A 57,671-nucleotide genomic window follows, 5' to 3' on the forward strand; every position below is an offset into this window, starting at 1 on the left:
GTAACCCAACTCGTCCATCAGTGGGAACTAGACAAGGCGCTATAGGCTTATATACGGCCCATTCTACAGCCATGGGTAATTTACTTAAAAGCTTTAAATAAATGATACCCTGATTTTGGGGTTACGTTCTTGGGCTGTAGAACGTTACCTCAAAATCGGGGCCAGCAAGCGACAGCGCGGTAGCCCGAATAAAGTGTACAAAATGATAGTGCCTGAAATATTGGTATGAAAGCAGCGCCGAGAAAAACTTGACACATACGATGTTTTGTAAAGCTTGACAATAGGGTATCAAACATGCTAACATCAATACGTTATTTATCGTAGCACCAAATGCTACAACCGCACAGAAAAGGTCATAAACTCGTGTATAACGAATACGCTCGGTTAATGGCGTATGAAACGTGAATCGAGTACCTTAAAATGGCGAGTCTGAGTCTATTAAGGAGGTGCAGGAAATGTACGCAATTATTGAAACTGGTGGAAAGCAAATCAAGGTTACAGAAGGTCAAGAAATTTATGTTGAAAAAGTTTCAGCAGAAGCAAATGAATCGGTAACTTTTGATAAAGTACTTTTCGTTGGTGGTGACGATGTAAAAGTTGGCGCTCCATATGTCGATGGTGCTAGTGTAACTGCAAAGGTGGAAAAGCAAGGTCGACAAAAGAAAATTACCGTTTTCAAATACAAGCCAAAGAAAAATTATCATCGTAAACAAGGCCATCGTCAACCTTATACTAAACTTGTTGTCGAAAAAATTAACGCATAAGGATATAACATATGATTCATGTAACGATATTTCGATCGATGAACCAAATTACGGCATTTGAAATTTCCGGACATGCTGACAGCGGGCCATATGGCTATGATCTTGTTTGCGCAGGAGTTTCTGCCGTTTCCTTTGGTGCAGTGAATGCCGTGTTAGCGTTATGCGAGATAGAGCTTGACATCACACAAGGAGATGAGGGTGGCTACCTTCATGTTGCCTTTCCAGAAGACCTGGAACTTCAGGTATTGGAAAAAGCACAGCTCCTGTTTGAAGGGATGATCGTTTCTTTGAAAACGATCGCCGATGAGTATAGTCAATTCGTTACAATTAATGATAAATAGGAGGTGTAATGATATGCTACGTCTAAATTTACAATTCTTCTCACAGAAAAAAGGTGTTGGTAGTACAAAGAACGGTCGTGATTCCGAGTCAAAACGCCTTGGTGCAAAACGTGCTGATGGTCAATTTGTAACCGGGGGATCGATTCTTTTCCGTCAACGCGGAACAAAGATTTACCCAGGTGAAAACGTAGGCCGCGGTGGTGATGACACACTTTTTGCAAAGGCGGATGGTGTTGTGAAATTCGAACGCTTTGGTCGCGATCGTAAAAAAGTTAGTGTCTACCCAGTTGCAAAAGAAGCTTAAATAGCGCTCAAGAATACCCAAAAGGGAACCAGTGATGTCACCGGTTCCCTTTCGTTTTCATTCCTAATAAGTAACGCTAAACTCCAGCCTTATTGTTTGGTTGGAGTTTTTCTTTCATTCCGTATTGTTACATATGAAGTTTTTTCGTATTTCTGCTATAATTTTGTTAACAATAGGGGGGCGTTAGGTTGAAAGAGAAAGAAACAATGGAAGCTTTGCGATTATACAGACATGATCTGATGAATGATTTGCAAATTGTCCAAGGATATGCATCGATGGGAAATATGGAGAAAGTACAAGAGAAGCTTGCGAAATGGATGGATCATTTTAACGAAGAACGAAAATTAATGAACCTTGATGCTCCAACGTTTGCGTTATGGCTGATTCAGTTTAATTCAAACCACCAAAACGTTCGCTTGTCTTATTATATCGATGTGGAACCAATGAATCTTCACGTGATAGATCATACATTAGTTCAGGAGTGCCAATCCGTAATCAACATGCTGGAACAATTGGGAGATCCATTGGAATTATATGAGGGAGAACTTCAGCTATCGGATACTGATTCTGCTATCCAGGTAACGTTATCACTACGTGGAAGCTTCGCGGAAGATGATCCTTCGAAATATCCAACGAAATGGAAGATTCGTAAAAGGAATGACGGGGTAAGCTGTAGCATTTATATTCCGTATCAGAAATGAGGTAGTAATACATGTTTGTAGACCAGGTGAATGTATACATAAAAGCTGGAGACGGGGGCAATGGCCTTGTTGCCTACCGCCGCGAAAAATATGTGCCTAAAGGTGGCCCTGCCGGCGGGGATGGCGGTAATGGCGGAGATGTGGTATTTCAAGTGGATGAAGGATTAAACACACTCATGGATTTTCGTTATAACCGCCATTTTAAAGCAAAACGCGGTGAAAATGGCATGAGTAAAAATCAGCATGGGAAAAATGCTAATTCGCTAATTGTACCCGTACCACCAGGAACCACGGTAATGGATAGTGACACGAAGGAAATTATCGCGGATTTAACCAATCATGAGCAACAAGCCATTATTGCCCACGGTGGACGAGGTGGCCGGGGTAACTCCCGCTTTGCAACCCCGCGAAATCCAGCGCCGGATTTTGCTGAAAATGGGGAACCCGGACAAGAACGCAATATAAAAGTGGAATTAAAACTGATCGCGGATGTTGGACTCGTTGGATTTCCGAGCGTAGGTAAATCAACCTTCATATCGGTTGTAAGTGCAGCTAAACCGAAAATAGCTGATTACCATTTTACAACACTGTCGCCAAATCTGGGTGTGGTGGATACTGCTGACCATCGCAGTTTTGTGATGGCTGATTTGCCAGGTTTAATTGAAGGGGCGCACGCAGGAGTTGGGTTAGGCCATCAATTTTTGCGTCATATTGAGCGCACCCGTGTGATTGTCCATGTGATTGATATGGCTGGTACCGAGGGACGGGATCCGTATCATGATTTTGAAAAAATTAATGCCGAACTGAAAGAATATGATGGTACATTAATGGACCGGCCGCAAATTATTGCTGCGAATAAAATGGACATGCCAGGTGCAACGGAAAATTTACAACTGTTTAAGGAGAAGTTAACGGAGGATTTTCCGATTTATCCAATTTCTGCACTGACGAAAGATGGTTTGCGTGATATTCTTTTTGCTATTGCAGATACATTGGATACGATACCAAAAACAAAGCCTGAAATAGCAGAAACCAAAGAAGAAGTCGTTTATCGCTATCAGCGTCCACAAGCTGCATTTACTATTTCCCGGGACGATGATGGGGCGTATGTTCTTACCGGGGATCAAATTGAAAAACTGTTTAAAATGACTGATTTTAACCGGGATGAGGCAATCCAGCGTTTTGCACGCCAGTTAAGGGGAATGGGCGTGGATGATGCTCTGAGAAAAAAAGGAGCAAAAGATGGAGATACCATTCGGCTAATGGATTACGAATTTGAATTTGTCGAGTAGTGTCTACCGTAATGATTTGAAGACAAGGGGTAGGTTTGATTGAAAATAGGATATTTGGGTCCAAGAGGAACATTTACGAAATTAGCTGTCGATCTTGTATTTAATGGGGAAGATAAACAGGGTTTTGAAACGATTCCGGAGTGTATTGATGCGGTGGGAAGCGGGGAAATTGATGTGGGTGTTGTCCCGCTCGAGAACACCATCGAAGGGACGGTATCACTAACGGTAGATTATCTGGTACATCAGGTACGACTGCCAATTGTTGCTGAAATCGTCGTTCCGATTCAACAGCATCTTCTCGTTCGCCCGGAATTTACCAGCGATGTATCTGAATTAACCGAGATTCACTCGCATAGTCACGCAATAGCGCAGTGTCACCAGTATATTCATCAACATATACCACAAGCAGCCCTTCATTTTACATCGTCCACGGGAAGAGCGGCCGAGCTTGTAAGTACGAGTGACCAACCAATAGCAGCCATAGGAAACCAATTGGCAGCGGAAGAATTTGGCTTATCAATTTATCAGAAAGATATTCATGATTATCCAAATAATCACACACGATTTGCTGTGTTAACGAAGGATGATCAGCCAATTTCTTTTCATCAACAAATGGATACCGAAAAGACTAGTCTTTTGATTACACTGCCAAGTGATTATGCTGGAGCACTTCATCAGGTGCTATCTGCATTTGCCTGGCGAAAAATGAATTTGTCCAAAATTGAATCCCGCCCAATGAAAACAGGGCTGGGTAATTATTTTTTCATTGTGGATGTCAATCAAAAGTATGATCATGTCTTGTTCCCTAGTGTGAAGGCAGAGTTGGAAGCATTAGGGTGCAATGTAACCATGCTAGGTACATACCCAGTATATGAGATGAAAATATAATCAGCAGCCAGTGGGAGCCTTCTCACTGGCTGTTTTTTCTTTAAATAAATTTAGCTTGTTATTTAGTTTTCAACTTTTCCAACCTTCGTGCATATGTTGTAAGTGAGTGATTAGCCCAATTGTAATTAGAAACGAAGGGAGTTTGGTTAAACTTGAAAATTCACGTTGTTCAAAAGGGCGATACATTGTGGGAACTAGCAAAAAAGTATGGGGTTGATTTTGAAGAGGTCAAACAACTTAACCCGCAATTATCAAGTCCTGATATGATTATGCCAGGGATGAAAATTAAAATTCCGGGATCAAACAAAGCTGTTCAAAAAGAAGGGATGAAAGAAACGCAAAAACCTGCGGCGATGCATCCATATAAAGAAATGCCACAGCCAAAGCCAGTGCCAGTCATTAAGGAAGATGTAAAAGAGAAACAAAAACCTGTGCAGCCACATATGCCGATGCAGCCGCAGATGCCAAAGCCGCAGCCGCCTGTAGCACCGCAAATGCCGGCACCACAACAATCTGTACAGCAAATGCAGCCAATTATCCAAATGCCGATCATGGAACAAGAATTGAAAAATTATACCTCCGTTACTATTCCGGAAATGCCGCATTACGAAAAACCAAAGGAACAGCCGAAAAAACATGAAATGCCAAAGCATCAACCAATGCATCAGCCGATGCCGCAACCAATGCCACAGCCCGTAGCAATGATGCCAATGTGCTGTCATTTTGTTCACCCGTGTGGGCATCCAATGCCGCCGCAAGAGGGCTGTTTTCCAGTAATGGGTGCGTTTGATGGAGGTCAGATGCCACATCATCCGATGCATCAGCCGCACCATCATTATGAGCAGAAAATGGAATCATCAAGCTGGGAGATGCCAATAAAGGCCTATCCAACGCTAAATGATAAAGATTGTGGATGTAATGGTAAGTCAAAACAGCCGAGTGGCTATCCAATGTATCATAAACCAATGCATGAGCCGTCACATGGTCAAATGCAGCCATTTCCAGGACATATGGGAGCCCAGCCGTATGGAGGATATCCAACCCATCCAGCACATGCCCAAACCTACCCATCTCACTGGTCCATGCCGCCAAACCATCAACCATTCCCAACACCTCCAGGATATCCCAATTTTTCGGATTATCGCACGGATGAGGATGAATCATTAGGTGAATAAGTTTAATCAAAGAGACGACATGCGAATTGATCGTCTCTCTTCTTTTTTGTATCAAAAAGGCGGATTGGATTGTAAAGCAATCATACCGATTAAGGGGCATGTCTTTCACCTGTCAACCCCGGATAATACGGATTATATTTTAAAAAAATACCCTAATTCAAAATGGGTGCAACAGCAATGGCGCTTCTTTGATACCCTGCAATCATCAGTTGTCGTCAAGTTTGCCCGATTTCCGAATGGGAGGAAATATATCAAACATAATGATTTTTATTGGACGATCGCGCCATTTGTTCCAGGCGAAAAGCTTCATTATTCGATTGAACGTGATCGGCAAACAAGTGTCCATACATTACGTCAATTTCATCGGGATGCCAAGACGATCCGCATTCATAATCCAATCAAACGGCAGCTTTTTTATGTGCGGTGGTCCAACAGATTGGCGGCATTTAAAGAAACGAAAAGCCACTTTGTACGTCATGGGTTTCCCACTTTATTCCACGATATTGTGAAAACGACGGAATCGCAATTAGCTTTTGTCAGTCAGCTTCCATGGCAGAAATTGGAGCATAAGGCAGAGAAAAAGGGAGAATGGGTTCACGGTGATGTAGCTGGGCATAATTTTATTCAAGATGCGAAGGTGCACATGATTGACTTTGATTTGCTTGCATGTGCCCCGATATTATATGATTATATTCAATTGGGTCAGCGCTTCTTACCTTATTTAGAATGGGATCTGGATAAATTGCTTGCATATCAGATGGTAAAGGAGAAAGAATTAAAACTATGGATCAACGCCATGCTTGTACCAACCGATGTATTACGTGAATGGCTGCATTTTCTCCGCAGCAACTCAACGGAAGCTATTTCTCGATATTTGGTCAGAATGGAAAATGAATGGTTAAGACGGCAATACTTTTTGAATACAGCAAAATTAATGCTAAAATCAATGTAATAGTTCTATAAGAGGGAGCGGTTATGATGAAAGAGATAGCACAAAACATGGTTAAATGGCTACAGCAACAGGTGAAGGATGCAGGGGTGAATGGACTGCTTGTTGGCGTTAGCGGTGGGCTTGATTCCGCAGTGGTTGCCCATTTAATAAAGCGTGCTGTACCGGATAATTCATTGGGTGTTATTATGCCTTGTAAGAGTAATCCTGTCGATATCGAGCATGCGAACGATGTGATCGCTGGTTGTGATATCAATGCTCTAACGGTGGACCTAACTGAAACACATCATGCATTGTTTGACGCTATTCAACACCAAGTAACGCAAAAAAACGAATGGCAGGAAAAGAATGAGCGGCTGGCAGATGCCAATTTACGTGCAAGGCTAAGGATGAGTACGTTATATACACTGGCAACGAATTACAATTATTTAGTGGTTGGAACCGATAATGCAGCGGAGTGGTATACAGGCTATTTTACAAAATATGGTGATGGCGGCGTTGATATATTGCCAATGGTTGAACTGACCAAGCAAGAGGTTAGGGAGTTAGCAAGCTTCTTAGGGGTCCCCGAGCATATTGTCCATAAAAAACCGAGTGCCGATTTGTGGGAAGGTCAGTCAGATGAAGCAGAAATGGGTACCACGTATAACATCATTGATGCATATTTAAAAGGTGAGGAAATTCCGCAAGCGGATAAAAAGATCATTGAAAAGTTGCACAAACAAACAGAACATAAGCGAAATGGAGCTAAACATTTTCATGTAAAGGGATAAATTAACTGGTGTTAAAAGCACCTCTTTCATCCAAGCTAATGGGTAAAGGAGGTGCTTTTATGAAGTTGAAAATGGTTGGCGTTGCAGGTGTAAGCCTGCTGATGCTGTTTGGTTGTTCGAATAACAATGCGAATAAGGATCAACATAATGATTCGGATACGCAACCAATCCACTATGAGACCGATCATGAACATGCAAAACGTTTAGGTACGACTGACCGATCGATTGGCGATCGAGGTGGTTACCCACAAAGTGACCAGAGCGGTACCAATGCTTCAAATGGGCAACAAGGCACTTACTCCGACAATTTTGTGAATCAGGAATCGGAGCAAATTTATCAACGTCTGATTAATTATAAGCAAATTAAGCAGGCACAAATAGCGATCACCGAAGATAAAGTTATTGTTGGCTTGATGCTAAATGATTATAAGGAAGAACATGTTCGTGACCTGGTTGTCAAGGAAGTAAAAAAGGTCGAACCAGATAAAGAAGTTGTCATTTATACCGACAATATTCATTGGAACCGTATGAAAAATATGAACGCACGCGGGACAACAAATGGACACGCGAATGATCCTGCTGAAAATAGTGATTAACCTTTGCTTTTTGGCAGAGGTTTTTTTGTTGCTATGTTTACTCCGCACTAAACGGGAAGTAAGGAAAAACCGTCACGCCCTGTACGTCGAAACCACCCACTGAATGAAGTTAACCCTTTATTACTCATCATTTTTTTGGTATAGTTAAAAAGGAATTTTCAAGAGAGGAGAATGTCCTATGGCTGGTCATTCTAAATGGAAAAATATACAACGCCGGAAAAATGCACAAGATGCAAAAAAGGGAAAAATTTTCATGCGGCATGCAAAGGATATTTATATGGCCGCAAAAGCAGGTGGCGGGGACCCGTCAACGAATGCAACATTACGCTTAACGATAGATAAAGCAAAAGCAGACAACATGCCAAATGATAATATTGATCGTGCCATTAAAAAAGCAACAGGTACGCTTGACGGAGCACATTATGAAGAACTTACTTACGAGGGTTATGGCCCTGGTGGTGTGGCGGTAATTGTCAACGTGTTGACCGATAACAAAAATCGTACAGCAGCTGAGGTTCGTCATGCATTTAAAAAGAATGGTGGCAACTTAGGGGAAAATGGCAGTGTGTCGTTTATGTTTGATCGCAAAGGCTATATTGTGATTGAAAACGAAGATGGCGTAATTGATGAAGATTCACTGACACTTGAAGCGATTGAAGCAGGTGCCGACGATATTGTCGCGCAAGAAGGTGCTTATGAAATATTTACTGCACCGGAGAGCTTTTCCGCTGTGACAGAGCATTTACGTGAGCACGGATATGAACTTGCAGATGCCGAAGTTACCATGTTTCCTCAGAACTACAGCAAGCTGTCGGACGAAGATGAAGAAAAAATGCTGCAAATCATTGATGTGTTGGAAAATGACGAGGACGTACAGGATATCCACCATAATATGGAAGAATCGTAAGTTATATCAGGATACCCCTTCATAACACGTGTAAACGGGCACCAATTTTTATTGAATTGGTGCTTTTCATGATGCAATAGGATTCATTACGAAAAGTTCGTATAGATGTGGTATGATTGGGGAAGGAATGCAAAGGAGTAGGTTGAATGATCGCGTACATAAAAGGTATTGTTACATTCATTCATGATGATTCTGTTATAATTGATGTTCAAGGGGTTGGTTATGAAATTATCTGTGCCAATCCATTTGTGTTTCAATCACAGCTTAATAAAGAGGCATTTGTTTATACATATCATTATGTTCGGGAGGATATCCAGGTCTTATATGGGTTTAAACAAAAGGACGAAAAAATGTTATTTACGAAACTGCTGCAAGTATCAGGTATCGGGCCTAAGGGGGCGCTTGCTATCCTGGCATCCGTGAATACAGCTGATTTTGTCGCGGCTGTTGAACAAGAGGATGAGAAATTTTTAACCAGTTTTCCAGGTATCGGCAAGAAAACAGCACGACAGGTTATCTTAGATTTAAAAGGGAAATTAACGATGATGCTGTCATTAGATGCACAGTCAATCACCAAGACTGGTACACCTGAAACGGATAATAAACAACTGGTTGAAGCGCAAGAGGCGTTAAAGACACTTGGCTATTCCGATCGTGAAATCAAAGCGATTACGCCTAAATTGCAGCAGGAGAACGCAGGAAGCACCGATGAACTGGTTCGAAAAGCACTGGGATTACTAATTAAAAGCTAGGGGGGTTATGAATGGAGGAGCGCATGGTTACAGGTGAATTACAAGCAGAGGATTCGACTGATGAGCTTAGTCTTCGCCCCACAACACTAAATCAATATATTGGACAACAAATGGTAAAGGATAACTTACGCATTTTTATTCAAGCAGCCAAAATGCGTGAAGAACCGCTTGACCATGTTTTATTATATGGGCCGCCTGGATTAGGAAAAACAACGCTTGCTGCGATTATTGCCAATGAAATGGGCGTTCAATTTCGTTCCACATCTGGTCCTGCTGTGGAACGGGCAGGAGACTTGGCTGCCATTCTTTCCTCACTTGAACCGGGGGATGTGCTGTTTATTGATGAAGTTCATCGCCTCCCGCGTTCAGTAGAGGAAGTCTTATACTCGGCAATGGAGGATTTTTTTCTCGATATTGTGATTGGTACTGGCCCAAGTGCCCGATCGGTACGGATTGACTTGCCGCCATTTACATTAGTTGGGGCTACTACACGGGCAGGACTCTTGTCGGCGCCATTACGCGACCGTTTTGGTGTATTAAGCAGATTGGAATATTACGAGACGAAAGATTTATGCTCTATCGTAGAACGAACGGCAGATATCTTCCAAACAACGATTACTGCTGAAGCTGCCCAGGAAGTGGCTAGACGGTCGCGAGGAACACCGAGGATTGCAAACCGCTTATTAAAGCGAATTCGGGATATTTCGCAGGTGAAAGGTGAACAGCAAATAAGTTTGGAAACAACGGATCTGGCTTTAGGAATGCTGCAGGTGGATGGTGCCGGGCTCGATCATATTGATCATAAACTGTTGAAAGGGATTATCGAGGGGTTCAACGGTGGTCCGGTTGGATTAGATACGATTGCTGCGACGATCGGTGAAGAGCCTCAGACGATCGAGGATGTGTATGAGCCATACTTATTGCAAATTGGCTTTATCCAGCGAACCCCAAGGGGAAGAGTTATTACCCAAAAGGCCTTTCAGCATTTCGGGTTAAAAGGAAATGACGGCGAATGAGTATCGGGAAACTATTTATCCTTATAGGAATTATCTTCTTGCTGATTGGTATCATTTGGACGTTTATTGGAAAACTTCCAGGTGATATCAGCTTCAAGAAGGGGAATTTCTCGTTTCATTTTCCGATCATGACGTCAATTGTTGTTAGTATTATTTTATCATTACTCGTATACCTGTTTGGTAGATTGCGGTAAGACATAGTAAGGAGATTTTGAACAGCATGGATATTGAAGATTTTGATTTTGATTTACCAGCGAAGCTTATTGCACAAACACCATTGAAGGATCGGACAGCATCGAGATTACTGGTGTTAAACCGAGAAAAAAAAACGATGGAACACAAACACTTTACGGATATAAAGGATTACTTGCGTCCAGGCGATTGTCTTGTATTAAATGATACCAGAGTCCTGCCTGCCAGACTCTATGGAATCAAAGAGGATACCGGAGCAAAAGTGGAGGTTCTCCTGTTGCACCAGCAGGAAGAAGATAATTGGGAAGTGCTTGCTAAACCAGCCAAAAAGATCAAACAAGGGACAAAACTCATTTTTGGCGATGGAAAATTAACGGCAACCTGCCTGGATGTATTGGAACATGGCGGCAGAATCATGCAATTTGCTTATGATGGCATTTTTTATGAAGTATTAGATGAACTTGGCGAAATGCCGCTACCACCATATATAAAAGAACAATTGCCAGAAAAGGAGCGTTATCAAACGGTCTATGCCAAAGAAGAAGGATCGGCAGCAGCACCAACAGCTGGCTTGCATTTTACCCATAAATTACTGGACGAAATTCGGGACATGGGTGTGGCGATTGCTTTTATCACGTTGCATGTTGGTTTAGGCACATTTCGTCCGGTTAGTGTTGATAACATTGACGAGCACCAAATGCATGCTGAATTTTATCATATGTCCCAAGAAACAGCTAAAACCTTACAAACAATTAAAAAAAATAATGGACGAATCATTTCGGTGGGTACCACATCAACCAGGACATTAGAAACCATTGTCCGTGACCACGGCGAACTTGTAGAAGCTAGTGGGTGGACGGATATTTTTATTTATCCACCATACCAGTTTCGAGCAATTGACGGCCTGATTACCAATTTTCATTTACCAAAATCAACACTGATTATGATGGTAAGTGCCTTAGCAGATCGGGAAACCATTTTGCGGGCTTACCAAGAGGCAGTGGATAAACGATACCGCTTCTTCAGTTTTGGAGATGCGATGTTAATAATTTAGCGAAGGACGAATATCATGACAGCAATAACATATGAATTAGTAAAGACATGTAAACAATCGGGTGCCAGACTCGGAAAGGTGCATACGCCACACGGTTCCTTTGACACACCAATGTTTATGCCCGTGGGAACACTTGCAACCGTTAAAACGATGAGTCCTGAAGAATTGACCGACATCAATGCCAAGATCATTCTTTCTAATACGTACCACTTATGGCTTCGGCCTGGTGCGGACATCATCGAAGAAGCTGGTGGCCTGCATACATTTATGAATTGGGATAAGCCAATTCTTACCGATTCAGGCGGGTTTCAGGTTTTTAGTTTAAGTGATATGCGTGATATTAAAGAAGAGGGGGTGCATTTTCGTAATCATTTAAACGGAGAGAAACTATTCCTATCCCCGGAAAAATCAATGGAGATTCAGCATAAGCTTGGTTCCGATATTATGATGGCATTTGATGAATGTCCGCCATATCCGGCAACATTTGACTATATGAAGGCATCTGTTGAACGGACGTCACGGTGGGCGGAACGTTGTCTGCACGCTCATCAGGATGTGAACGATCAAGGACTGTTTGGAATTGTCCAGGGTGGGGAATATGAGGAGCTGCGTAAACAAAGTGCCGAGGACCTGAGCTCATTGGACTTTCCAGGGTACGCGATTGGCGGTTTGTCTGTTGGTGAACCGAAAGAAGTGATGAATCGGATGCTTGAATTTACGGCTCCGCTTCTGCCAACAAATAAACCTAGATATTTAATGGGAGTGGGTTCACCGGATTCATTAATTGATGGTGCTATTCGTGGTGTGGATATGTTTGATTGTGTCTTGCCAACGAGAATAGCCCGAAATGGGACATGCATGACTTCTAATGGCCGACTCGTGGTTAGAAATGCAGCGTATGCCCGCGATTTCGGACCATTAGACGAAAATTGTGATTGCCATGTATGTAAAAATTATTCGCGAAGTTATATTCGGCATTTAATAAAATGTAATGAAACGTTTGGATTTAGACTTACTACTTACCATAATTTATATTTTCTGTTAGAATTAATGAAGAAAGTGCGAAAAGCGATATATGATGATCGACTTTTAGACTTTAAAGAAGCATTCTTTGAACAATATGGTTTCAACCAGCCGAATGCCAGAAACTTCTAAAGAAAGGAGGAACATATAATGGACATGCTGATTCAATTGTCACCGATCATTTTAATGTTTGTTATCTTCTATTTTCTACTTATTCGTCCGCAGCAAAAGCGGCAGAAGAACGTAAGACAAATGCAATCTGAACTGAAAAAGGGAGATAGCGTCGTAACCATTGGTGGCTTTCATGGTTCGATTCATCAAATTGATGAGAACGAGATTGTGATCCAAGCGGGTGATGGTACCAAATTGACCTTTGACCGCGCGGCAATTCGCGAAGTGAAAAGTGCTGACTAATACCAGCATTGGACAAGCAATAGACTTGATGGATAATTTAAGGTGAATTATTTTGTTGGTCTGTTGCTTCAGTCTCTCAAATGATACATAGAAAAAAGGAACAGGGATGCCTGTTCCTTTTTTTAAGCGTTCGTTTCTTCTCCTGCCATATTTACCCCAATAACCCCACCAATTAGTGCTGCGGCTACATATCCTGCATGGTTCAGTGATTGTTGCCATGAAAATGTTTGTTCGTAGCCCAAATATTGAACAAGAAACACAAACAGGGTAAAACCCAAGCCGGTAACAGAGCCAATAATCCATCCCTTTCGCTTCCCTTTTACACCGGCGACAATGCCTCCGATAAATAAAGCAATCAGGCCGATGACTAACGTAGCCCAGGAAAGTGTTGTCTCATTCATGCTGGTAAACCGGAGTAAGAGTCCTAAGGCAAAACTTGTTAACAGGATAAGGCCGAGAATAACGATCCATCCATACAATAATGCGATAAATTGTTGTCCTTTCATACATTTTCTCCTCCCTTGATTGTCCACCTAGTTCCATTTTATTCGCGTGATTGGAAAATAGACTGAAAAAATCACTGTCACTAACAAATAACGTTGCTTTTAAACCCATTTTTGGATAAACGGGATTTGCTTCAGTTCTTCTTTTGTAATAAATCGAAGCGCGAATAATAGGATGACATAAATTCCCCCCAAGCCGATAAGAACGAGTAAAAGCGTAATAAGGTTTGGGTTTAGGGATATATAAACCGTTTTTAGCAATTCTCCGATCAGCCATGTACTTACGAGCAAAAGGATCATCTTCACGACATCTTTGAATGGTATGGCATAATCAATGGCCTTCCTTAGTGATACCAAATGCAATAGTGTCACTAACACGACGCTTACAGACATGGCGATTGCTACACCCATGATTCCAAAATTAGGGTTTGATGCCAACAGGATAAGCACAACAAACTTACAGGCAGCACCGATTAAGCTGTTCCACATGGCAGGCCGCGCCAGATCCAGTGCCTGCAGGGCAGATTGTAATGGTGCTGCAATGTAAAGCAGTAAATAAAAAGGTGCCATCAAGACCAAAAATTTGCTTGCATTTCCCGTTCCGTACATATATGTTAAAATAGGTACGGAAAAAAGTGTCAGCACGATGGTGGCAATAGCTCCGGAAGCAAATGAAATACGGATGGATTGATGAATCCGGTAATGGATTAGGCGATCATGCTTTTTGGCATCTGCCTCCGATATCGATGGTACGAGCGCAATGGACAATGAATTCGTAATAAATGTTGGTAAAAACAGTAATGGCAGGGCGAATCCGGTTAACTCTCCATATTGTTTTGTCGCCATATTACTTGATATCCCGGCTATGGCCAGACTTTGTGCTACCAATATAGGTTCCATAAAATTGGAGATGGAACCAATTAACCGACTGCCTGTACTAGGTAAGGCAATCGAAAATAATTCTTTCAATGTGTGTTTACTTGCTTTCAAATATGCAAAAAAACGATAACGAATCTTGATGGTCTTTTTTCGTTTAAAGATTTGAATCATAACAAGTAACGAGACGAATTCACCAAGGATAACACTAAACATGGCACCGGCCGCAGCGTATTCAACCCCATAAGGCAGCAGCAGATTGATGAAAAAGGCAACACTGGTAATCCGCACAATTTGCTCAATCACCAGTGTGTAGCTTTGTGGTTTCATGTTCTGCTTTCCTTGAAAATACCCTTTTAAAACTGCGGACACGGCAGTTATCGGGATAATTGGACTGATGGCGATTAAGGGATAAAGGGTACGTTTGTCGGTTAAAGTAGCAATAAAGGGTGAAGATGCAATCATTAAAATTGTAAAGACAACACTCGATATTCCGGTAACAATCAAAGACACCGTCAAAATTTTCTTGACCTTCACCCGATCCTGTCTTGCTTCGGCTTCAGCGACACGTTTAGATATGGCAACAGGCAAGCCTAATTGGGTTAGGGTCATTACCAGAAATAGGGTGGGCAGAGCCATCATATAAAGGCCAACACCTTCTTCACCCATGAATCGTGCTAAAACCATGCGATTGATGAATCCGAGAAAACGGGTAATCATACCAGCTATAATTAATATTAATGTTCCTTGTAGAAATGATTGTTTGGTCATTTTGAACGGCCCTGCCTTCTCAAAAAATAAATTTTCATATACAATGATATATATGCTATGAAGTTGGCCAAGCATGACAAGAAAGCGGATTTTACATATTTGAAATCTAAAAAGGAGATGGCGTTCGCTTACATAAAAATGGATATGTCACGTGAGAAACAGGAGGCGAAGCGTTTGGAAATGATGCGATCTGTTGATGAATGGAAATCACGCATAAAACCTGCTCTCGATAGTAAAACGAGTGAGATGAAGCTGTTAGGCTACCGACAGGCGACAAACGACGATATTTGGAATTGTTTGGTGCAAAAGGTATGGAAAGGAAATCCATCAAAACATTTATACGAGGTCATACAAGACATCTTTCATCTTCCAACAAATGTATATATGAGTTATTTAACGCTTGAGGCGTATCAGGATGAAGATTTAATGGCGTCGATCGCCGCACTAACCATTGATGAGAAAGCGGCGGAATAATGCCTTAGCAATGGATATGGATGACATAACGTGTTACCGGTAGTAAAAGGGAGGCAATCTAGTAGATGAAAAACAGAGGCAGAATCGTTGCCTTTTTTCTGATCATACTCTTATTCGCAGGATTGATTGGGACAACGATTTCAGGGATTACAAAGAAAATAAACTTAGGACTTGACCTGCAGGGTGGTTTCGAAGTCCTGTATGACGTAAAACCGGTTGACGAAGGCCAGAAGGTAAACCGAAATCTATTGGAGGCTACTGTCCGGACACTAACGGAGCGAGTAGACCGGCTTGGTATTAGTGAAGCGAATATCGATATCGAAGAACCGAATCGCATTCGCGTTCAACTTGCCGGGGTCAAAAACCAAAATGAAGCAAGAGACATATTGTCCACTTCAGCCCGTTTATCGTTTCGAGATGTGAATGATAACGAATTATTAAATGGTGCCGATGTCAAAGAAGGAAGCGCAAAGCAGGATTTCGACCCGGATTCAAAGCAGCCGATGGTTACCCTGTCATTAAAGAGTGCGTCTAAATTTGGGGATGTTACGAGAAAAATTAAAGATATGAATGACCCGGATACCCCATATGCTGATAATTTACTTGTTATCTGGATGGATTACCAAAAAGGGGATTCATATGCTGAAGAATATCAAAAGGATGATCCTAAATTTATTTCTGCACCACAAGTGTCGAAAACCCTAAATACATCAAACGTCATGATCACGGGGGATTTTACGGTTGATTCCGCACAACGGTTAGCAGACATTATTAATTCGGGATCACTGCCGGTGAATCTGACGGAAAAATATTCTACATCCGTTGGTGCGCAATTTGGACAACAGGCACTAAATAAAACAGTGTTTGCCGGAATTATCGGTATCGGTGTAATCTTTTTATTTATGATTGCCGTTTATCGTTTCCCAGGCTTTATTGCCGCAATCAATTTAAGTATTTATATTTACCTGATTTTGTTATTCTTTGAATTGATGCATGGTACTCTGACATTGCCGGGTATTGCAGCATTGATTCTCGGGGTCGGGATGGCGGTCGACGCGAACGTGATCACGTTTGAACGTATAAAGGAAGAACTTCGTGAAGGCAAGTCGTTACAGTCGGCCTTTAAATCTGGAACCAGTAATTCATTACGGGCGATTCTGGATGCCAACATCACAACGATTTTAGCTGCTGTTGTCTTGTTCTTTTTTGGGACAAGTTCGATCAAAGGATTTGCAACAATGTTGATACTCAGTATTGTTGTCAGTTTCTTAACAGCAGTTTATGGCTCAAGGTTATTGTTGCAACTATGGATTAAAGTAAAGTTCTTGAAAAACCATCCAGGCTGGTTCGGAGTGAAGAAGGAGGATATTCGTGATATCAGGGATCGGACAGAGGTAGAGCCTACCCTGTTCCATCGGGAAATCAATCCTGTCAAACACCGCAAAAAGTTCTTTATTGCATCATCATTGATGGTGGTTCTAGGGATCATTTCCTTGGTCATTTTCCAGTTGAATCCGGGAATTGACTTCACCAGTGGTTCCAGAGTACAAATCATGAGTGATCATACCATCACGGCTGATGAAGTTGTCAACGACTTGGATAAGCTTGATATTAAACCAAAGACAAAACCGGTGATTTCAGGTGACAATAATGATGTTGCTGTCATTCGGTATGACACCGTATTAGATAAAGATAAAATTGCCGAGTTAAAGGATCACTTTAATGACAAATATGGCGAAGAGCCAAGTGTCAGTGTTGTCTCGCCAATTGTTGGACAAGAACTGGTGAAGAACGCTTTATATGCCTTGGCAATTGCTTCGATCGGCATGATCATTTATGTGGCATTCCGGTTTGAACTTTTCTTTGCGATTACCGCGATCATTGCGTTAATCCATGATGCATTCTTCATCTTGGCGTTTTTCAGTATCACCAGAATTGAGTTCGATGTGACGATTGTTGCTGCGGTTCTCACCATCATCGGTTATTCGATCAATGATACGATTGTAACGTTTGACCGAATCAGGGAAAACCTGCAGAAAAAGAAACGTGTGAAATCATTTAAAGAACTCGCAAAAATTGTTAATCGCAGTTTAGTGCAAACCATGACCCGTAGTATTAATACGTCGGTAACAACCTTGATTGCTGTACTAGCGTTCCTGTTCTTAGGTGCGGAATCGATTAGTGGATTTGCGCTTGCTTTGGCAGTAGGACTAATCATGGGTACGTACTCTTCCCTTTTCCTTGCCTCACAGCTATGGTTGATATGGCGTGGAAGGAAAATTAAGGAAAAGCCAGTCGTATTCGCGAAAAAGAAACGAATCGATGGCCCACAGGTATAAGGAAAAGCATAGCGAGCTTGCCCAGCGGCGTAAAGCAGGCTTGCTAAGCGACCTTTCGAAACAAACCCTTGTTACATGATTTGGTAGCAGGGGTTTGTTTGTAATTAAACTTGGGTAATGTTGAAAGAAAAAGGAGGAATTTCATGCGTGGTCAAAGTTATGTGATTTTGGCAATCATTGTTGTGATTATTGTGGCTGTATTTGCGGTTACCAATGTTGATACGGTCGAGGTCAATTATTTATTTTGGTCAGGCGGGGCTCCGCTGATTTTAGTAATATTGTTTTCTGTGTTGATGGGTGGCATTATTACCGCCGCGGTTGGTGCTATCCGTATGTTTCGTTTGCAGCGGGAAATACGCTCGCTAAAATTAGAGAATAAGGAAATGAATAAAATACTACAAAAACATGGGTTGACGGACAAACTACATAAGCAGACTAATCGTAATGATAAAAAACAAGAAGATAAACCAAAATAATTCTAATTGCGACCCCTGACGCTATTTGTGTATAATAGATAAGTCAGGGGTGAATGTATGTTATCAAGTAATGCAACATGGAAGTTTATGACGGTAGACGAATCATTGAATTGGGAAGGCGATTGCACCACAATATCGCCAATCCTGAGGGAACTTTTATTACAACGTGGAATAACGACTGCAGACCAAGCGGCAGATTTTTTATCGCCTAGCCTGGAGAATTTAGATCGCCCTGATAACTTGACAGCGATTGAAAAGGCTTGTGCACGTGTACATAAAGCAATTGATCAACAAGAGCCGATCCTGATCTATGGGGATTATGATGCGGATGGTGTTAGTTCAACGAGTGTCCTGCTAGCAGCTTTACAAGAACTTGGTGCTCATTGTGATTATTATATCCCCAACCGGTTTACCGAAGGGTATGGCCCAAATGAAGCAGCGTTTAGAAAAGCATATACAGACGGTTATCGTGTCATTATTACTGTTGATAACGGAATAGCAGCTGTTCATGAAGCGGAAATAGCCAAAGAGCTGGGGCTTGATTTAATTATTACCGATCACCATGAGCGACAAGTTACACTGCCGGATGCGTTTGCGATTGTTCATCCGAAATGTTCATCAAATTATGCATTTAAAGAGCTTGCCGGGGTTGGCGTAGCCTTTAAATTTGCCGAGCAATTGTTGGGATATTTTCCTGAACAGTTTCTGGACCTTGTGGCAATCGGAACAGTTGCCGATATGGTTCCACTGGTTGATGAGAATCGTATCCTTGTTTACTACGGATTGCAACATTTAAGCAAAACGAAGCGACACGGTTTAAAAGCATTGAAAAAGACTTGTAAGATTGAGGGAAACGTTACGGAAGAAGATATCGGATTTTTGATTGGTCCACGCCTTAACGCGGTAGGACGTCTGCAAGATGCTGATTTAGCGGTTCGATTATTGGTGAGTGATGATCCGTTTGAAGCAACGGAATTAGCGGAAATGGTTCAGCAGCTTAATGAGGAACGCAAAAAAATTGTTTCGGATATCGTGAAAGAAGTAGAAACGATGGTTCCTGCTGACTCGAAGCAAGGTGTGATTGTGGTTGCGAAAGAAGGGTGGCATGAAGGGGTTCTTGGAATTGTTGCCTCAAGGCTTGTTCGAAAATATGATCGCCCGGCAATTGTATTAGCCATCCATCCAGCTGAAGGTCGTGTGAAAGGATCGGCCCGTAGTATACCTGCCTTTGATTTGTTTAACCATTGTATGAAATGGCGAGAACTGTTCACCCATTTCGGTGGACATGCCCAAGCTGCAGGGATGACATTGCCGCTAGAAAATCTTACCAAGTTAAAGGAAGGACTAAATGAATGTATCTGGCAGGAGCTGACGGAAGACGACTTCAAACAGGAAATCGTAGTTAGCAAAACATTACATCTAGCAGAAATTAACGAAACACTGGTAAACGAGATAAGTCAACTTGCACCATTTGGCATGGCTAATCCAAAACCTGTTTTTCATATCAAACAAGTTCCAACGGATATCCGCCAGCTTGGGAATAATAAGAAGCATTTGAAATTGCAGTTTAGGGATGCTACAGCTCAATTGGATGGTATCGGGTTTGGACTTGGTGGACAATATCCGCTGATTTCATCCCAGACGGCTGTCTCAGTCGTTGGTGAAGTCGGAATTAATGAATGGAACGGGATCCGAAAACCGCAAATCGTTATTCAGGATTTACGGATTGATGAATGGCAGTTGTTCGATCATCGCGGCAAGAAAGAAATTGCTATTTCACCGTCTGTATTTGAGCAAAATGTGAATTTAGCTGTATGTCAAGCAATGTCTGAGCGCATCCCGACGCAAATGAAAACAATCAGCTATGAGGAAGATCTTACAACGTTGACACCGGTCAATTCCTTGTACCTGTTTGATTTGCCACCTCAATTCGAACAGCTGGAAAAGATAATTGAACAAACCAAACCATCACGTATACATGCTTGTTTCTATGTGGAAAATAGTACGTATATGCAAGTGTTCCCATCCAGAGAAGATTTTAAGTGGTTTTATAAGCAGATCCTCATTCGTAAGTCGATTGATTTGAAGCAGGAGATAAGTATGCTCATGCAAGCTAGAGGATGGACAAAAGATCGAATTATTTTTATGTCACAAGTGTTTTTTGAGTTAGGATTTGTTAAAATAGAGAGTGGTGTTATGCGGGTGAATCCGAGCCCTGTGAAACGCGATTTGCAGGATGCCCGTATCTATCAACAGCGTTTAAGACAAGCTGAAATTGAAAAGACGCTATATTATTCCAATTATCAAGCATTAAAACAATGGTTTTCAGTATGGATGGACGACGCCCAAGAACACAGGAAGGAAGAAGTTATTTATGGATTATAAAAACTATATTAAAATAGTTGAAGACTGGCCAAAAGCGGGTGTTCAATTTAAAGATATTACACCGTTAATGGATAATGGCCAAGCGTTTAAATCAGCTGTTGATGAAATTGTAATGTTTTCAAAGGAAAAAGATATTGATTTGATTGTCGGTCCAGAGGCAAGGGGGTTCATTATTGGCTGCCCGGTTGCGTATGCATTGGAAGTTGGTTTTGCCCCTGTTCGTAAAGAAGGCAAATTACCACGTGACGTTATCAAAGTGGACTATGGGTTAGAATATGGCAAAAATGTCTTAACGATCCATAAAGATGCCATTAAGCCAGGCCAGCGCGTATTAATAACAGATGACTTACTTGCAACAGGTGGTACAATAGAAGCAACGATTAAATTAGTAGAAGAGCTTGGCGGCGTTGTTGTTGGCTGTGCCTTTTTAGTTGAACTGACGTATTTAAATGGCCGTGACAAACTAAACGGCTATGACGTGCTAACTTTAATGGAATATTAATGGAACGTTTGTAACGAATTATATATGGTTAGGTCTGACGAGGTACATGTTCGTCAGGCCTACTTGTTTATTTACTATTATATTTCAATGTTTTTTATCTAACAGAACGTTTTTTCTTTACTTTTTCGTCAAAGTTTTCGATACTAATAAAAAAGGCATAGGTTAAAGAATGCTAAAGTAGTGAGTAAAGGTGATTACATGGCAAAGGAAGCTATAATGACAGTAGAGAATGTGCTAGACGAGGCGGGACAGTACCTTAATGAGGAGGATACTGCGTTTATTCGCCGTGCATACGAATTTGCATATGAGGCACATCGTGATCAGTATCGGAAATCCGGTGAGCCGTATATTATCCACCCGGTTCAGGTAGCCGGAATCTTAGTAGGGCTGGAGATGGATCCGGAAACGATTGCGGGTGGGTTTTTACATGATGTTGTAGAAGATACAACGGTTACACTGGAACAAATCGAGGAACAATTTAATCATGAAGTTGCAATGCTTGTTGACGGGGTAACGAAACTGGGGAAAATCAAATATAAATCAAAAGAAGCGCTTCAAGCAGAAAATCACCGTAAAATGTTCGTGGCCATGGCGAAGGATATACGTGTTATCTTAATTAAACTGGCGGATCGGCTGCATAATATGCGGACACTCAAACATTTAAGACCAGAAAAACAGCGGCGTATATCGAATGAAACACTGGAAATCTTTGCCCCATTGGCCCACCGATTAGGGATATCGACCATTAAGTGGGAATTGGAAGATACGGCATTACGATATTTAAACCCCCAGCAATATTATCGAATCGTGCAATTAATGCGGCAAAAACGTGATCAGCGTGAGATATACATCAAAGAAGTGATGGATGAGGTTCATGAACAGTTAGAGGATGTTCATATCCATGCAGATATCTCCGGAAGACCAAAACATTTGTATAGTATCTATCGAAAAATGGTGAAGCAGAACAAGCAATTCAATGAAATTTACGATTTGCTTGCCGTCCGGATCATTGTTAACAGTATCAAGGATTGTTACGCAGTCTTAGGAATTATTCATACGTGCTGGAAACCAATGCCTGGCAGGTTTAAAGATTACATTGCCATGCCAAAGCCAAATCTTTACCAGTCATTGCACACTACCGTTATTGGTCCCAAAGGTGATCCATTAGAAGTGCAAATACGCACGAAAGAGATGCATGAAATTGCTGAGTACGGGATTGCTGCACACTGGGCTTATAAGGAAGGAAAGCGGGTCAATAAAGACAAGCAGTCGTTTGAAGAAAAATTAACTTGGTTCAGGGAAATCCTGGAATGGCAAAACGAAACACATGATGCCGAAGAATTTATGGAATCGTTAAAGGTGGATTTGTTCTCGGATATGGTATATGTGTTTACACCAAAAGGGGACGTAATTGAGTTACCGTCTGGATCGGTTCCACTTGATTTTGCCTATAAAATTCATACGGAAATCGGAAATCAAACGGTCGGCGCCAAAATTAACGGGAAAATGGAACCGTTGGACTATGAACTCAAAAACGGTGATATCATTGAAATGATGACATCCAAGCAATCGTATGGGCCGTCACCCGATTGGTTAAAAGTAACACAAACCTCCCAAGCTAAAAATAAAATTAAACAATTTTTTAAAAAACAACGCCGGGAAGAAAATATTACCAAGGGGAAAGAACTGGTTGATAAGGAAATCAAGGCATTGTCATTCGAGCCCAAAGATGTATTGACACAGGATAATTTACAACGGGTGTTTGAAAAATTTAACTTCTCCAATGAGGAAGATATGTATGCCGCAGTTGGTTATCAAGGAATAACAGCAGCGTTGATTGCAACACGCTTGACGGAAAAGTTACGCAGGCAAAAGCAAAAAGAACAGGAACTGTCGCAAACATTAGAAGAAGTAAAATCCGAAGTGAACGAGAAAAAAAAGCCTGCCTCACATAAGCGGGATTCGGGCATCAAAGTAGAAGGTGTTGACAATTTATTAGTTCGATTATCGAAATGCTGTAATCCGGTGCCTGGTGATGCGATTGTTGGCTACATTACCAAAGGACGCGGTGTATCCGTTCATCGTGCGGATTGCCCGAATGTTCAAACGGAAGAAGCAAAACAGCGTTATTTACATGTAGAATGGGAAAATAACCAAGTCGAAAGAAAACAATATCATGTGGATTTGGAAATTTCTGGATATGACCGGCGAGGCCTGTTAAATGAAGTGTTACAAGCAGTAAACGAAACAAAGACTAATATTACACAGGTCAATGGTGGATCGGATCGAAATAAAATGGCCATCTTCACCATCACTATCCTAGTCCATAATACAGCCCATTTACGAAAAATTGTGGAGCGTGTAAAACAAATTAAAGATATTTACACCGTAACACGGACATTGCAGTAAGCTAAGATTTTAAAATGGAATAAAGGGGACGAATCATGAAAGCTGTTGTACAAGTGGCGCGTAATGCACATGTGTCGGTAAATAAAGAAACGATTGGCGAGGTTGATGAAGGGCTGGTCGTTTTACTTGGAGTTACCCATGAGGATAAAGAAGCAGATGCCGAATATCTTGTTCATAAAATTGTCAACATGCGCATCTTTGCGGATGAGAACGGAAAAATGAATCAATCATTAAAGGATATTGCCGGAGGATTGTTGTCCATATCCCAGTTCACCTTATATGCTGATACGAAAAAAGGCAGAAGACCGAGTTTCCTCCAAGCAGCTAAACCTGACAAAGCAAAAGCCTTGTATCATTATTTTAATAATCTTGTGAGTGAGCAAGACATTCCGGTTGCAACAGGTGAATTTGGTGCGATGATGGATGTGACTTTTACTAACACCGGCCCGGTAACGATTATCATCGACAGTAAAGACAGCTGACTAACCACAAGCGCTTGTCCCTGGTTAGTCCGTTATGTTTTTTTTAAAATACACGATTAAGCCCTCGGTTATTCCATTTACCAGTTGCTTCTGATAGACATCTGTTACGAGCAGCTGTTCCTCTGTCTGGTTGGATAAAAAGCCCAATTCAACTAATACAGCGGCTTTTTTGTTTTGGCGCAGAACCTGGAAATCCTCCGATACAGTGCCCCGATCATCTGCCTTCGTTTTTTTGATCATATTTGTTTGTATCGGATCCGCCAACCCCTTGTTTTCATCACCATAATAATAGGTGCTGATTCCTGCTACATCAGGCATTTCTGGAAAATTGTTATAATGAATACTGAGAAACGCATCGGCATCAGCGCTATTCGACAGGCTTGTCCGACTTGCTAAGGCTACATAGTCATCATGCTTTCTGGTCAGGATCACATCTGCGCCCATAATAATAAGTACTTGTCGTAATCGTAAAGCAGTTTGGAAAGTCAAATCTTTTTCAAGGACTCCTGATGCACCAATTGCCCCCGCATCAGATCCGCCATGCCCCGGGTCAATGACGATTGTCTTATGTCGCAGGTGGGGTTTTATTTTTATGCGCTTATTTACGGGTGGTGGATGCAAATACTCGATGATATCATCATGGGTAATTTTAAGCCGGTCTCCCTTTTTTATCATGTTAACGCCTGTAGCCAAACCTGTTCGATTTTGTGAATGACCAGCTGCGGTTGTGATCGTTTCCGGTACGGCATCGTCTGTATTAGCTTTTTGTTTATCAATCGGATATGTATGTACAATCACTATCATACAAACGCATATGATAAGTCTTCGCCAAGTACGCAAATGATTTCCTCCTTGCTCTGCTTATATTATGTCTTCTGGCGTAATAAAAAATGCATAAAAGGCAAAACTATGGCAAGGAGGAATGTACATGCGATACGCTGAAAAACATTGGACCACTGCTCAGAACAAGGATATATATGGAATTAATTTTCATCGGTTTATGGAGTTGGAAGGCAATACAAATCATATGGAAATAGCACAGGAATTGGGAATTACGTTAGGAGAAGTAAAAATGTTAAAGAAAAAAATCATTCGTGCTTGACTTTCGTTTTCACACCGCTTATGATTATAATCATTAAATTGAATCAGCAATAGTGTTCAATAATCACGAGCATGATTTTACGAATATGAAAATTCTTTTTTAAATTTGACACCGTCAAGGGAACAAGTAGTTGGAACCCAGATGAACAGAGAAAGAATGCCAATGGCTGAAAGCATTTTTACATTGTGATCCAATGAAAGACACTCCTCAGGTTCAATACTGACATGCAATCGTCCCAGAACCACAAAAGTCGGGTATTCCATATCCTTGGACAGGTTGGGATTTATTTCACTAGGTATTGACGTTCTGCAGGCGTTAACTGTACAAGGTGGATACTATTGTATCAATCAGGGTGGCAACGCGGGTTAACTCTCGTCCCTTTATATAAGGGATGGGGGTTTTTTTATTTATTTCACTTTATTGGAGGTATGGTCATGAACATGAAAGCACCACGAGGGACGAATGATATTCTACCTGATGACGTCAAAAACTGGCAATACATTGAAAAAGTAATCAAAGATATTTGCGATCGATTTCACTACGAAGAAATTCGCACACCGCTTTTTGAACATACGGAAGTATTTCAGCGGGGTGTAGGTGATTCGACTGATATTGTTCAAAAAGAAATGTATACGTTTCTGGATCGCGGCGGACGGAGTATTACACTTAGGCCTGAAGGGACAGCGGCGGTCGTCCGTGCCTTTGTTGAACACAAATTGTATGGGTCAGCCATTCAACCGGTGAAACTGTTTTATTTCATGCAGATGTTTCGTTATGAACGACCACAGCAAGGCCGGATGCGGCAACTCAATCAATTTGGGGTGGAAGTGTTGGGAAGTGCGGACCCAGCGGTCGATGCGGAGGTCATTGCGCTTGCTATGACATGTTATCAGGAGCTTGGTTTAAAATCACTTAACCTTGTCATTAATAGTCTTGGCGATAAGGAAAGTCGCGCAAACTATCGTCAAGCGCTAGTGGAGCACTTTACACCGCATAAAGAGGAACTTTGTACGGACTGTCAAACCCGGTTAACGCAAAACCCGTTACGTATTTTGGATTGTAAGAAGGATCGGGATCACCCGGCAATGAAAACTGCTCCATCTATACTTGATTATTTAAATGCGGAATCAGCGAGCTATTTTGAACAATTAAAAGACTACTTAACGCAGATGGGTATTCCATATACAGTCGATCAAAATCTTGTTCGCGGGCTGGATTATTACAATCACACGGCATTTGAAATCATGAGTGACGCAGAAGGATTTGGTGCGATTACAACCTTGTGTGGCGGTGGCCGGTACAATGGGCTTACCGAGGAATTCGGCGGACCTGATACACCAGGGATCGGTTTTGGTATGGGGCTGGAACGATTACTGCTCGCCATGAAGGCAGAGGATATTTCGATCCCTGTTGACGAGGAGTTGGATTGTTATCTTGTTGCTGTTGGGGATGAACCACAAAGACGGGCGGTTTCACTAGTTTTTGAGTTAAGGAAACAAGGAATCCAGGTGGATCAGGATTATCAAGGGCGAAAAATGAAAGCTCAATTAAAAACAGCTGATCGCTTACACGCGAAATTTGTACTGATTCTTGGTGAAGAAGAATTGGCCAAACAGGTCATCACGATAAGATCAATGCAAACCGGGGAACAGCGGGAAGTGGCTCTATCGGGTTTGGGTGATGAAATGAACGAATTGCTCCAGGGAGGAAAGGAATAATGAATCAACGAATACCAGCAGGAACATTAACAGAAGCACATATTGATAAAGAAGTTATATTGAAAGGCTGGGTACAAAAGCGTCGTGATTTAGGTGGATTGATTTTTATCGATTTGCGGGATCGTTCAGGTGTGGTTCAGGTCGTATTTAATCCAGCATATTCAGCGGAAGCTCTGGCCACTGCCGAAGATGTTCGTAACGAATATGTGGTGGAAATGAAAGGGAACGTAGTCAAACGAGATGCATCAACCGTGAATGAGGCAATGGCAACAGGTCATATTGAAGTCATTGCTACGGATCTGATCGTGTTAAATAAAGCAAAAAATCCTCCATTTATGATTCAGGATGAGACAGATGTCAGCGAAGATTTGCGTTTGAAATATCGTTATTTGGATTTGCGGCGAAATACCTTACAACACACTTTCAAACTACGCCATCAAACAACACAAACGGTACGGAATTTTTTAAACGATGAAGGTTTTCTGGAGATGGAAACGCCGATTCTGACGAAAAGTACACCCGAAGGAGCACGCGATTACCTTGTCCCAAGCAGGGTACATGCTGGTGAATTTTATGCGTTACCACAGTCACCACAATTGTTTAAACAGTTGATTATGATGTCCGGATTTGAAAAGTACTATCAAATTGCCCGCTGTTTCCGTGATGAAGATTTACGAGCTGACCGGCAACCGGAATTTACACAGATCGATATTGAAACATCCTTTATGTCAAGCGACGATATTATGGAAATGACGGAGCGCATGATGAAAAAAGTGATGAAGGAAGTAAAAGGGTTGGATGTTGCGATACCATTTCCACGGCTTTCCTATGATGAGGCAATGCAGCGCTATGGTTCGGATAAACCGGACACCCGATTTGCTTTAGAATTAATCCACGTCTCAGATATTGTACAGGATTCAGATTTTGCTGTGTTTCAACGTGCAATCGAAAATGGCGGCAAGGTTTGTCTACTGAATGTGAAGCAGCAGGCAGCCGCATTTTCCCGAAAAGACATTGACAAGCTGACCGAATTTGTTAATGTCTACGGAGCGAAAGGATTGGCGTGGCTTAAACTGCAAAATGGCGAGGTGAAAGGGCCGATCGCCAAATTTCTATCAGATGAGGAAAAAACGAGTCTAGTTGAACGAGCAGAGGCGACAGAAGGGGATCTCTTGCTATTTTGTGCGGATAAAACAAGCATTGTATATGATAGTCTTGGCGCATTACGGCTGAAGCTTGGCAAGCAATTAAACTTGATTGATGAATCGCAATATAATTTCTTGTGGGTAACGGACTGGCCGCTTTTGGAATATGATGAAGAAGCGGGGAGATACTCGGCAGCACACCACCCATTTACCATGCCGGTAGAAGCGGATTTGAATAAATTGGCCTCTGATCCAGCCAGTGTAAAGGCCATTGCTTATGACATTGTATTGAATGGTTATGAACTTGGTGGTGGATCGCTAAGAAATTATAAACGGGAACAACAAGATACCATGTTTGACGTATTGGGATTTACCAAACAGCAGGCTGAAGAACAATTTGGCTTTTTGCTGGATGCATTGGAATATGGGGCACCGCCACATGGAGGAATTGCGCTTGGATTGGATCGAATTATCATGCTATTAGCAGGAACGTCGAATATGCGGGATACTATTTTATTCCCGAAAACGGCATCAGCTTCTGATCTATTAACCGATGCACCGAGTGAAGTAAGTACAAAACAATTGGACGAACTTTCTATTCAGCTGAAAGAAATAGATGAAGAAAAATAAGCTTTGTTTTAGATCTGCAACAAATGTAATTTAATTTCCATAAGGTTAAATATTGAAAATATTGGCTGGATATGATATGATCATTTTACAAATGAAGCTTGATTTGCGTTTTTCATAGCAATTCCAGCTCAATCCTGATGTGTTCGTTTATGTATATTCGTTTTGACCGAACAATAATACATTCGGGAGCTTAACGTTTCTTGACTGCGTGCAAGCCTCTACTTACTTAAAATGAGGACGTACAAAGTTTGGAACAGAGCACCCACCTGCCAAGAGCGGGATCAAAACAGGAATTAAACGGCACAATCGGGATTGCCGGAAATTAAAAAACTCTTCCTAAATGGAAGAGTTTTTTATCTCATCTTAATGGTAGCAGGCTTCTTGCTTCACAACTCATCGCAAATTCCTGCTACATGAATGATAGCGTTATTGATTCGAACTATGCGCTATTTGTTGCAGATTACCATTTTTATCCATTCGAAACGCAGGAGGCTTCATGGTACCTTGGTCCTCGAATACGGTCATTTTCCGTGCGCGATCCATAATCTGCATGAACACTTGGTAATCCTCTTGAATGGTAGCAAGCTGCTCCTCTGTCTGCGCCAATTTCCTTTCTAATTCCTGCACCTGTTCCTGAAGCATCGTATTTTCCTTTTGTGTTTCTTCCAGGCTGCGTTTTGATTGATTCGAAGCATGATAGTCTTTTTTTAGTCCATTCAGGTATTGAATGACCATATCCAGGGACATTGCCGGCTCATTTGCAGATACCTCACCTGGAACAGTCGTCTCTACAGGCTCTGCTGAGGTGATTGTTGTTTCCAATTCCTCATAAAGCTGCGGTAACGCAATTGCTGGTTTCTGTTGCTTCGGTGTGTTTTGAGCCATGGCTCGTTTCTTTTCTTTTCGTTGTCTCTTTGCAAGATCAATAGCATGATCGTATTTTGTGCGTACTTCAGCATTCCAGCGAAATCCGCAAGCCGCTGACGTGCGATTCAGTTTATCTCCAACTTCCTCAAACGCGTTTAGTTGGGTACTGCCTTCCCTAATGTGTCGTAATACCGTCTCTGCTAATAGTAGATCATCTTCATGTGACCATGCATCTTGTCTAACTTTAACCAAAATCTTCATCTCCTTTATCGAGTAACAAATCAATAGCACATCATTCCATAGACTGATTATCTAGTATCTATTGTGACCGTTCGAAAAAGGAAATATACCTAACTAGTTTATATTATGATTTAGCTGCCTGTATTTTTTCATATACCTGTTTTAATGCTTGTTCAAATTTGCCAGCGTTTTTCGGTTGATAATAGTGCTTGTTCTTGATGGTATCAGGTAAATATTGCTGATTGACCCAGCCACCTTCGAAATTATGCGGATATTGATATTCCACGCCCCGGCCAAGTTTTTTCGCTCCTTGATAGTGGGCGTCTTTTAAATGATTAGGAATTTCTCCGCTTTTGCCGCTGCGAATATCGCTTAAAGCAGCATCCATTGCTTTGTAGGCGGTATTTGATTTTGGCGATAACGCAAGTTCGGTAATGGCAACTGCCAGTGGTATACGGGCCTCCGGGAAACCTAACCGTTCAGCTGCCTGGACCGCGGCAAGTGCGCGGGGGCCTGCTTGGGGATTCGCCAATCCGATATCCTCATACGCACAAACAACCATGCGACGGGCGATACTGTCCAGATCACCTGCTTCGATTAAACGTCCCAAATAATGTAATGCTGCATCAACATCACTGCCCCTGATGGATTTTTGAAATGCGGACAAGACATCATAATGCGCATCCCCGTCCTTATCATGGGAAAAACTTTTCTTTTGCATGCACTCTTCCGCAATATCCAGGGTGATCATAATCTTATCTTCGTTGTTCTTCGGTGTTGATGCGACAGCTAATTCCAGTCCGTTTAAAGCTGACCGCATGTCGCCATTAGCTGCGAAGGCCATATGGGAAAGGGCATCATTCGTTATGTCAACATCCTGGTCACCCAATCCATTGTTTGTATCGGTCAGCGCTCGCTTGATGGCAGTTTTTATATTTTCATTGCTTAACCCATGTAACTCAAACAGGTGGCATCTGCTGCGAATCGCTGGATTAATAGAGTGATATGGATTACTGGTGGTGCAGCCGATGAGGGTTATTAGGTTACTTTCTACATGCGGCAAAAGAAAATCCTGTTTTGCCTTATCCAAACGGTGAACCTCGTCAAGAATCAACACGACCTGTCCTGTCATTTTTGCCTCTTCCACAACAATTTCCATATCTTTCTTTTTATCTACTACTGCATTGAGCATTTTTACCTTGATCCCGAGTGTTTTGGCTAAGGCATAGGCCATTGATGTTTTTCCTGTTCCTGGTGGTCCAAATAAAATCATGGAGGCAAGCCGCTCGGCATCGATCATTCGGCGAAGGATTTTCCCCTCGCCAACTAAGTGTTCTTGTCCAATTATTTCCTGGATATGTGTCGGACGCATCCGATATGCAAGTGGTTTTTGTTTCATTTGAATCTTCCTTTTTATATAATATAATATTGCTTTACTAATAAAGAGAATGGTTAAGATGGTATCCGTGGAATACTTCATATTAAGCCTAATTGCCGATTTGTAAAAATGCAAGGAACAACCATCCGTGCTATAATAGCACATAAGAGAATGGTTGATGATTGAAGCTGTTGTGATACACAGCTTTTGACAGACAATACCAGAATGTTAATGAAGATTATTGAGGTGTTTGAAATGAAAATATCTACTAAAGGCCGATATGGTTTGACGATCATGATTGAACTTGCGAGATGCGTTGGAGAGGGTCCGATATCGTTAAAGCAAATCGCCCGGGAGAAGCAATTATCTGAACATTATTTAGAGCAACTCGCCTCGCCACTGCGCAATGCTGGGCTGGTCAAGAGTATCCGGGGCGCATATGGCGGGTATATTTTAGCGAAACAGTCAAAAGAAATAACCGCTGGCGATGTCATTCGCGTGTTAGAAGGACCGATCACGCTGGTGGAAGGTATCGAGAATGAAGAACCAGCACAACAAGCATTATGGTTAAGGGTCAGAGATGCCGTTAAGGATGTGCTAGACACGACGACATTGGAAGATTTAAAAAATCATGAACATGATCAGCAACAAGATTCATATATGTTCTATATTTAATAGTCCATACAATCAGGAAGGAAAGGTAAAATGGAAGTAATTTATTTGGACCATGCGGCAACAACACCGGTAGCCAAAGAGGTACTGGATGCCATGTATCCGATCTATGGAGAAGTATTTGGTAATGCGTCAAGTGTCCATTCGTTTGGTCGTAAAGCAAGACATTACTTGGACGAGGCTAGACATGTCTTGGCTGAAAGCATTGGTGCAGAGGAAAAGGAAATCATCTTTACCAGCGGTGGAACAGAATCCGATAACCTGGCAATTATTGGTACGGCTTTGGCGAATCGGGAAAAAGGCAATCATATCATTACCACTGCCCAGGAACACCATGCTACATTGCACACGTTAGAAAACTTAGAACAAAATGGCTTTCGGGTAACATATTTACCTATTTATCCGGATGGAAAAGTTTCCCTAAAGGATTTGGAACAGGCACTTACAGAGGATACGATCCTTGTTTCCATCATGACGGTTAACAATGAAACGGGCATCATTCAGCCGATAGCGGAAGTTGGTGCGTTACTTCAGAACCATCAGGCATATTTCCATACTGATGCGGTGCAGGCATATGGATTATTGGAACTATCTGTAAATGAACTGGGTATCGATTTGCTGTCTGTTTCCGCGCATAAGTTGAATGGGCCAAAAGGGATTGGTTTTTTGTATGTGCGAAACGGTGTTATTCTCAACCGCCTGCAATTTGGTGGAGAACAGGAACGAAAGCGTCGGGCAGGCACGGAGAATGTTGTTGGAGCAGTAGGGTTGCAAAAAGCAGTAGAGTTGAGTATTGCCGCTCGTCAGGATCGGTATGAGCGGTACAAGCAGTATAGAGAATTATTTCTCCACACGCTTGACGAGGAAGGAATCACGATGCACATCAATGGTGATTTGGACTCTGCGTTACCAACAATTGTCAACATTAGTTTCCCCGGTACGAATGTGGAAGCATTGTTAACAAATTTCGATCTTGATGGAATTGCTGCATCAAGTGGCAGTGCATGTACAGCAGGATCAGTGGAACCATCACACGTTCTATCAGCCCTTTATGGAGCGGATGATGAACGAACAACGAACTCGATTCGTTTCAGTTTTGGTGCGGCCAACACAATGGAAAATGTGAAAACCGCCGCCAAGCGTGTAGCGAAAATAGTAAAACGATTAACGGCAGACGAAAGGTAGGGAACAACATGAAGAAAAAGGAAGATACCCGGGTTGTTGTTGGAATGAGTGGAGGGGTGGATTCTTCCGTTACAGCACTGCTTCTTAAAGAGCAAGGCTATGATGTGGTCGGCATCTTCATGAAAAATTGGGATGATACGGATGACTTCGGCGTATGTACGGCAACCGAAGATTTTGATGATGTTGTGAGGGTATGTAATCAAATCGGCATCCCGTATTACGCAGTCAACTTTGAAAAGCAATATTGGGATAAAGTGTTTACGTATTTTCTGGATGAATACCAAGCAGGGAGAACCCCAAATCCGGATGTGATATGCAATAAAGAAATTAAGTTTAAAGCCTTTTTGAACCATGCCTTGTCCCTTGGAGCTGACTATGTAGCAACAGGACACTATGCACAAGTGCGTTATCAGGATGGGCACTATCAAATGCTGCGCGGTGTGGATTCGAATAAAGATCAGACGTATTTTTTGAATCAATTAACCGAAGATGTACTGGCAAAGGTCATGTTCCCACTTGGGGCGTTACCAAAAACAGAGGTGCGTGAAATTGCTAAACAGCACAACTTAGCAACCGCCACGAAAAAAGATAGTACAGGTATCTGCTTTATCGGTGAGCGCAATTTCAAAGAATTTTTAAGTGAATATTTGCCTGCACAACCGGGAGAGATGCAAACATTATCCGGGGTGGTGAAGGGAATGCATGAAGGTTTGATGTATTACACGCTTGGTCAACGGCAGGGACTTGGTATTGGTGGCGCGGGTGATCCATGGTTTGTCGTTGGAAAGAACCTTGAAGACAATGTACTGTACGTGGAACAAGGCTTTACGAATGACGCACTGTATTCCGACGGGTTAATCGCTTCAGATGTAAACTGGATCAATCCGGTTGATTTAGCTGCACCATTTACATGTACAGCTAAGTTCCGTTATCGTCAGCAGGATAGTAGGGTAACAGTCTATCCATTGGACAATGGAGATGTTAAGGTGATGTTTGACAAACAAGAACGTGCGATCACCCCTGGACAATCCGTTGTTTTTTATCGTGGCGACGTATGCCTCGGCGGTGGAACGATTGATGAAATTATCAAAGGCGAACAGTATCTCGATTATGTCGGGTAAACGAACGAGTCTAGCTGACAAGAAAGACTCTATCTTTCGATAAAAAGGGTGTTACATGTTGGATAAAAATCAGCAAGCAATTGCATCAATGCAAGAGGGAGACTATGAAACTTCAGCAAAACTTTTTCATGCATTCATTGAAGAACATCCCCATGATCCGGTAGGCTATACGAATTTTGGGAATTTATTAATGCACATCAATGATTTAACAAGGGCGCAACGATTTTTTGAAAAGGCGATTTCTCTGGATAAATATGCCGCAACGGCTTATTATGGTTTGGGAAATTTATACTTTGAACAATCGATCTATAATAAAGCCCAGGAGAACTTTCAAAAAGCAATTGAACTAGGTGCGGAAGTTGCCGATGTGTATTATATGCTTGGATTAACATTGCAAAAGTGCGAGCAGTTTAAGCTGGCATTGCCATATTTACTCCGAGCAACGGAACTGGATCCAGATGATGATGAGTTATTGTTTCAATATGGACTGGCGTTAGCGCAAAGTGATCATATTACAGAAGCGGAGCCTGTTTTTAAACGAGTGTTATCACATAATCCAGAACACAGTGATGCCCATTATAATCTTGGGATTATCGATTTGTATGATGATAAACCTAAAAACGCCCAAACACATTTTAATGAAGCACTGCGAATACAGCCGGATCATCTATTGGCTGCCAATGGAAAGAAAAAAGTGGATGAGCTAATGAAGCATAATGAAGGGTAAGATCGCGAGGTAGTTGTGATGACAAATGAAACCAGCACCAACACCAATAGCAATGAATACACGAGAGGGTATATAACGGGTGAACTGTTATATACCATTTTCCATAATGAGGCAGAACATTTTTCCATTGCCAAGATAAAAGTTCGCGACACGAATGAGGATTATCGCGAAAAAGATGTCGTGGCGAAAGGATATTTTGCTAACTTGATCACAGGAAAGACATACTGCTTTTACGGACAATTTGAGCGCCATGTCAAATTTGGGCTGCAATATCAAGTGAACTCCTATCAAACCGTCACACCCAGTACAAAAGATGGCTTAGTTGCTTATTTATCTAGTAGTTTATTTCATGGCATTGGGAAAAAAAGTGCGAATCGTATTGTTGATCATTTAGGTGAAACCGCAATTTCAACGATTTTAACGAATCCATCGGTGCTGGACGAGATCCCAGGACTTAAGAAAGAGAACCGGGAATCGCTTGTTAAAAATTTACAAGAAAATGAAGGCTTTGAACATGTCGTTGTTCAATTAGCAACATTTGGTGTTGGGTTGAAACTGGCTCAGAAAATCTATCAAGTATATCAGGAAGAAGCGGTCAATCAGCTGCATGCTGATCCCTATCAATATGTCTTCGATGTGGAAGGATTTGGATTTCAAAAAGCAGATGAAATTGCCCGGCAAAATGGCCTTTCGCTGACCCATCCCAATCGGATAGGGGCTGGCTGTATCTATATACTGGAAAAAAGTGTGCCAGATGGCCATGTTTTTCTGCCGCTTTCGGAATGTATGAAGCAGGTTATCCAGTTACTCCATCATCCAGGTTCCCCGTTAACAGAGGAAACGATCATGGAACGTTTGGAGGAACTGAACAAGGAGAAAAAACTTATTTTGTATAATGGAAATGTTTATTTACCATCGCTATATTATGCCGAAGATGGTTTTGTCTCCCATTTGAAGCGATTAGTTGAAAAACCTGTTGAACAGCAAACATCGTTAGCCGAATTAATGAAAATTATTGGTGCGATTGAAGATGAAGAAATATTAAGCTATGGAAAAGAACAGTTTCAGGCAATCCATCAATCACTTGACTCCAAGATAATGATTGTAACTGGGGGACCGGGTACTGGGAAGACAACTGTTGTCAAAGGAATATTAAAAGCATATGCCGAAATCCACGATTTATCACTGAACCCCAAGGATTATGATCATCAATCTGATTTTCCATTTATCTTGACGGCGCCAACAGGCCGAGCAGCAAAACGTTTACATGAGTCTACCGGACTTCCAGCAATGACGATTCACCGTTTGCTTGGCTGGGATGGGGACCATGCATTTGAAAAAGACCAGCAAGAGCCATTAGAAGGGAAGTTTATCATTATTGATGAATTTTCCATGGTTGACATTTGGCTGGCCAATCATTTGTTTAAAGCCATTCCAGATGATATGCAGGTTCTACTGGTAGGAGATGAAGACCAGCTGCCATCAGTGGGGCCTGGTCAGGTGTTGGGTGACTTACTTGCAAGTGCGTTGATTCCGTTTGTCAGTTTGAATGAGGTCTACCGTCAGAAAGAAGGCTCAAAGATTATTCAGTTGGCACACCAGATCAAGCATGATACATGTAGCAATGAATCGTTACAGCAAGCAAAGGATTTCAGTTTTATTTCATGTAATGAATTACAAGTTGTTTATTGCATTGAAACCATCTATCAAAAGGCACGTGAAAAAGGGCTCGATGTAAAAGATATCCAGGTGCTTGCTCCCATGTACCGCACGCAAGCGGGTATCACGATGATTAACAAACACCTGCAGCAAGTCATTAATCCAAAGACGAATCAAAAAAGGGAAGTAAAGACCCAGGATGCAATATTTCGGGTTGGAGATAAGGTGATTCAATTGGTTAATCAACCCGAGGATCATGTGTTTAATGGTGATATTGGAGAAGTGGTAGCTATTTTCACAGAGGATGAAAATACCGATCAAGTGGAACAATTAGTGATCGCCTTTGATACGCGAGAGGTTGTTTACGAACGAAAGGATTATGTGAATCTGATGCATGCCTATTGCATTTCGATTCATAAATCACAGGGAAGCGAATTTCCCATTGTCATTTTACCTGTCGTGTCCGCATACAATCGGATGCTGCGGAAAAATCTGTTGTATACTGCGGTTACCAGAAGTAAACAGTCCCTAATTATTTGCGGTCAGTCAGATGCCTTTCTTCGCGGGATACGAACAATTGATACGAATATTAGGTATACTACCCTCCAGGAACGGATGCACGAACGATTGCCGAAGCCAGATGAGCAAGACGCTAATAACGAAGAAATAGAAATTACTCCTTACGATTTTATGTGATTCAGGGTATATTTTTGCGGATTCGCGGTTACGCTACAGTAATAATCGATATTTTGGAACGTAGCGTTAAGGATGGATCTTCATGATGATCCATTCCTGCAGTACCCATTACTAGATTCCGTTTTTAGGGATTTGCTTAGCAGGCCCACGTCAGATGAATCTTGGTTCTATACGGGTGCAATCGCGTTTGTTCGTAAAGGAGCATGAGGATGTTGCAGTGCCCGAATTGCAGAGGAAAAGATATTGGGAAAATCGGTTCACAGCAGTATTATTGCTGGAATTGTTTTATTGAACTTTCGATTAACAGCAATAATGAACTTACCGTGCATCAGATTGAAGTGGATGGCTCGCTCAGTTCGCTCAACGATTTATTTACGGAAGAGGAAAGGAAAATACAGTGGTAGTGCTTGTGTATCTTCCATCAATCGAAAAGATGAGAGGCATGACATATGTTTAAACCAAAGTCACCGCTTCCTTTCCTATATTGGATTATTACCGGTATTTTTGTACTTTTATTTGTTTTCTTGCTTGTCAAGCTGTTTCCCATCTATCGTGTTATTCTTGCTTTTCTTTGGCATTTGTTTGCACCGTTTATTATTTCCGGTTTTATCGCCTATCTACTCTACCCGATTATCAAGAAAATACATAGCTATCATGTGCCAAAGGGACTGGCTATCCTGATGATTTACCTATTGTTTTTTGGGGCTTGCGGATATGGTATTTATCGTGTATATCCAGCAATGATCCATGAATTGAATGATCTGGATGAACAGCTGCCGCAGCTTATACGTATGTATCAGGATTTAGTATACCAACTTTATGAATATACCTCGTTTTTGCCGGAAATCGTTCATGATAAGATGGACCAGTTGATTGCCGGAGCGGAAACAAAGGTGGAAAATTTGGTGGGGAAGGTCGTTGCCGGGTTTACCAAAGTTTATGATATGATCGTTTTTCTGACAGTAATCCCTGTTCTGGTATTTTATTTTTTAAAAGATTTTACAAAGTTGAAAGGCTATGTGAAAAAGTGGATACCAGTAAAATATCACCGAGATAGCAGTAAATTATGCCATGCCATTGATAAGAGTTTGGGGGATTATATCCGCGGACAATTACTTGTATGCGCATTTGTCAGTCTGGCCTCGCTGATTGCGTTTCAGCTGCTTCATGTTAAATATGCGTTGTTGTTGGCCATTATTATGGGGGTAACGAATATTATTCCATATTTTGGACCGATAATCGGGGCCGTACCAGTTGTTGCTATTACATTAACGATGTCGACAAAACTAATTATTTTTGTGTTAATCGCTATTTTTGTCATTCAACTGATTGAAAGTAATTTACTGTCACCCTATATCGTTGGAAAGAGTGTGGCTGTTCATCCGATTGCGATTATTTTTGCCCTGCTGTTAGGTGGTGAACTCGGCGGAGTGATTGGCATGATCGTCGCGGTGCCGATACTGACAATTATCAAGGTCATTGTCTCACATGTGATGGCCATTCGGGCACTAAGAGATAAGGACACACTCCCGCATTGACATTTTGCTAATTGTTTTCTATAATAACGCTACATAAGTAATATATAGTTAACGCGTTTGAAAGTTCCAAGTACATGATTATCTTGTCTATAAGAGAGGGATGCCGCTTGCTGTGAGGAATCCTTAGACAACGCTCATGGAAGCTAAACTGGAGTGCGGGAAAACCCCGTCGGTACCCACACCGTTATCGTGACAAGTGATAAATGGAAAAGAAGATTCATTTATAAAAAGGGTGGTACCGCGAGCATCTCGTCCCTGCATAGTGCAGAGAGGGGATTTTTTTAATTGGCGAAAGCGAGTTTGGTAATGTACTCGCCAAAGGCCAGACTACATACATTAAATGGAGGCAGTTCGATGAAACAGTTAACTTCTGCGCAAGTTCGGCAAATGTTTTTGGACTTTTTTCAAGAAAAAGGTCACCGGGTGGAGCCAAGCGCTTCATTAGTACCAAAAAATGATCCAACCCTGCTTTGGATTAACAGTGGGGTGGCAACATTAAAGAAATACTTTGATGGCAGTGTGATACCGGATAACCCAAGAATCGTCAATGCCCAAAAGGCAATTCGAACAAATGACATTGAAAATGTTGGCTTTACGGCGAGACATCATACATTTTTTGAAATGCTGGGGAATTTTTCGATTGGCGATTACTTTAAGAAAGAAGCTATCGAATGGGCATGGGAATTTCTAACGGATGAGAAATGGATCGGATTCAATCCCGAACTCCTGTCTGTTACTGTCCACCCGGAAGATGATGAAGCATATGATATTTGGCTTCATGACATAAAACTTCCGAAAGAACGGATTATTCGGCTGGAGGAAAATTTCTGGGATATTGGAGAAGGACCAAGTGGACCAAATACGGAGATTTTCTATGACCGTGGTGAGAAGTATGGAAATGATCCTAATGATCCTGAATTATATCCCGGTGGGGAAAATGAACGTTACTTAGAGATTTGGAATTTAGTGTTCTCCCAGTTTAATCATAATCCAGATGACACCTATACACCATTGCCAAAAAAGAATATTGATACTGGCATGGGACTGGAGCGGATGGTTTCTGTTATTCAGGATGCCCCGACCAACTTTGAAACCGATCTGTTTTTGCCGATTATAAGCAAGATTGAAGAAATGGCCACAGTTAAATATGGGAAAGGCTTAGCTGAAGATACGGCCTATAAAGTTATTGCTGACCATATTCGAACGGTCGCATTTGCGATTGGAGACAATGCATTGCCATCCAATGAAGGAAGGGGCTATGTATTACGACGCTTACTCCGGCGTGCTGTCCGGTTTGCCAAAAAGCTAGGAATTGAAAAGCCATTTATGTACAAACTGGTGCCTACTGTTGGTCAAATTATGCATGGTTTTTACCCGGAAGTATTGAATCAAAAGGAACATATTGAGACAGTAATCAAAACGGAAGAAGAACGCTTCCACGAAACATTAAATGAAGGTCTGGAAATTTTAACTTCCATTATCAAAAAAGAAAAAGAAAATGGCAGCACGGTGTTTCCTGGCAGGGAAGTGTTTCGTTTATACGATACGTATGGATTCCCCAAAGAACTGACCGAAGAGTACGTAGCTGAAGAAGGGTTCACAATTGATGAAGCTGGCTTTGCTGAAGAAATGCAGGCACAGCGGGAACGTGCCCGTAACGCGAGACAAAAAGTGGACTCGATGCATGTCCAGGATGATATGCTGAGCCAAGTGGATGTTAAGAGTGAATTTGTTGGTTATGAAGTGTTGGAAACGGGAACTACGATTGAGCTTATTATTCACGGAAAAGAACAAACGGAGAATGCAAAAGCCGGTGATGAGATTGCTTTGTTCCTGCAGGAGTCACCATTTTATGCGGAAAGTGGTGGTCAAATAGCGGACAAGGGCTGGATTTATACAGAGCATGCCTCTGTTTATGTGGAAAATGTCCAAAAGGCTCCTAAAGGTCAGCACTTGCATTATGGTGTGGTAAAGGATGGTCAAATACACAAAGGTGATCAGGTCAAGGCAGTCGTTGATAACGAATTCCGCGCCATGATTATCAAGAATCATACGGCCACCCATTTATTGCATCAAGCGTTAAAAGATGTACTGGGAAATCACGTGAATCAGGCGGGATCATTAGTAACTCCGGAACGACTGCGGTTTGACTTCTCCCATTTTGGGGCTATAAGTGATGATGAGTTACAACAAATAGAACAAATCGTGAACGAAAAAATTTGGGAATCCATTCCGGTTGTCATTGACACCATGAAAATTGATGAAGCAAAAGAACTTGGGGCGATGGCACTATTTGGCGAAAAATATGGCGACATTGTTCGTGTCGTCCAGGCTGGGGACTATAGCATTGAACTTTGTGGTGGCTGCCATGTGCAAAATACGGCAGAAATTGGTATTTTTAAAATTGCTGCTGAAACTGGAATTGGTGCTGGTACGCGCCGGATTGAGGCGATTACATCAAAGCAAGCATATTCCTTCTTCAAGCAGAAACTAACCGTGCTTCATCACGCGGCACAGCTGCTAAAAACAACGGATGAAAACATACCGGAACGAATTGACGGGCTGTTTAAGGAAATCAAAGATGTACAAAAAGAAAACACATCACTCAGTTCGAAATTATCCAATCTGGAAGCAACATCAATCCTGGATAAAACACAAAAGATTGCCGGAGTTCCGTTGCTTGCACAAAAAGTTAACGTAAAAGATATGAACCAGCTTCGCAATATGGTTGATGAACTAAAACAAAAGCTTGGAACAGGAGTCATTCTGCTAGCAGCAGAAAATAACCAAAAGGTACAATTAGCTGCAGGAATCTCCAAGGATCTTGTGGAAACAGGACTACATGCCGGAAAACTCATTAAGCAAGCTGCCGAAGCTTGTGGCGGTGGCGGTGGCGGACGACCTGACATGGCACAGGCAGGTGGAAAAGACCCGCAAAAAATATCCGAAGCATTACAACAAGCGGAAAATTATATTACCGAAAATGTCTGACAGATGTACGTAAACACCCATAAATGATAAAAAGTTCTTGCTGATAGAAGAGGTAGATTTGGTATTCTATTTCAAAAAGTATAATATTCGCGCCAAACGTGTTAGAATGATAACAAAGCAAAAACGTAAATGAGGTGTCACAATGAGCTCGATCGATAAAACGATGAAGTTTAATTTTTCAGAGGAACCATTTGATCAGGATATCAAGGAGATTTTGCTAACGGTTCATGGAGCGCTAAAAGAAAAAGGGTATAATCCAATCAATCAAATAGTAGGCTATTTATTATCAGGTGATCCTGCATACATTCCAAGATATAATGATGCACGAAATCTGATCCGGAAAGTGGAACGGGATGAAGTAATTGAAGCGTTAGTGCAATTTTATTTAGAACAACAGCAAGAGGCAGAATAAATGAAAACAATCGGCTTGGACGTTGGATCAAAAACGATTGGTATTGCTGTGAGTGATGCGTTAGGCTGGACGGCACAAGGACTAACGACGATTCATTGGGATGAACATGACATTACCTCTGCAGATGCGGCGTTAAGTGAGATTATCGCCCAACACGAAGTGAATAAGGCGGTAATTGGCATGCCAAAAAACATGAATGGGACGATTGGTGAGCGCGGAGAAGCTTCCCAGCGGTATGCAGAACACGTCGAGGCCGTTCATCAACTGCCCACTGTGCTCTGGGATGAGCGATTGACGACCGTTGCTGCTGAGCGTGTGTTGCTGGAAGCGGATGTTAGCCGCAAGAAACGAAAAAAAGTAATTGATAAAATGGCCGCTGTGATGATTTTGCAAGGATATCTTGATCAAAAGAATTAAGGAGTGAGGACATGGCACTAGAAGAAAAGGAACGGATCATCATTCCCGATGAAAATGGAGAAGAACATCTTTTTGAGGTATTATTTACCTTTGATGTGGATGAAACGAATCAATCGTACATTGCGGTTGTCCCTGTAGAACAAAAAGATGATGATGAAGTAGAAGTGTATGCGTTTCGCTATGAAGAAAAAGATGCTGATGACGATTTACAGCTATTCCCAATTGAATCCGATGAAGAATGGGATATGGTGGAAGAAATGTTAAATACCTTAGCAGACGAAGAAGATGAACAATCGTAATTAAGCATGCGGGCTGATGTCGAAATGTGACATCAGCTTTCTTTGTATAGTGTGACGTTATTTCTATAGATTGTGACGTAAATTGAAATCATGTTTGGTTCCTTGCGAAAACACTAGGCTTTTTAGTGGGCTCGCGCTAAGCCTCGGGCCAACACGATGTTGGTCATGAAGGCGTTGCGACAAGACGTCGCGTACTTAGCCTTCCATCCTTGCTTGTGAGGCACTTTGGGGTCTTTGCGTCTTCGCTTTTCCACAGGCGTCTCCGTATTTTCCCTTCGCTGGTACAGAATTTGCAAATATCAATGGTTCTAAACGGGTTATCCGGAAGCAGCTGCACTAGTCCGAGTGAGCGAAAGGCAGACCCCGATTTCGGTCGATGAGTGACCAAACCAGAGTTTTTCCCCGCATTCGGTCACTCATTCCTCATCTTCCAGTAGAATGAACAAGGTGTCATGTAGGAATTGTCACTACGTCGCATTTTATATCAACTATGAGATGACGAGGTGGATGCTAAGATTTCTTTGTGGATATGTTAAACGCCTCCCTCTTTTACATGGATGAAAATAATTTAAGCGTACCCACCCCTGCTGTTTTTTGCTTTTTTTAGCGAATCATGGCATATTTACTTTTTTTTTAGTATAATATACCGGATGGGAAAGGGGGATTCTGAATGTTTAAGAAGACAAATAGAGATACGGATAAGGACAAGCTGACCGTAGTCAGTGAAGAAGCCAGGACAGTTCGAAAAATCGTAGCAACAATCATCATTGCCATTGTACTTATTCTTCTCGTTGGCGGGATATCAGGATACATGTATGTTAAATCAGCATTAAAACCAGTTAATCCAGAAAGTAAAAAAGAAGTTAATGTGAACATACCAATGGGCTCTTCTACGTCGGACATTGCTTCCATTCTTGAAGACAAAGGCATTGTTAAGGATTCTCGAGTCTTTCGTTTTTACATAAAGTTTAAAAATGAGGCGGATTTTCAAGCTGGAGACTATACGTTTTCACCATCCATGACATTGAATAAGATTATTGAGTCCCTAAAAAATGGAGAGATAAAAGAGGCGAATTATACGATTACGATTCCTGAGGGGAAGAACATGGAGCAGATTGCGCAGATTTATGCAAAGAAACTGCCAATATCCAAAAAAGAATTTTTGGATCAAGTAAACGATCCTAAATATGTTAAAAAATTGATCAAACAATATCCAGATGTGTTGTCTGATGAAATCCTTGATAATGATATCAAAGCACCGCTGGAAGGTTATTTGTTTGCAGCCACATATAAGTTTTATGATGAAGATCCAAGCGCTGACGCAATCGTGCAAAAAATGCTCAAGAAAACGGTGAAGGTTGTCACTCCTTATTTGGATGAGATTTCCGAGCAGGATCTCACTATTCATAAAGCATTTACGATGGCTTCCTTAATTGAAAATGAAGCGAGCTCAGAAGACCAGCGTAAAAAAATTGCTGGGGTGTTTTATAATCGCCTTGAAGCAGGAATACCACTGCAAACAGATCCCACTGTTTTATACGCATTGGGCAAGCATAAGGATAAGGTTTTATTAAAGGATCTCAAAGTGAAATCTCCGTATAATACGTATTATGTAGATACATTGCCAATTGGTCCCATTTCCAATTTTGCAGAAAGCTCATTAACCGCTACACTGCATCCGGAAGATACGGATTATAAATACTTTTTACATGATGGCAAGGGGCACATCCATTATGCAAAAACACATGAAGAACATGTAAAAATGAAAGAGAAATATATACAGTAGGCCAAGAGGCATTTAATTAATTTAACTGATGCGGTGGAAATGGGTGAATAGACCCATTTCCCGCTTTTTACGTTTGAAATGAGGCTAAATAAATGGATGAAAGCTTGACAAGCTATTTAACAAATTTATTACCAATACAGAGCGAATGGGTGCAAGAACTAGAAGCACAGGCCCAAAAGGATCGTGTTCCCATTATGGATCCGGTAAGCATGCAGTTTATCATGCAACTGATCCGTCTGCAACAGCCGAAGCGAATTCTGGAATTGGGAACAGCAATTGGTTATTCCGCGTTACGAATGCTGGAGGCTTATCCAAAGGCAACGATTGTGACCTTAGAACGTGACGAGCAGCGCTACCAGCAGGCTGTTCGAAATATTAACGCTCAGCAAAAGCAGGAACAAATCGATATCATGTTGGGAGATGCGTTGGATATTGTTCCAGATGTATTGGCTAAAGGCCCATTTAATATGGTGCTGATTGATGCAGCAAAGGGACAATACCAGAAGTTTTTTACCTTATATAGTCCAGCTGTTGCAAATAGTGGAGTAATTATCACGGATAATGTATTATTTAAAGGGTATGTGAGTGATCAAAAAAAGCAGCACCCACGCTTCCAGAAGCTGGGTGGGAAAATACGAAGCTATAATGAGTGGTTAATCGACCACCCCGATTATCATACATCGATTATCCCGATTGGTGATGGTGTCGCTATGAGTATTAAAAAATTCAGAAGGGAGCATGCCAGCTCATGCAAGAAAGACCAGTTGTAATCGGCGTTGCAGGAGGGAGCGGTAGCGGGAAAACGACAGTAACCCGTTCCATTACACAACGCTTTTCTGATAAAACGATCCTCGTCGTTGAACAGGATTATTATTATAAAGACCAAAGCCATTTACCTTTTGAGGAGCGGTTGAAGACAAATTATGATCATCCGCTGGCGTTTGATAACGACTTATTAATTGAGCATATCCATGATTTAATGAATCATAAACCAATCGAGAAACCAGTATATGATTATAAAGTTCACAATCGGTCAAACGAGGTTATTCCTGTTGAACCAAAGGAAGTCATTATCTTGGAAGGAATACTGATTTTGGAGGATCCACGGCTGGTTGATTTAATGGATATCAAAGTCTTTGTGGATACAGATGCAGATCTGAGGATGGTACGCCGGCTAATGCGAGATATTAAAGAGCGGGGTAGAACCCTTGATTCGGTTATTGATCAATACATTAATAATGTACGGCCTATGCACCTGCAATTTGTTGAACCAACGAAACGATATGCTGATATCATCATCCCTGAAGGCGGACAAAATCATGTCGCAATTGACATCATGGCTACAAAAATTGAAACCATTCTATCCAAAAACCGCACAAGCAATTAAAGGAAAAGGATTGAAAATTTAAGATAAATCTGCCATAGTATGGAATAGTACATTAATTTTTAGCTTGACATAGTAACTATAGAATGATTCGTGTTCACCTAGAAACGTCTTATATGATGAATTTGGCGATCATCCGCTGCAGAAGAAAAAAGGAGTGTTTTAAATGGCTACAGAGAAAAGTTATTACATGACACAAGAGGGGAAAGAAAAATTAGAAGAGGAATTGCATTATTTAAAAACAGATCGACGTCAAGAAGTTGTTGAACGAATAAAAGTCGCACGAGGATTTGGTGACTTATCGGAGAACTCCGAATACGATGCTGCGAAAGATGAACAAGCATTTGTAGAATCCCGGATTACTCAAGTTGAAAAGATGATTCGTAACGCTGTCATCATTGAAAATGATAATCAGGATCCTAACATTGTTGCCTTGGGAAAATCTGTTACGTTTATCGAACTTCCAGATGGTGACGAAGAAACATACCAAATTGTTGGTAGTGCTGAAGCAGATCCATTTGAAGGGAAGATTTCCAATGATTCTCCGATCGCTAAAAGCTTACTGGGACATAAAATAGGTGAAGAAGTTAGTGCCGCAACACCAGGTGGTGACATGCAGGTTAAAATTGTAAACGTTGAATAGTGGTAGGATGCAAAAGCGGGGGTTCCCGCTTTTTGTTTATTTTTACATATAACGCGTCTTATTTTACAGTTTAACAACATTATGTTTTGTACAAGTATATACTTTTGTTCGATATAAGTACTACTGAAATATGATAAAATAAAAATTATACGATAAAGGCTCAGGTATGGGAGGGTATGTGTTGGACAACAATAATAATTCACGTGTTGACAAATTCGAAAAACGGCGTAAAAATACAAAATTGCTATCTATCATGCTTGTTGTTGGGGCAATCTTAATCGTGCTGTTAATCGGAACATTTATTTTTAGTGGTAATGATAAAACAGAAACAGTAGATAATCAACAACAAGCAACCGATCAACAAACTAAAGAAGTTGATGATACCTCTGAAGCCGATGATCAAGAAGAAAAAGACGAAGATCAAGCAGATGACCAGGAAGAGAGTGATGATGAATCTGAAGATCATGACGGAGTAAACAAGAAAAAAGTTGAAAGTCCTGACGATGACAATGTAAAAGAAGCATATGTGGGAGATTGGAAACCAATTGGTACCGAGCAACAAGGACCGCATACTATGAATTTTGATGAAGGAGCGCAGGATCGAAAAGAAATGGAAAAGGCTGCAAGTGTTGCGACAGATTTGGATGAAGGGAATATGACAGCATGGTGGCTGGAGCGTGATGGTGATCAACAAGTCGTTGCAACTGTATCCGGTAAAGATGAAAACCAGGCATATCGGGTGTATTTAAGCTGGGTTGACGAGCAAGGATGGCAGCCGAAAAAGATCGAAGTCTTAAAAGAAAATGATCAGAAACATCGATTTGAATAAGCAGGAGAGTGAAAGTCGTGACAATTGGAATCATTGGGGCAATGGATGAAGAAATTGCTAATTTAAAAGATAATATGTCTAACAAGCAGGAAATTGAAATTGCTAATTGCTTGTTTGTGCAAGGACAATTAAGAAATAAGGATATTGTTCTATTAAAGTCGGGGATTGGTAAGGTAAATGCTGCAATGGCTACAACGATCATGCATGAACGGTTTGCTCCATCACATGTGATCAACACAGGTTCTGCCGGAGGTTTTGCCAAAGAGCTGGAAGTTGGCGATGTGGTAATTTCTACACAGGTCGTTCATCATGATGTCGATGCAACAGTTTTCGATTATGCTTATGGACAAGTGCCAGGTATGCCGGCTATGTATGCGGCTGACACTGCGTTGATTGAACTTGCTGTCAAAGCGATGGAGGATCTGCAAATACCTGCCAAAACCGGGATTATCGCGACTGGGGATTCCTTCATGGCTTCTCCAGAACGTGTTCAGTTCGTGAATGAAAAATTTCCAACGATGCTTGCTGCGGAAATGGAAGCGGCGGCAATCGCCCAAGTGTGTCACCAATATGCGAAACCATTTGTCATTACACGGGCTTTATCTGATATTGCCGGAAAAGAGTCATCCGTGTCTTTTGACGCATTTTTGGAGAAAGCAGCTCAAAATGCTGCACGATTAGTAATGACAATGGTGGAACAGTTGTAAAGCTGTTGTATGCATTGCTTTTTTACGCATAAATTATACATTGAAAAAGCGATGCATTACTCCATTATATAATTTAAAAAGAACCATAGGTGTGTATGATATGATTATCAACACACTTATGGTTTTTTAATCGTCTAGGAAATTATAAATTTTTACCCCTCCTTAACAGGCAGTAAGCCCCCACTGAATGAAGTTTCACTTTGTGACAGAGAATTCGTGTCTATGTTAGGAAATAAGCATCATTTTCAATATAGGCACAGAAGATCAACTAATCAAAAGCATGTGATAATTGCTTGATTTTTCTATGTTCAGCACATATTATATAGCCATCCAAGAATGATAATCATTCTCAATTAAATTGATTTACTGACTAAATTTATCCCTCCATTACGGGCGATAAGACCCCTTAATATATAGGACAAATCTACTGAATGATAAAAAGAGCTTGATTTTTCTAAGTAAACCATTTAACATAAGTGGCAATAATTGATAATGAAAATCATTCTCAATTAAATGAAGTAAACCAACTCATGGAAGGAATGATCGATGAAAGTGAGAAAAGCTAATTTTAAAGTTGCCGTTGTGACCGGAGCCTCGGGAGGAATCGGACAGGTTATCTGTGAAAAACTTGCCGAAAATGGTCTGGTTATTGCAGCAATTGATAAGAATAGGGAGGAATTGGAAACGTCGTTGAAAAGATTGCAAAATAAGGGTTACGAGGCTACAGCCTATTCTGTAGATATTAGTAATTTTGCTGCTGTAGAAGAGGTTATTACAGCGATAGAAAAAGAGTTGGGCGCCATCGAAATATTAGTAAACGCAGCCGGTGTATTGCGGTTGGGCTCCATCGATACGTTTGATAAAGCTGATTGGGATATTAGTTTTGCAGTAAACACATCAGGAGTCTTTCATATGTCAAGTGCAGTCAGCAAGTATATGATTCCGCGTAAACGTGGTGCCATTGTTACTGTAAGTTCTAATGCTGGGCATATGCCTAGGATGACAATGGCCGCATATGGAGCCTCTAAGGCCGCGGCAACTATGTTTACAAAGTGTTTAGGATTGGAGTTGGCACAGTATAATATCCGCTGTAATGTCATTTCACCAGGATCTACGGACACATCGATGTTGAAAAAGCTTTGGAATGATGAATATGGTGCACAAGAAACAATAGAAGGTGAACCAACAGCATATCGTGTCGGTATTCCGCTTGGTAAAATTGCTGAACCATTGGAAATATCCGAAGCTGTATTGTTCCTTGTATCAGACCGCGCATCTCATATAACGATGCAAGATATAGTTGTCGATGGTGGAGCCACGTTAGGTATTTAGCCATAAAGGAGGTAACTAAAATATGAGTGGTAGAACTCGAGTTTCTACACAGAAATCGATTTTGGATATATATGAAGCAGGTGATTTTTTTCTGGCTTCTCCTCAGCGAACGATCATAGGAAAGGGCGTATTTACAGTTGTGGAGAAAGAAAAAGAGATAGAAAATCAACTCATCCGTTTACCCAGTCGTGTAGAATCAGCACTTCACCATGCAAAGAAGTCTGGAGATCCATATCCGATTGCTATGGGTGCAGTTCCGTTTGATGATACCGGTTTTGCTGAAATTATCATCCCGGAAGAAGTTGATGTATCAGGGCCGATGTACATGGAAGACGAAAAAAGGAATGCATTGCTAACAGTGGATTCTTACGATATGCAAGCTGTACCGAATCCGGAATTGTATATGAAAGGCGTTAACCAGGGATTAGAGAAAATAGCAGCAGAGCATCTTGACAAAATAGTTATATCAAGAGCTTTACATTTCACGACAAAAGAGAAGGTTGATGTCAAACAACTTCTTAAAAACCTGGCACAACATAACCCGCAAGGATACACATTTGCAGTTGATTTATCGGAAAAGGGATGGGCAAACCAGCAAAAAGCTAAGGAGAAACGCACGTTAATTGGGTCAAGTCCAGAATTGCTTGTTTCGAAATGTGATCATCGCTTATTTGCAAATCCACTCGCTGGGTCCCGTCCACGCAGTGCAGATCCAGTAGAAGACCAAAGACGGGCATTGGAATTACTAAATTCCGAAAAAGATTTGTATGAGCATGCCGTAGTTGTTGATATGGTAAAAGAAGCTCTCACACCTTTTTGTGAAACCCTTGATGTACCTGAAAGTCCATCATTAATTAAGACAGAAGCCATGTGGCATCTTTCTTCAGAAATACAAGGGAGAGTAAAAAAAGTAGAAACCTCCTCTTTGGAATTGGCTGTTGCATTGCATCCAACCCCAGCCATATGTGGGTATCCAACCGCTGTAGCCCGTGATGCCATTCATGAGATTGAACCATTTAACCGGGAATTTTTTACTGGAATGGTTGGATGGTGCGATATAAATGGAAACGGCGAGTGGATTATTACCATACGGTGTGCAGAGGTGAAAGAAAGATCACTTCGCTTATATGCTGGTGCAGGCGTTGTTGCTGGCTCCAAAGCAGAAGAAGAATTGAATGAGACTTCAGCAAAGTTTCAAACAATGCTACAAGCAATGGGCATAGAAGATTGAGGTGTCGTTCCATTGCTACAAAAAGGTAAGTAAAACGGGAGGTATAGATTATGTTAAACGGATGTCAACTTTGGCCTTATGAAATAGCGGAATTTTACAGAGAGAATGACTGCTGGCGTGGGGAGACATTTGAAAAGATGTTGCGTGACAGAGCGGCTACATATGGTAATAACATCGCCATAATTTGTGGTAAGGAACAAGTGAGTTATGCAGAATTAGATCAGAGGGTTGATCAATTGGCTGCAGGTTTTCAACGGTTAGGTTTGAGGAAAGAGGACCGAGTAGTTGTTCAGTTACCAAATGAGATAGCTTTTTTTGAGGTTTGTTTTGCCTTGTTTCGATTGGGGGTTTTGCCTGTTTTTGCACTTCCAACTCATCGATACAGTGAAATTCAATATTTCTGCGAGTTTACGGAAGCTAAAGCGTATATTATGCCTGGACAGCTTGCCAATTATAATTTTCTAAAAATGGCACAAAAAGTACAAGATAATACACCCGCATTAAAGCATATTATTACACTTGATGATACAAAAGGATGGCTGTCGTTAGCGGATTTATATATTGAGTCCGATTATATGCCCCCCGAAGTTTACCCAGATGACTGGGCATTTTTACAACTTTCAGGAGGAAGTACGGGGTTACCAAAACTTATTCCGCGAACTCATGATGAGTACATTTACAGTTTGCGCAGGAGTAATGAAATATGTGATGTAAACGAGAAGAGTGTTTATCTGGCAGTATTACCAATTGCGCATAACTTTCCATTGAGTTCACCAGGAGTTTTTGGCACTCTTTATGCTGGAGCAAGGATTGTTCTCTCATCGGGACCGAGCCCGGATGAAGCATTTCCTTTAATCGAAAAGGAGCAAGTAACGATTACAGCGCTTGTTCCACCAGTAGCTATTATTTGGGTAGAGGCTGTCAAGACCAGGTCATATGATTTATCCAGTCTTCAGGTCCTCCAGGTCGGGGGCGCACACTTTAGTGCAGAGGTAGCTAGTCGAATACAACCAGCATTTCAATGTAAATTACAGCAAGTATATGGGATGGCTGAAGGGCTGGTAAATTACACCAGGTTAGAAGACCCTGATGAACTAGTAATCTATACACAAGGGAGACCGATGTCTCCATACGATGAAATTCGTATTGTTGATGAGGAAGATCGAGAAGTAGCTCCGGGCGAGTCGGGGGAACTGTTAGCTCGTGGACCGTACACGATTCGGGGATATTATAAAGCAAAACAGCACAATGCGAAGGCTTTTACTACTGACGGTTTTTATCGAACAGGCGATTTAGTTCACGTGAATAAAGACGGTTATATCGTTATGGAAGGTCGTGCTAAAGATCAAATTAACCGTGGCGGTGAAAAAATTTCAGCGGAAGAAGTGGAGGATCATTTAATGGCGCATCCCTATATATTAGATGTCGCCGTTGTGTCCATGCCTGATAAATTTCTTGGTGAACGGTCATGTGCATTTATTATTCCTAATGAAAAGACATTGGATGATGCAGAAATAAAACAATTTCTAAAGGAAAAAGGTCTCGCTGCTTTTAAAATTCCTGATCGTGTGGAGATTGTTGACAGTTTCCCGCAAACACCATTTGGAAAGGTTAGTAAAAAAGCATTACGCGAAATTATCTCTGAAAAAATAGCGACTTTACAAAGTATTTAATAATGAAAGGAAGTGTTTAGATGAGTATCCAAGCTATACCATCTTATCAAATGCCAAATGTATCCGACTTACCTTCGAACAAAGTGTCGTGGGAAATAGATCCGAACCGGGCTGTTTTACTGATCCATGATATGCAAAATTATTTTCTCAATTTTTATGATCGAGAACAGCCACCGATAACGGAATTGGTACACCATATTGAATGTTTGAAGCAGCAATGTGAGGAACAAGCAATTCCGGTTGTTTATACAGCACAACCGGGAAATCAGAATCCGACAGATCGGGCATTTCTAACCGATTTCTGGGGGGAAGGACTTGCAGATGATGTGGCACAGACCGCGATTATTGATGCTCTTCAACCAGCGGTAAATGATCTTAAGCTAACAAAATGGAGATATAGTGCATTTAAAAAATCGGATTTTCTGAATATTCTACAAGAGCAAGGTCGTGATCAATTAATTATTTGTGGGGTTTATGCACACATCGGATGTATGTTAACAGCAGCTGATGCATTTATGTATGATGTGCAGCCTTTCTTTATTGCGGATGCAGTAGCTGATTTTTCATTAGATGAACATAAAATGGCGATGGAATATATAGCAAAACGATGTGGGATGACGATCGCAACAAAAGATGTCATTCACATGTTACAAGAAAAAGGAAAAAAGCAGGAGGAAGGTTTAGAGATGGACAGTTTTACATTTGACTCTATGCGTCAACAAGTGGCCAACATGTTGGGTATAGAAGCGGAGGAGTTTTCCGAAACGGAAGATCTTATGAGCTTAGGACTTGATTCGATTAGGCTAATGAGCTTAGTAGAATCCTGGAGACAGGCCGGTTTGCAAGTAAATTTTATGGAATTAGCGGAAAAGAGCACGCTATCTGCTTGGTGGAGCTTAGTAGCCAGTAAAAAGCAACGTGTATAATGCCGAAACACGAAAGGATGGTATTTATGCCAAGATCATTTGGGGCGCATCAGTCATTGACTGGCGCCCAAGCCGGTATCTGGTATGCACAGCAGTTGGAGCCGGAAAATCCTATTTATAATACAGCGGAGTACGTTGAAATAAATGGAAATTTGCAAAGGGAAGAATTTGAAAAAGCACTGCGACAAACCATCCAAGAGGCAGATTCATTGCATGCTCAATTTGGAGAAAATCAAAATGGCCCATGGCAGGACATTGGCAAAAGAAGAGAGTTTCCGCTTCATTTTCTAGATGTAACAGCTGAAGCTAACCCGCCAGAGGCTGCCGTAACTTGGATGAAAGCGGACATAAATCAACCGCTCAATTTAAAACAGGATCCTTTGTTTATGCAAGTGCTGTTTAAGGTTCGAGAGGATCGATACTTCTGGTATCAGCGTATTCATCATATTGCAGCGGATGCGTTTGGTTTTTCTTTGATTACACAGCGTGTAGCGCATATTTATACCTCGTTGGTAAGCGATCAACCCGTTGTCGGCAGTGAATTGGATTCGTTTCAAAATGTGATCAATGATCATGAGGCATACCTTGTTTCAGAAAAATACGATGTTGATCGCCAATTCTGGATGAATACCTACAGGGATCAACCAGAGGTAGTGAGCCTAGCAAGTAATTCTGATCGGTTATCAAGGCATATCGTACATGGTACAAGTTACTTGTCGGAAGATACACTCGTGAAATTAAAGCAGCTAGCCGCTATATATAACGGGAATTGGTACGAGGTGATTGCAGCAACCATGTCAATCTATTTGCATCGATTGACGGGTTCCGAAGATATTGTGCTCAGCTTGCCGATGATGTGCCGAATGGGAACTTCTGCGGTTAAAGTTCCCTCGATGGTGATGACCTTGCTCCCGCTACGTCTTAAGGTGCAGCCAAAAACACCTTTTTCAGAATTAATGCAGCAGGTACGGCAACAAATGCAGCAAATACGTACTCATCAGCATTACCGACACGAAACGTTGCGCCGTGATCTTAAGTTGTTAGGTGAAAATCAGCGCTTATTTGGTCCGCAGATTAATTTAATGCCGTTTGATTATGGATTGGATTTTGGCGGAATCAAAGGGATAACACATAAGCTTCACACTGGTCCAGTGGATGATCTTTCGCTGAATATTTATGATCAGCGCGATGATAAAGGGATGAGATTCGACCTTGACGCGAATGCCGATCTTTACAATGAACAGGAGCTAGAATGTCATCTGAAGCGATTTTTACATCTGATTGAACGTGTGGCATTTGCCGATGATGATTTCATGATTGCAGAAATGAATGTGCTGTTACCGGAGGAAAACGATAACGTGTTAGGTAATTGGAATCAAACAAATCAGGTGTATACACAACAAACCGTGCAGGAAATGTTCTTAAAGCATGTAAATCGTATACCAATGGCTGAGGCTTTACGGTTTAATGGTACGCCCTTTTCTTACGCATTATTAAACGAGAAGGCTAATCGCCTTGCCTGCATGCTTCGTGAAGAAGGGATTGGTCCAGAAAAATTTGTGGCATTAGCACTGTCACGTTCACCCGACATGGTTATTGCCATGTTAGCGGTTCTTAAAACTGGAGCCGCTTTTTTACCCATTGATCCTGATTATCCAAAGGAACGAATCGCTTATATGCTCGAAGATGCGCAACCGGTTTGCATGCTTGCCCACCAGGCTGTACAAGCGAAGTTACCGGATACTAGCAGTATTACTTCATTAATTCTGCTGGATGATCCTGCTCTGCAGAAGCAAATGGCTGTCTATGAAAATATCGATTTTCCATTAATTGTGACGAAACCACAGCACCCTGCATACATGATCTACACTTCGGGTTCTACAGGGAGACCAAAGGGAGTTGTTGTTACCGTAGAATCATTTGTGAACTTTCTGCAATCCATGCGAAAGAGATTTGTTTTAGACGAGCAGGATCGTTTGTTAGCAGTAACAACGATAGCTTTTGATATTTCAGCGTTGGAATTATTCCTTCCGCTCGTCAGCGGAGCCGTCTGTGTCATCGCGCAAGAAGAAAAAATCAAAGATCCCAACACATTAACGCGTCTTATGGAAGAAAACAACATTACGATGATGCAAGCAACTCCTTCACATTGGCATGCACTCGTTTCTACTTGTCCGGAGAAGTTGCGGGGTTTACGAGTTCTTGTCGGAGGAGAGGCTCTTCCAACAAAATTAGCAAATACTTTATATGAACTTGGTTGTGATGTAACAAATCTATATGGCCCAACGGAAACAACGATATGGTCTACGGCAATTATGCTCGATTCGAGGCAAACAGGTATACCCTCTATAGGTTGCCCTATTGGAAATACGCAGGTCCTTGTGTTAGATGCCGGTTTACAGCCGGTTCCGCCCGAGACCAGTGGTGATTTATATATTTCTGGAAAAGGGGTCGCACGAGGCTATTTTAACCGGCCAGATTTAACGGCACTAAGCTTTATTGCCAATCCATATGGGAGTGCCGGAGAGCGGATGTATCGTACAGGTGATATTGTTCGTTGGCGAACGGATGGAAAATTAGAATATATTAGCAGATCTGACCATCAGATCAAAGTTCGTGGTTTTCGAATCGAACTTGGAGAAATTGAAGCTGTGCTTGCAAAGAATTCTAGCGTCAGCCAGGCAGTAGCTATTGTGCAGGAGCATCAATCGGGGGATAAACGTATACTCGCGTATCTTGTACCGAAGCCCGATCACAAGATTGAAATGCATGAGCTTCGCCAAGCGTTACAAAACGAGTTGCCTGTGTATATGGTTCCTTCTGCGTTCATTGTTTTAGACGCTCTTCCGTTGACACCGAATAAAAAAATTAATCGAAAAGCGCTTCCTGCACCCGATTTTAATAATGATGGTATAAAGCAAGAACCAAGAACACCGCAGGAAGAAATTCTGTGTGATCTTTATAAGCAGGTACTAGGAGTATCAAAAATAGGAATGGATGATAGCTTCTTTGACCTTGGCGGACACTCATTATTGGCGGTACAGTTAATGAACCGGATTCGTGACGTGTTTGATATCGAACTTACTATTGGAAAGATTTTTGAGACACCAACCATCGCCGGTCTTGTTAAACAACTTGACAACAAAGAACAGACACGTCCGCCAATACAAAAGGCAGACAAACCGGACATGATTCCATTATCCTTTGCGCAACGTCGTTTATGGTTTCTTTACCAGTTAGAAGGTCCAAGTCCAACATATAATATTCCGGTTGTTGTTCATTTCTCAGGAAAAGTAAATCAATCTATATTACAAGCTGCACTAATCGATGTAGTGGACCGGCATCAAACGTTGAGAACAATTTTCCCAGAGAAATCTGGGACTGCGCGGCAACATATTTTAGATGCAAAAGTGGCAAAACCTGCTTTGCATGTGCACCAAATTGAAAAATCGATGTTAGCAGAACGATTAAATGAAACGGTCAGGTACTGCTTTAATTTAGCGGAGGAGCCTGCATTTCGTGCAGAGCTTTTTGAAGTGGATCGAGAGAGAGATGTTCTTGTTTTATTACTCCATCATATCGTTGGCGATGGGTGGTCCTTAACGCCTTTAACACAAGATCTTAAGCAAGCATATATAACTCGCAGTCAAGGCGAGGATCCAAATTGGCCATATTTGCCTGTGCAATATGCAGATTATGCACTATGGCAGGAAGCATTGTTAGCAACCAAACAAGATACAACCTGTTTGATCGATAAGCAGTTACAATATTGGACAGAAACATTAAAGGGTTTACCTGACCATTTGGAACTGCCAACTGATTACCCGCGTCCGTCGGAATCAAGCTATCAAGGGGAAACGTATCGTTTTATGATTCAACCAGAGTTACATCGCCAGTTACTTGTTATTTCTGCACAAAATGGAGTCAGTTTGTTTATGACACTGCAGGCAGGACTATCTGCATTGTTAACCAAACTTGGGGCTGGAAATGATATACCTTTAGGCA

54 protein-coding genes, 1 other RNA gene and 3 other annotated features (1 of these 58 running past the window's edge) are annotated in these 57,671 nt (G+C 41.5%); of the genes, 50 read left to right on the forward strand and 5 right to left on the reverse strand.

Annotation, left to right across the window (positions count from 1 at the left end):
• Positions 1 to 327: 327 nt before the first annotated feature.
• Positions 328 to 441, forward strand: a sequence feature (ribosomal protein L21 leader region).
• Between the two features lie 14 nt (positions 442 to 455).
• The 17 genes from rplU to yajC all read left to right on the forward strand — a co-directional run bounded on the left by rplU (position 456) and on the right by yajC (position 13,141).
• The gene (gene rplU / locus WMZ97_RS14300; RefSeq protein WP_343272774.1) at positions 456 to 764 is read left to right on the forward strand and encodes a 50S ribosomal protein L21; all 309 of its coding nucleotides are present in this window, start codon (positions 456 to 458) and stop codon (positions 762 to 764) included.
• Positions 765 to 775: 11 nt separating this feature from the next.
• On the forward strand, positions 776 to 1,105 hold the full coding sequence (locus WMZ97_RS14305) for a ribosomal-processing cysteine protease Prp (RefSeq protein WP_343272775.1): 330 nt from the start codon (positions 776 to 778) through the stop codon (positions 1,103 to 1,105).
• A 13-nt stretch (positions 1,106 to 1,118) separates the two neighbouring features.
• Positions 1,119 to 1,409: a 50S ribosomal protein L27 gene (rpmA, locus tag WMZ97_RS14310; RefSeq protein ID WP_343272776.1), complete on the forward strand. Its 291-nt coding sequence runs from the start codon at positions 1,119 to 1,121 to the stop codon at positions 1,407 to 1,409.
• 188 nt (positions 1,410 to 1,597) lie between these two features.
• Positions 1,598 to 2,110 (forward strand): Spo0B domain-containing protein, encoded by a 513-nt coding sequence (locus WMZ97_RS14315; protein WP_343272777.1) that lies wholly within the window; start codon positions 1,598 to 1,600, stop codon positions 2,108 to 2,110.
• A gap of 11 nt (positions 2,111 to 2,121) precedes the next feature.
• Positions 2,122 to 3,402: a GTPase ObgE gene (obgE, locus tag WMZ97_RS14320; RefSeq protein ID WP_343272778.1), complete on the forward strand. Its 1,281-nt coding sequence runs from the start codon at positions 2,122 to 2,124 to the stop codon at positions 3,400 to 3,402.
• 39 nt (positions 3,403 to 3,441) lie between these two features.
• Positions 3,442 to 4,290: a prephenate dehydratase gene (pheA, locus tag WMZ97_RS14325; protein WP_343272779.1), complete on the forward strand. Its 849-nt coding sequence runs from the start codon at positions 3,442 to 3,444 to the stop codon at positions 4,288 to 4,290.
• Between the two features lie 152 nt (positions 4,291 to 4,442).
• Positions 4,443 to 5,465 carry a SafA/ExsA family spore coat assembly protein gene (gene safA, locus WMZ97_RS14330; RefSeq protein WP_343272780.1) on the forward strand — a complete coding sequence of 341 codons (1,023 nt, stop codon included), beginning with the start codon at positions 4,443 to 4,445 and terminating at the stop codon, positions 5,463 to 5,465.
• Complete coding sequence (locus tag WMZ97_RS14335; protein ID WP_343272781.1) at positions 5,458 to 6,417, forward strand: phosphotransferase; 960 nt, start codon at positions 5,458 to 5,460, stop codon at positions 6,415 to 6,417. Before safA ends, WMZ97_RS14335 begins: the two co-directional genes overlap by 8 nt.
• Positions 6,418 to 6,443: 26 nt before the next feature.
• A complete protein-coding gene (gene nadE, locus WMZ97_RS14340) occupies positions 6,444 to 7,187 on the forward strand; it encodes an NAD(+) synthase (protein ID WP_343272866.1) in 744 nt (247 codons plus the stop codon).
• 59 nt (positions 7,188 to 7,246) lie between these two features.
• Positions 7,247 to 7,783: a YhcN/YlaJ family sporulation lipoprotein gene (locus WMZ97_RS14345; protein ID WP_343272782.1), complete on the forward strand. Its 537-nt coding sequence runs from the start codon at positions 7,247 to 7,249 to the stop codon at positions 7,781 to 7,783.
• Between the two features lie 178 nt (positions 7,784 to 7,961).
• Positions 7,962 to 8,690 carry a YebC/PmpR family DNA-binding transcriptional regulator gene (locus WMZ97_RS14350; protein ID WP_343272783.1) on the forward strand — a complete coding sequence of 243 codons (729 nt, stop codon included), beginning with the start codon at positions 7,962 to 7,964 and terminating at the stop codon, positions 8,688 to 8,690.
• 146 nt (positions 8,691 to 8,836) lie between these two features.
• The gene (gene ruvA / locus WMZ97_RS14355) at positions 8,837 to 9,442 is read left to right on the forward strand and encodes a Holliday junction branch migration protein RuvA (protein ID WP_343272784.1); all 606 of its coding nucleotides are present in this window, start codon (positions 8,837 to 8,839) and stop codon (positions 9,440 to 9,442) included.
• Positions 9,443 to 9,453: 11 nt separating this feature from the next.
• Entirely contained in the window at positions 9,454 to 10,458 is a 1,005-nt protein-coding gene (gene ruvB, locus WMZ97_RS14360; RefSeq protein ID WP_343272785.1) for a Holliday junction branch migration DNA helicase RuvB, read from the forward strand.
• Positions 10,455 to 10,652 (forward strand): DUF2905 domain-containing protein, encoded by a 198-nt coding sequence (locus tag WMZ97_RS14365; RefSeq protein ID WP_343272786.1) that lies wholly within the window; start codon positions 10,455 to 10,457, stop codon positions 10,650 to 10,652. Before ruvB ends, WMZ97_RS14365 begins: the two co-directional genes overlap by 4 nt.
• A 26-nt stretch (positions 10,653 to 10,678) precedes the next feature.
• Positions 10,679 to 11,704 carry a tRNA preQ1(34) S-adenosylmethionine ribosyltransferase-isomerase QueA gene (gene queA / locus WMZ97_RS14370; RefSeq protein WP_343272787.1) on the forward strand — a complete coding sequence of 342 codons (1,026 nt, stop codon included), beginning with the start codon at positions 10,679 to 10,681 and terminating at the stop codon, positions 11,702 to 11,704.
• Between the two features lie 15 nt (positions 11,705 to 11,719).
• Complete coding sequence (gene tgt, locus WMZ97_RS14375; protein WP_343272788.1) at positions 11,720 to 12,859, forward strand: tRNA guanosine(34) transglycosylase Tgt; 1,140 nt, start codon at positions 11,720 to 11,722, stop codon at positions 12,857 to 12,859.
• Between the two features lie 18 nt (positions 12,860 to 12,877).
• Positions 12,878 to 13,141, forward strand: coding sequence for a preprotein translocase subunit YajC (gene yajC, locus WMZ97_RS14380; protein ID WP_343272789.1), 264 nt, complete (start codon positions 12,878 to 12,880; stop codon positions 13,139 to 13,141).
• A gap of 122 nt (positions 13,142 to 13,263) precedes the next feature.
• Here the strand turns inward: yajC and WMZ97_RS14385 are convergent, their stop codons facing one another.
• On the reverse strand, positions 13,264 to 13,647 hold the full coding sequence (locus WMZ97_RS14385) for a TIGR04086 family membrane protein (RefSeq protein WP_343272790.1): 384 nt from the start codon (positions 13,645 to 13,647) through the stop codon (positions 13,264 to 13,266).
• A 99-nt stretch (positions 13,648 to 13,746) separates the two neighbouring features.
• Positions 13,747 to 15,291, reverse strand: coding sequence for a stage V sporulation protein B (spoVB, locus tag WMZ97_RS14390; RefSeq protein WP_343272791.1), 1,545 nt, complete (start codon positions 15,289 to 15,291; stop codon positions 13,747 to 13,749).
• A 180-nt stretch (positions 15,292 to 15,471) separates the two neighbouring features.
• Between spoVB and WMZ97_RS14395 the strand changes: the two genes are divergently transcribed.
• From WMZ97_RS14395 to dtd, 7 genes are all read left to right on the forward strand, one after another.
• Complete coding sequence (locus WMZ97_RS14395; protein ID WP_343272867.1) at positions 15,472 to 15,765, forward strand: post-transcriptional regulator; 294 nt, start codon at positions 15,472 to 15,474, stop codon at positions 15,763 to 15,765.
• Between the two features lie 65 nt (positions 15,766 to 15,830).
• Entirely contained in the window at positions 15,831 to 18,104 is a 2,274-nt protein-coding gene (gene secDF / locus WMZ97_RS14400) for a protein translocase subunit SecDF (RefSeq protein ID WP_343272792.1), read from the forward strand.
• Between the two features lie 143 nt (positions 18,105 to 18,247).
• Positions 18,248 to 18,580: a LapA family protein gene (locus WMZ97_RS14405; protein ID WP_343272793.1), complete on the forward strand. Its 333-nt coding sequence runs from the start codon at positions 18,248 to 18,250 to the stop codon at positions 18,578 to 18,580.
• 57 nt (positions 18,581 to 18,637) lie between these two features.
• On the forward strand, positions 18,638 to 20,965 hold the full coding sequence (gene recJ, locus WMZ97_RS14410; protein ID WP_343272794.1) for a single-stranded-DNA-specific exonuclease RecJ: 2,328 nt from the start codon (positions 18,638 to 18,640) through the stop codon (positions 20,963 to 20,965).
• Positions 20,955 to 21,467 carry an adenine phosphoribosyltransferase gene (locus tag WMZ97_RS14415; RefSeq protein ID WP_343272795.1) on the forward strand — a complete coding sequence of 171 codons (513 nt, stop codon included), beginning with the start codon at positions 20,955 to 20,957 and terminating at the stop codon, positions 21,465 to 21,467. Before recJ ends, WMZ97_RS14415 begins: the two co-directional genes overlap by 11 nt.
• Positions 21,468 to 21,665: 198 nt before the next feature.
• On the forward strand, positions 21,666 to 23,876 hold the full coding sequence (locus tag WMZ97_RS14420) for a RelA/SpoT family protein (RefSeq protein WP_343272868.1): 2,211 nt from the start codon (positions 21,666 to 21,668) through the stop codon (positions 23,874 to 23,876).
• A gap of 35 nt (positions 23,877 to 23,911) precedes the next feature.
• Entirely contained in the window at positions 23,912 to 24,358 is a 447-nt protein-coding gene (gene dtd, locus WMZ97_RS14425) for a D-aminoacyl-tRNA deacylase (RefSeq protein ID WP_343272796.1), read from the forward strand.
• 24 nt (positions 24,359 to 24,382) lie between these two features.
• Here the strand turns inward: dtd and WMZ97_RS14430 are convergent, their stop codons facing one another.
• Positions 24,383 to 25,198 (reverse strand): N-acetylmuramoyl-L-alanine amidase family protein, encoded by an 816-nt coding sequence (locus WMZ97_RS14430; RefSeq protein WP_343272797.1) that lies wholly within the window; start codon positions 25,196 to 25,198, stop codon positions 24,383 to 24,385.
• Between the two features lie 88 nt (positions 25,199 to 25,286).
• On the opposite strand from WMZ97_RS14430, the gene WMZ97_RS14435 reads away from it, so the two are divergent.
• From WMZ97_RS14435 to ssrS, 4 genes are all read left to right on the forward strand, one after another.
• Positions 25,287 to 25,460: a hypothetical protein gene (locus tag WMZ97_RS14435; RefSeq protein ID WP_343272798.1), complete on the forward strand. Its 174-nt coding sequence runs from the start codon at positions 25,287 to 25,289 to the stop codon at positions 25,458 to 25,460.
• Positions 25,461 to 25,565: 105 nt separating this feature from the next.
• Positions 25,566 to 25,843, forward strand: a binding site (T-box leader).
• 51 nt (positions 25,844 to 25,894) lie between these two features.
• On the forward strand, positions 25,895 to 27,178 hold the full coding sequence (hisS, locus tag WMZ97_RS14440) for a histidine--tRNA ligase (RefSeq protein WP_343272799.1): 1,284 nt from the start codon (positions 25,895 to 25,897) through the stop codon (positions 27,176 to 27,178).
• Positions 27,178 to 28,953, forward strand: a complete 1,776-nt coding sequence (gene aspS / locus WMZ97_RS14445) for an aspartate--tRNA ligase (protein ID WP_343272800.1) — start codon at positions 27,178 to 27,180, stop codon at positions 28,951 to 28,953. Before hisS ends, aspS begins: the two co-directional genes overlap by 1 nt.
• A gap of 128 nt (positions 28,954 to 29,081) precedes the next feature.
• A non-coding RNA gene (gene ssrS / locus WMZ97_RS14450) (6S RNA) lies at positions 29,082 to 29,270 on the forward strand.
• A 109-nt stretch (positions 29,271 to 29,379) separates the two neighbouring features.
• Here ssrS and WMZ97_RS14455 read toward each other — a convergent pair.
• Both WMZ97_RS14455 and WMZ97_RS14460 read right to left on the reverse strand, forming a co-directional pair.
• Positions 29,380 to 30,072, reverse strand: coding sequence for an RsfA family transcriptional regulator (locus WMZ97_RS14455; RefSeq protein ID WP_343272801.1), 693 nt, complete (start codon positions 30,070 to 30,072; stop codon positions 29,380 to 29,382).
• Between the two features lie 112 nt (positions 30,073 to 30,184).
• Entirely contained in the window at positions 30,185 to 31,459 is a 1,275-nt protein-coding gene (locus WMZ97_RS14460; RefSeq protein WP_343272802.1) for a replication-associated recombination protein A, read from the reverse strand.
• Between the two features lie 234 nt (positions 31,460 to 31,693).
• Between WMZ97_RS14460 and cymR the strand changes: the two genes are divergently transcribed.
• The 22 genes from cymR to WMZ97_RS14570 all read left to right on the forward strand — a co-directional run.
• Positions 31,694 to 32,113, forward strand: coding sequence for a cysteine metabolism transcriptional regulator CymR (cymR, locus tag WMZ97_RS14465; protein ID WP_343272803.1), 420 nt, complete (start codon positions 31,694 to 31,696; stop codon positions 32,111 to 32,113).
• A 30-nt stretch (positions 32,114 to 32,143) separates the two neighbouring features.
• On the forward strand, positions 32,144 to 33,295 hold the full coding sequence (locus WMZ97_RS14470; protein ID WP_343272804.1) for a cysteine desulfurase family protein: 1,152 nt from the start codon (positions 32,144 to 32,146) through the stop codon (positions 33,293 to 33,295).
• An 8-nt stretch (positions 33,296 to 33,303) separates the two neighbouring features.
• Positions 33,304 to 34,416, forward strand: a complete 1,113-nt coding sequence (gene mnmA, locus WMZ97_RS14475; RefSeq protein WP_343272805.1) for a tRNA 2-thiouridine(34) synthase MnmA — start codon at positions 33,304 to 33,306, stop codon at positions 34,414 to 34,416.
• A 55-nt stretch (positions 34,417 to 34,471) separates the two neighbouring features.
• Complete coding sequence (locus WMZ97_RS14480; RefSeq protein WP_343272806.1) at positions 34,472 to 35,143, forward strand: tetratricopeptide repeat protein; 672 nt, start codon at positions 34,472 to 34,474, stop codon at positions 35,141 to 35,143.
• Positions 35,144 to 35,161: 18 nt separating this feature from the next.
• A complete protein-coding gene (gene recD2, locus WMZ97_RS14485) occupies positions 35,162 to 37,498 on the forward strand; it encodes an SF1B family DNA helicase RecD2 (protein ID WP_343272807.1) in 2,337 nt (778 codons plus the stop codon).
• A gap of 209 nt (positions 37,499 to 37,707) precedes the next feature.
• Positions 37,708 to 37,902 carry a hypothetical protein gene (locus WMZ97_RS14490; RefSeq protein WP_343272808.1) on the forward strand — a complete coding sequence of 65 codons (195 nt, stop codon included), beginning with the start codon at positions 37,708 to 37,710 and terminating at the stop codon, positions 37,900 to 37,902.
• Positions 37,903 to 37,947: 45 nt separating this feature from the next.
• Positions 37,948 to 39,036, forward strand: a complete 1,089-nt coding sequence (locus WMZ97_RS14495; protein ID WP_343272809.1) for an AI-2E family transporter — start codon at positions 37,948 to 37,950, stop codon at positions 39,034 to 39,036.
• A 47-nt stretch (positions 39,037 to 39,083) separates the two neighbouring features.
• Positions 39,084 to 39,296 (forward strand) — a binding site (T-box leader).
• A 94-nt stretch (positions 39,297 to 39,390) separates the two neighbouring features.
• Positions 39,391 to 42,027 (forward strand): alanine--tRNA ligase, encoded by a 2,637-nt coding sequence (alaS, locus tag WMZ97_RS14500; RefSeq protein ID WP_343272810.1) that lies wholly within the window; start codon positions 39,391 to 39,393, stop codon positions 42,025 to 42,027.
• 142 nt (positions 42,028 to 42,169) lie between these two features.
• The gene (locus WMZ97_RS14505) at positions 42,170 to 42,439 is read left to right on the forward strand and encodes an IreB family regulatory phosphoprotein (protein ID WP_343272811.1); all 270 of its coding nucleotides are present in this window, start codon (positions 42,170 to 42,172) and stop codon (positions 42,437 to 42,439) included.
• The gene (ruvX, locus tag WMZ97_RS14510) at positions 42,440 to 42,856 is read left to right on the forward strand and encodes a Holliday junction resolvase RuvX (protein WP_343272812.1); all 417 of its coding nucleotides are present in this window, start codon (positions 42,440 to 42,442) and stop codon (positions 42,854 to 42,856) included. It abuts the gene before it with no gap.
• 11 nt (positions 42,857 to 42,867) lie between these two features.
• Complete coding sequence (locus tag WMZ97_RS14515; RefSeq protein WP_343272813.1) at positions 42,868 to 43,155, forward strand: DUF1292 domain-containing protein; 288 nt, start codon at positions 42,868 to 42,870, stop codon at positions 43,153 to 43,155.
• 670 nt (positions 43,156 to 43,825) lie between these two features.
• Complete coding sequence (gene mltG / locus WMZ97_RS14520; RefSeq protein WP_343272814.1) at positions 43,826 to 44,941, forward strand: endolytic transglycosylase MltG; 1,116 nt, start codon at positions 43,826 to 43,828, stop codon at positions 44,939 to 44,941.
• Positions 44,942 to 45,033: 92 nt separating this feature from the next.
• Positions 45,034 to 45,711 (forward strand): O-methyltransferase, encoded by a 678-nt coding sequence (locus WMZ97_RS14525; protein WP_343272815.1) that lies wholly within the window; start codon positions 45,034 to 45,036, stop codon positions 45,709 to 45,711.
• Positions 45,690 to 46,328 (forward strand): uridine kinase, encoded by a 639-nt coding sequence (gene udk / locus WMZ97_RS14530; protein WP_343272816.1) that lies wholly within the window; start codon positions 45,690 to 45,692, stop codon positions 46,326 to 46,328. The genes WMZ97_RS14525 and udk overlap by 22 nt, the downstream gene beginning before the upstream one ends.
• A 163-nt stretch (positions 46,329 to 46,491) precedes the next feature.
• Entirely contained in the window at positions 46,492 to 46,968 is a 477-nt protein-coding gene (gene greA / locus WMZ97_RS14535) for a transcription elongation factor GreA (protein WP_343272817.1), read from the forward strand.
• A gap of 181 nt (positions 46,969 to 47,149) precedes the next feature.
• On the forward strand, positions 47,150 to 47,797 hold the full coding sequence (locus tag WMZ97_RS14540) for a YrrS family protein (protein ID WP_343272818.1): 648 nt from the start codon (positions 47,150 to 47,152) through the stop codon (positions 47,795 to 47,797).
• A gap of 17 nt (positions 47,798 to 47,814) precedes the next feature.
• Positions 47,815 to 48,504, forward strand: a complete 690-nt coding sequence (mtnN, locus tag WMZ97_RS14545; RefSeq protein ID WP_343272819.1) for a 5'-methylthioadenosine/S-adenosylhomocysteine nucleosidase — start codon at positions 47,815 to 47,817, stop codon at positions 48,502 to 48,504.
• A gap of 546 nt (positions 48,505 to 49,050) precedes the next feature.
• Positions 49,051 to 49,836 carry a 2,3-dihydro-2,3-dihydroxybenzoate dehydrogenase gene (locus WMZ97_RS14550; RefSeq protein WP_343272820.1) on the forward strand — a complete coding sequence of 262 codons (786 nt, stop codon included), beginning with the start codon at positions 49,051 to 49,053 and terminating at the stop codon, positions 49,834 to 49,836.
• 22 nt (positions 49,837 to 49,858) lie between these two features.
• Positions 49,859 to 51,067, forward strand: a complete 1,209-nt coding sequence (gene dhbC / locus WMZ97_RS14555) for an isochorismate synthase DhbC (RefSeq protein WP_343272821.1) — start codon at positions 49,859 to 49,861, stop codon at positions 51,065 to 51,067.
• Between the two features lie 50 nt (positions 51,068 to 51,117).
• Positions 51,118 to 52,740 carry a (2,3-dihydroxybenzoyl)adenylate synthase gene (locus WMZ97_RS14560; protein WP_343272822.1) on the forward strand — a complete coding sequence of 541 codons (1,623 nt, stop codon included), beginning with the start codon at positions 51,118 to 51,120 and terminating at the stop codon, positions 52,738 to 52,740.
• Positions 52,741 to 52,760: 20 nt separating this feature from the next.
• The gene (locus WMZ97_RS14565) at positions 52,761 to 53,666 is read left to right on the forward strand and encodes an isochorismatase family protein (RefSeq protein ID WP_343272823.1); all 906 of its coding nucleotides are present in this window, start codon (positions 52,761 to 52,763) and stop codon (positions 53,664 to 53,666) included.
• Between the two features lie 26 nt (positions 53,667 to 53,692).
• Positions 53,693 to 57,671: the 5' portion of an amino acid adenylation domain-containing protein gene (locus WMZ97_RS14570; protein WP_343272824.1), read on the forward strand. Its footprint extends 3,179 nt past the window's final position; the window shows 3,979 of its 7,158 coding nt (coding positions 1-3,979); it begins with the start codon at positions 53,693 to 53,695; the stop codon falls past the right edge of the window.

Source organism: Lentibacillus songyuanensis, assembly GCF_039548255.1.
Classification (GTDB): Bacteria; Bacillota; Bacilli; order Bacillales; family Amphibacillaceae; genus Lentibacillus_C; species Lentibacillus_C songyuanensis.

Coding starts and splice junctions, on each gene's coding strand:
- mltG (WP_343272814.1), top strand. CDS start 43,826: ATGTTTAAGAAGACAAATAGAGATACGGATAAGGACAAGCTGACCGTA.
- aspS (WP_343272800.1), top strand. CDS start 27,178: ATGAATCAACGAATACCAGCAGGAACATTAACAGAAGCACATATTGAT.
- WMZ97_RS14490 (WP_343272808.1), top strand. CDS start 37,708: ATGTTGCAGTGCCCGAATTGCAGAGGAAAAGATATTGGGAAAATCGGT.
- WMZ97_RS14505 (WP_343272811.1), top strand. CDS start 42,170: ATGAGCTCGATCGATAAAACGATGAAGTTTAATTTTTCAGAGGAACCA.
- WMZ97_RS14420 (WP_343272868.1), top strand. CDS start 21,666: ATGGCAAAGGAAGCTATAATGACAGTAGAGAATGTGCTAGACGAGGCG.
- cymR (WP_343272803.1), top strand. CDS start 31,694: ATGAAAATATCTACTAAAGGCCGATATGGTTTGACGATCATGATTGAA.
- greA (WP_343272817.1), top strand. CDS start 46,492: ATGGCTACAGAGAAAAGTTATTACATGACACAAGAGGGGAAAGAAAAA.
- queA (WP_343272787.1), top strand. CDS start 10,679: ATGGATATTGAAGATTTTGATTTTGATTTACCAGCGAAGCTTATTGCA.
- udk (WP_343272816.1), top strand. CDS start 45,690: ATGCAAGAAAGACCAGTTGTAATCGGCGTTGCAGGAGGGAGCGGTAGC.
- alaS (WP_343272810.1), top strand. CDS start 39,391: ATGAAACAGTTAACTTCTGCGCAAGTTCGGCAAATGTTTTTGGACTTT.
- WMZ97_RS14565 (WP_343272823.1), top strand. CDS start 52,761: ATGAGTATCCAAGCTATACCATCTTATCAAATGCCAAATGTATCCGAC.
- secDF (WP_343272792.1), top strand. CDS start 15,831: ATGAAAAACAGAGGCAGAATCGTTGCCTTTTTTCTGATCATACTCTTA.
- WMZ97_RS14470 (WP_343272804.1), top strand. CDS start 32,144: ATGGAAGTAATTTATTTGGACCATGCGGCAACAACACCGGTAGCCAAA.
- WMZ97_RS14460 (WP_343272802.1), bottom strand. CDS start 31,459: ATGAAACAAAAACCACTTGCATATCGGATGCGTCCGACACATATCCAG.
- recJ (WP_343272794.1), top strand. CDS start 18,638: ATGTTATCAAGTAATGCAACATGGAAGTTTATGACGGTAGACGAATCA.
- WMZ97_RS14365 (WP_343272786.1), top strand. CDS start 10,455: ATGAGTATCGGGAAACTATTTATCCTTATAGGAATTATCTTCTTGCTG.
- WMZ97_RS14305 (WP_343272775.1), top strand. CDS start 776: ATGATTCATGTAACGATATTTCGATCGATGAACCAAATTACGGCATTT.
- WMZ97_RS14525 (WP_343272815.1), top strand. CDS start 45,034: ATGGATGAAAGCTTGACAAGCTATTTAACAAATTTATTACCAATACAG.
- ruvX (WP_343272812.1), top strand. CDS start 42,440: ATGAAAACAATCGGCTTGGACGTTGGATCAAAAACGATTGGTATTGCT.
- rpmA (WP_343272776.1), top strand. CDS start 1,119: ATGCTACGTCTAAATTTACAATTCTTCTCACAGAAAAAAGGTGTTGGT.
- dhbC (WP_343272821.1), top strand. CDS start 49,859: ATGAGTGGTAGAACTCGAGTTTCTACACAGAAATCGATTTTGGATATA.
- ruvA (WP_343272784.1), top strand. CDS start 8,837: ATGATCGCGTACATAAAAGGTATTGTTACATTCATTCATGATGATTCT.
- WMZ97_RS14560 (WP_343272822.1), top strand. CDS start 51,118: ATGTTAAACGGATGTCAACTTTGGCCTTATGAAATAGCGGAATTTTAC.
- recD2 (WP_343272807.1), top strand. CDS start 35,162: ATGACAAATGAAACCAGCACCAACACCAATAGCAATGAATACACGAGA.
- WMZ97_RS14495 (WP_343272809.1), top strand. CDS start 37,948: ATGTTTAAACCAAAGTCACCGCTTCCTTTCCTATATTGGATTATTACC.
- spoVB (WP_343272791.1), bottom strand. CDS start 15,291: ATGACCAAACAATCATTTCTACAAGGAACATTAATATTAATTATAGCT.
- yajC (WP_343272789.1), top strand. CDS start 12,878: ATGGACATGCTGATTCAATTGTCACCGATCATTTTAATGTTTGTTATC.
- WMZ97_RS14405 (WP_343272793.1), top strand. CDS start 18,248: ATGCGTGGTCAAAGTTATGTGATTTTGGCAATCATTGTTGTGATTATT.
- obgE (WP_343272778.1), top strand. CDS start 2,122: ATGTTTGTAGACCAGGTGAATGTATACATAAAAGCTGGAGACGGGGGC.
- WMZ97_RS14435 (WP_343272798.1), top strand. CDS start 25,287: ATGCGATACGCTGAAAAACATTGGACCACTGCTCAGAACAAGGATATA.
- hisS (WP_343272799.1), top strand. CDS start 25,895: ATGAACATGAAAGCACCACGAGGGACGAATGATATTCTACCTGATGAC.
- WMZ97_RS14345 (WP_343272782.1), top strand. CDS start 7,247: ATGAAGTTGAAAATGGTTGGCGTTGCAGGTGTAAGCCTGCTGATGCTG.
- WMZ97_RS14350 (WP_343272783.1), top strand. CDS start 7,962: ATGGCTGGTCATTCTAAATGGAAAAATATACAACGCCGGAAAAATGCA.
- nadE (WP_343272866.1), top strand. CDS start 6,444: ATGAAAGAGATAGCACAAAACATGGTTAAATGGCTACAGCAACAGGTG.
- WMZ97_RS14550 (WP_343272820.1), top strand. CDS start 49,051: ATGAAAGTGAGAAAAGCTAATTTTAAAGTTGCCGTTGTGACCGGAGCC.
- WMZ97_RS14415 (WP_343272795.1), top strand. CDS start 20,955: ATGGATTATAAAAACTATATTAAAATAGTTGAAGACTGGCCAAAAGCG.
- WMZ97_RS14385 (WP_343272790.1), bottom strand. CDS start 13,647: ATGAAAGGACAACAATTTATCGCATTATTGTATGGATGGATCGTTATT.
- mnmA (WP_343272805.1), top strand. CDS start 33,304: ATGAAGAAAAAGGAAGATACCCGGGTTGTTGTTGGAATGAGTGGAGGG.
- ruvB (WP_343272785.1), top strand. CDS start 9,454: ATGGAGGAGCGCATGGTTACAGGTGAATTACAAGCAGAGGATTCGACT.
- tgt (WP_343272788.1), top strand. CDS start 11,720: ATGACAGCAATAACATATGAATTAGTAAAGACATGTAAACAATCGGGT.
- WMZ97_RS14395 (WP_343272867.1), top strand. CDS start 15,472: ATGATGCGATCTGTTGATGAATGGAAATCACGCATAAAACCTGCTCTC.
- WMZ97_RS14480 (WP_343272806.1), top strand. CDS start 34,472: ATGTTGGATAAAAATCAGCAAGCAATTGCATCAATGCAAGAGGGAGAC.
- dtd (WP_343272796.1), top strand. CDS start 23,912: ATGAAAGCTGTTGTACAAGTGGCGCGTAATGCACATGTGTCGGTAAAT.
- WMZ97_RS14515 (WP_343272813.1), top strand. CDS start 42,868: ATGGCACTAGAAGAAAAGGAACGGATCATCATTCCCGATGAAAATGGA.
- rplU (WP_343272774.1), top strand. CDS start 456: ATGTACGCAATTATTGAAACTGGTGGAAAGCAAATCAAGGTTACAGAA.